Here is a 55,956-nt window from a genome sequence, read left to right on the forward strand (position 1 = left end):
TGAACGCGGGTTGTTTGACACCCGTGAATATCTCCGGGAGAGAGACGTAAGAGCACTCCTCGCGACGGGCTGCCGTCGTCAGGGCAAAGAGAATGAACGCCGCTGCGACCCGGTTCGGCTCCTCGGCCAGGGCGTCGACAAAGCGTTTCAACTCATCGCCGGCCAGCGTCCGCTTCCGGATGTTGTTCTCCGGGTGCATGCGAATACCCTTCACCGGGTTGCGTTCGCAGCGCTCCAGCATGATCGCCACGTTGATCACCCGCTTCAACAACGCCAGCAGCCGATTGGCCGTCGCCGGGCAGCACTGAGCCCGCTTGGCATCGTGGAAGCGCAGAATGTCGGCGGTCCGCAGATCGTTGAAGCGGCAGCTACCGAAGGCCGGAGAGAGGTGCAGGCGCCAGCGGGATTCGACATCCTTGGCGCTGCGCAGCGTGGCGAGCGCATTGGGCAGGTACTCGTCGCGGAAGAATTCATTCAGGGTCGGTTCCGTCGCCTTCTGCTGTCGCGCCTCCAGCGGATCGATCCCGTGGGCGATCTGGGCGCGCAGGTCGAGGGCGATGCGGCAGGCGTCGGCCGGATCGAGACCGGGGAAGACGCCAATCTTGATCGCCCTTTTGAGGCCGGGTTGACCCGGTGTGGCGATGGTGTAGCGCAGCAGCCAGCTCTTGATGCCACGCTTGGTCACGACCAGGCGCAGACCGGGGGGCGATTCCAGCGAGGTGTATTCAAGTTCGCCGCTGGGGTGAGTGGCCGGACACGGCGGCAAGCAGTCCAGAGCTTTCCGGGTGAAGCGGATTTTGCGTTGCATCGGGGTTTCTCCTAAAGTTGTCGATACGCCCGGCGCTGGCCGTCGGTGCGTGCAAGGAACTACAAATCCTCTGCTCGGGCCATCAAACCGGCCGGGCAAAGTGCATAGGTTGAACAACGGGAAGGAGCGCCGCCTGCACGGGAGAACCGGCAAGGTCTTCCTTGCCGGCGGCTGATCCATCTCTGGTTTTACGGGCCGGTTTCAGGGGGACTTGGGACCGGCATCGCGCTGTTCCAGATAGCGCACCGTGTCTTCCCAGGCGGCCTGTTCCGCGTGACGGCGCGATAGGCCGGCGCAGAACTGCCGAATGCCGGCACGCTCCTGATAGAACTCCTGTGCGTCATCGTCGAGTGCATAAACTTTCCTGGCCAGTTCCGGGTCGAGCGGTGGGGTGTATTTCGGCGCCTCCACGCGTCAATACTCCGAGGGCAACAACAGGGTGCTGACCGAGCGGTCCCACTCGGTAAGGATCCAGATTCGCGTATCCGGGCCAATGGGGTAGCTCGACTGCAGGCGATCGCCCGATTTCAGGGCGTCTTCGTTCAATCGGGCATCCTCGACCGGCAGGGAACCCCAATCACCCGACAGGTGGCGAGCGAGCAGCGACAGCGGCGTACAGCCGTACTCTTCCAGCGCGGCCAGCGCACCGGGCGTCGCCACGATCCGGCCGGGGGGAAACTTGGGCTGCGTAATCGACAGGGTGGCCGGGTGGTCAGCGTCAGCATTGATGACTTGGTACATGGTTGGTTCTCCAAATGGGAAAAGCCGAAGCACCGTGCAGGGCTTGGGCTTAATCGGTGGGTGGTGGTCAGGTCAGAGGTTTTGACGTCAGGGCCGTGGAACATACAAAACCGCCGGAATCAGGCGGCGATCACGTCCGGTGTCGGGGTGGCGTACTCGCGGCAAAAACGCAGCAGTTCATCGTCCATGCCGGGTTTGTCAGGAACGATCACGATCACGCCATAACCGGAATCGTTGAGGATGTGCACCATCTCAAAACAGTGGCCGGGATGCGCTTCAAGGGTTTCAAAGCAGGGGGCAAAACCGGCCTCGCCATAGCGAACGTCGTTGAACGGGCTCCGGGTCACCCAGATACGCCCTTGATCTTCGATGGCGGCTACGGTGTCACCCGGTTCGATCAGCAGGAACTCGCCCAATTCCTCGAAGGTAAAATCTTCCTGAGCCATTTCATTGAAGCGCCGGGCGAGCAGCGCACGGACATAGCCATCCTTGACTTGGTCAAGGTCGGTCGGGTCAGGCAGAACAAGCATGGTCGGCCTCCTCTGGATCTTCGGCGACGACGGCCACGGTGACCGGCTTGGATTTCTTCTCCTTCTTGCCGGCAGCACCCTTGACCGGCGTTCCTTCAACAATCGCCGGCGCAACCGGTTCCGGCTCAATCTTCTTGGCATCGGGCAGGATGAACGGTTCGCCACCGTCGGCCAGTACGGAGGCTTTCCAGTCAGCCCAATCACCACCCATGACATGCTGATGCGGCGCATCCGGGGCCGGCAACAGCAACCCTTCGTGGCGCAGAGCGGCGACCAGGAAGCCGGCGTTATTGGCCGAGCGTCCGACAAACGCGTCCCGGAAGGTCTTGGCCGGAATTGGTTGATCGACCTTGGTATCTTTCAGGCAGCGCTGGACCCGATTGAAGGGAACTGCCTCGCGGCTGAAATACCCGCCGCCCTCATTGGCGAGCAGGCAGAAATAAACTTCCTGGGTATCGACCCCTTTCAGAACGGCATAGGTAATGCCGCCTTGGGCGTTCAGACTGGTCTTGGGAGCGGTCAGGGTTTTGATTCGCAGGTACTCGATTGCAGAATTCATGGTGGTTTCCTTCATGACGCGTAAAAAGGGAAAGGGCCTTGATCGTGATGACCAAGGCCCTTTCTGAGGGGTACGGCGTTTTCAGTTTCTTGAGCCCATAACGCCGCCAAAGGCTCTTCGGGTTTTGTTCAGCGTTTAATTCGGATGCGCAGATCAATATCAAGTTGTCGCGGGAAGCGGATGGGCACGTAGTGCCGCAGACCAGTGCGCAGCATGGGAACTCCAGTCGGTAACGGGGTGATCCTGGGCTCGAAACCGGGCCAGGTTGATCGATCGGTGATCATTAAAAGAATATATGCACCAAGGGCGGTCGATTACGGTGGGGGGGGGGTGATGGGCCGGCGCATTGTGCTTTTGGCTTTAGCTCTGGGCAGGTGCGAGGGTCACCCGGCATCAGCCACGGGAAAGCGCCCGCGTTGGCCAGCGAACGCCGTAACAAAGGAGTAGGGAATCCTCCCCGTTACTAGCAGGATCAAACCATGCAGAAGAACACAACCCTTCACCCCACGGGCTGGCTGGCCAAGAAACTGGGCCTCTCGATCTCCACAATCGAGCGCCTGCGCGCCCAAGGGTCATCCGAGATTCCGCCCCACTTGATGATCGGCGCCAGCATCCGTTACGCAGACCTGGACGTTGAGGTCTGGATCGAAGAGCGGCTGAAGGCCAGCAAGATTGTCACACCGGCTACCGAAAAAGAGGTACGTGATGAGTGACAACATCCCGTTCAAGCTGGCCGACTACACCATCGGCGACGACGTTGAAGGTCAGGATTCCATCCCGGTCTTCATCACAAAACAGCCTTTCCGCATCCACCCGGACAAATCAAGGGTAACCCGTGTTCACCTGAGCCGGTTCGACGAAAAGAATTGGTGGCTCGTTAAAAGCGCCGTCAAGAAGGCAATGAAAGTCCCGCGCTACTGGGTTGCCGATCTGCATCATGGCGTACTCGAAGACGGCACCAACTTCATCATGCCGTTGACCCACCCCCATCACGGCTGCGAAGGCTACTACGACTCGCTCAAGAAGGCGATCGACAAGGCACGGAGCGCGTGGTGCAAGGTAACCACCGATAACGATGAACGAACTTATAACGTTGGGATCAACAGCAAACTGTGGGCAGAACCCAGTTGGCTCGACGGTGAATGGTCAGACTTCATCGAGGTTGCCTTTCAGGAAAGTACCATCGATACCCTTGAACAAGCCAAGGCACTCTTTGAGCCGTTCCTTCGGCGCCGGATCACCGAGGAGTCAATGGACTGACGGCCGGACCACGACACAGTCGCACACCTGTACTGCAGCACACGCAAACCATGATTAAGTTATAAGAATGCCTCAACCCCTGAAAGGGGTTGGGGCATTCTATTAGCTGTGTGCTACACCGGCAGCACTTGAGTACGGTCCTCGCCCTGGCTGGTTTATTTAATTGAGGAACTTCGTGAAGGGGGTTTGAGCATGAGCTTTCTCGGGCTGTCTGCGAAGCATGTTGCGTCACAATTAAAAAGCCATGTGCTATGTGCAAAACAAGGTTGGCCATCTCAGAATCCTGATCGACCGTCCCTGGCAATTTTTTTGGTTAAAAATTGAAATAGCAAAGGTTGCAATACAGCGTAACCGGCCATGCAGACCTGAAATGTCAAAGTGTGCTCCCGGACGGTGGCGGAATCGCCATAAAGCTGACGTTCAGGCCTTCTTGTTGTAAGGAAGTGCGCTATATTACTGGGTGCCGGTTTACGCGGTTATTTAATACTGTATAAAAACATCAACAAAACGACGCAAAGCCTGTGATAGAGAGCTTTTTCCAATCGTCAAAGGACGCCGAGTTAGGGAGCAGGCGCCATAGTTATGCAGCAAAACTGCTCCCTTTAATAAAGTTGGGCGTCTCAAGCTCCTAAGAAACAGATTTGTAAGTCACTGTTATTATAGAGCGCCTGACCCGCGCGGCGGGATTGGGAGGCTCATAAGTAGTCAACGCGGTTAAATTCCCAAAGTAGCGCAGGTCATTTTTACATCGTGCGTCATGAAGGGAGTCTCGAATGGCAATCGCAACAGTTACTCTGCATAAGTTGGTCCTAGACTCACAAGACTATGGGAGTGACGACGAACACATGGTCTCCCGCGTCTTTTTCGATATGGAAATTGAAGGCAAGAAATACGCAGACCTCTATGCGGATATCAAGCAGCCAATCGGGGGCTCATTCGAATCGTCTGCACTTGAGGTGTCCAGCCCCGCGAACTACAAAGGCACATTCAATTATGAGGCATTCCGCGCCATTGTTGAGCGCTATTACCGCAGCCTTGTCGGAGCTACTGGTTCAGGCATTCGCATTACCGGTTCTTCAAACATCCGCATGCGAAACAACACGTTCGTCCAGTCCGTCACCGACCAATTTGAAGTCAAAGTTTCAGGTGGGCCATGGTAAGCCGCCCAACCCTGCGGTCGACCCCGTTCGCTTCGCTCTCTGGACGCCGCGCGATGAAGCCGCGCAGCGCCGGTCACCTTGAGCGTTAGGCGGCTAAAAATAAGCACTCTACAAGGAAGCACAATATGCACAAGGCCAGAAGCGTCATCCTTCTTACTCTTGCCGCATGTATCGCCGGGTGCGACTCGCAAGATTGGCAACCCTATATGGATAAACCTGAAGTTGCACCACAGGTAACGTTTCCAACGTTGCTTGAGTGCCAGCAATATCTTCATTTCCGTTTCGGTAACATCAACAGCACTGGAACCATGTACTGCATCTCGGGATGCTCAAAATCCCAAACACAGCCGAAACCAAACGAGTTCAGGTTGGGTGAGCTCAACTGTCCAGTTGATGGCAAGCAGATCGTCGGACAGATTATTCCTCGCCAGTGAGTTTCCGCCTAACACTGCGCTCCAAGGGACGTTGAGCGATAAAGCCGCACAGCGCCCCTGAGCTGGATCGTTAGGCACTTCAGGAGAAAGAAATGTTCAATGTAGCATTCAGAAAAAGTTTCGTTTTGTGGCAATCGTCTATCATTTTGGCGACTGCATTGCTTTCAATTCCTGCATTTGCAATTGATTCAAAAATGCAGTTGTCCGGAGCGAGTTTCTCAGATTTCTGTACACGGGCTGACGAGAGTTGGATTAGTTTCTGCAACGGCTACATTCAAGCTGTAATTGATGGTATTCGTGAAGATGATAAAGTTTGCTTCCCGAATGGCACGTCACGCACCGATGTTGTGACCATTACGGAGAGAAAAATTACTGCTTCAAGCCAGCTACGAGCAATGAATGCTCATGATGCTGTTCGCTTGGTGTGGCGCCGTTCATATCCATGTCGGTGAGGCGTTGTGGCCTTATGCCAACATTGCGTTCAAGACGGACGGCTTCTCCGCCGCTTAACTTTGGCGTTACTCATTCCCATGTCCTTCGCATCTCTGATGGAAGCATCATGAAGAAACTATTAGCAGCATTGTTCCTTGGGATCATTTGCTCCTGTGCAATCGAAGGTAGTGCCGAATTCACCCTGTATCGCACAGGTATTGATATGCCCACACAAAAGCACGATGAGACCCTACGGATTGGTATCGCGACTTTTGATCTCCTTCCTCTCAAGAGTGTCGAAGACAACGCCAAATACAACCTCGCGAACTGTGAGTTTGCCCAAGAGCTGTTTAGCGCCAGCCAACCACATTATCGCGGTAGCATATACAGCACCATCAAAGTCAAGTATTGGTGCGAAAAAGGGCGCTTCAAAAAGTGAGTTCGAAAATGGCTAACCCACCATTCCACCGGACGCTGCGCGATAAAGCCACGCATCGCCGAAACATTTTGGTCGGAGGTTAATGATATGTGGTTGATTGCCTACGTCATCGGAGCCCTTGAAATGGGGCTGATCACCGGGCTGATAGTCAAGGTGATAACAAGCGGTGGGTGGTTGAGTACGGTCAACAATCTCGATGGTATTAGCCGCGTATTTGATCACGCAACGTGATGTTGTAGGGGTGATCCCCCTCGGGGAACTTGAACAAACGAACCCTTTGAGGGAGTCTCTGGTTACCAAGCCAAGAGACCACGCCAGTGTGCCACGCCCTTCTGCAAGACCTGAGGTTTTTTCAATTTCTTCTGCGCATTGACCAGGAACTGGCTGCCCAAGCACGAGCGGAAGGTTGTGCATGCGGCGGCGCTTTGCACCGTGCCGACTATCCGCGCAAGCCACGTGCCTGCCCGACAGAAATTCGTGGTGACTTTGATACGCGCTTCAGCTTCTGCTGCAATCGTTGTCGCTGTCGCACGACTTCAAAGTCCGTTCGTTTTCTGGGACGGCGCGTGTATCTCGCGCTGGCGGTGGTGCTGGTATCTGGCCGGCATGCCGGCCAGATACCAGCGGCGACGCGACTTTTCGTGTCGTTGGACATTCCTGTACGTACGCTGCAACGCTGGCGCCAGTGGTGGGGGCAGCAATTTCCGCTGACGCCGCTGTGGCAAGCGTGTTGTGCGCGCTTCATGCCGCCGGTGGCAAGCGATGCCTTTCCTGCCGGATTGCTCGAACGATTTTGTGGGAACGCGGAGGAAGCGCTGATGCAACTCCTTCTCTTCCTGAGTCCGATCACCGTCAGGAAAGTCACATTGCCTGAGGGGTGGTGATCACCCGCAGAGGATGCGGATAGCCAACTCCGACGAGGGCTCGTAGCCTTCACTCCCTGTTGTGGCGCCGCCGGTGCTGCCTCACTGGGAGACCTTCTTGAGTCATGTTGTCGATCCACTGAAACGTGATCGCTGGGCGCGCTTGCGCTTCTCGATCATCGGCCCCTTGCTGGCCGCGCCACCCGCTGCAGGTGAATTGCAAATCGCCTTGACGGCGCTTGCTGCCACATCATGGCGCCACCCGGTCTCTGCCCTGGATGTCCGTTTCGGGGTGTCCACGCTGGAGCGCTGGTACTACACCGCCCGCGCAGCTGCCGACCCCGTGGCTGCGCTCAGAAACCGTCTGCGCGGCGACGTCGGTCGATTCCCCAGCCTCCGGCCCACCGCCATCGTCACTCTGACGACGCAGTATCGCGAACACCCTGGCTGGACAATGCAACTGCATTTCGACAACCTCCGTGCCACCCTGGATGGCAGCGATACACCCGTTCCTTCGTATCCCACCATCCGGCGTTACCTCACGGCCTGCGGAATGTTCCGGCAAGCGCAGCCCAAGCGCGCTACCGCCGGCGCGTTATTGGCCCGGGACCGCCTCGACCGGCTGGAGGTCAGGAGTTTCGAGGTCGACCATGTGTCCGCACTCTGGCACCTCGATTTCCATCACGCCTCACGCAAGGTGCTGGGTCGCGCCGGCTCCTGGGTCAAGCCGATGTTGCTCGGCGTCATCGACGACCGCTCACGCCTGGTCTGCCACCTGCAGTGGTATCTTGATGAAACCGCCGAGAGCTTGGTGCATGGACTCTCGCAGGCGTTCATGAAACGCGGTCTGCCGCGTGCCCTGATGACGGACAACGGCGCGGCCATGCTGGCCGATGAGACCGTCACCGGCCTGGCCGCTTTGGGAATCGTTCATCAGACGACTCTTCCGTATTCGCCCTACCAGAATGCCAAGCAGGAATCCTTCTGGGGACGTGTCGAAGGGCGTCTGATGGCCATGCTTGAAGGCGAGGAATCCCTTACGCTCGATCTCCTCAATCAGGCAACACAGGCCTGGGTCGAGCAGGAGTATCACCGGACGCTCCATTCCGAGATCGGCGCCACCCCGCTGGCGCACTATCTGGCCGGCCCCAATGTGCGTCGCGAATGCCCCAGTACCGCCGTGCTGGCGGCCGCATTTCGCGTCGAGGTGGCACGACGGCAACGGCGTTCCGACGGAACGGTGAGTCTGGCGGGTAAGCGCTTCGAGATTCCCTCCCATTATCGCCACCTCGGCGTGGTGCATCTGCGCTATGCCCGCTGGGATCTGACCCAGGTCGATCTGGTCGATCCCCGTGCCGGTGTGATCCTTTGCCCGGTCAAACCGCTCGACAAGTCCGCCAATGCGGATGGCCAGCGTCGACGCTTGACTCCGGTGATGACCGATCTGTCTCCGCTACCCCCCTCAGGCATCGCCCCCTTGCTGCGCCAGTTGCTCGCCGACTACGCGGCCACCGGCTTGCCGCCTGCCTATTTACCGACTGACAAGGACTGCGCATGAATCAGAAACTCCTCGCCCTTTACGGGTTAAAGTGGAATCCCTTCTCCCCGGAATTGCCGACCGAGGCCATCTTCATACCGCCCCGAATTGAGAACTTCTGCTGGCGTATCGAGCACGCACTGATTCGCGAGGGGGGCTTTGCGATGATTCATGGCGATCCGGGCACCGGGAAGAGTGTGGTCTTGCGCCTTCTGGCCGAGCGCCTTTCGCGCTTGCCGGATGTGACGGTTGGCGCGATCAATCACCCGCAGAGCAACCTGGCCGATTTTTATCGTGAAATGGGTGACATCTTTACGGTGCCCTTGCGCCCACACAATCGTTGGGGTGGCTTCAAGGCATTGCGCGAGGTGTGGTTCGCTCATCTGGAAACAACGCGGCGGCGTGCCGTCCTGCTCATCGACGAAGCACAGGAGATGAGTCCGGCTGTCCTTGGTGAATTGCGCTTGCTGGCCAGCGCACGTTTCGATTCACAGTCGCTCCTGTGCGTGGTGATCGCGGGCGATGCCCGTCTGATCGAGAAACTGCGGCATGAGGAGTTGATCCCGCTCGGCTCACGCATACGCACCCGTTTGGCGACCGAGCATGCGAGCCGGGATGAATTGCTGACCTGCCTTAACCACTTGCTCGCGGGTGCCGGCAATGCCAGTCTGATGACGCCAACGTTGCAGCAGACGTTGTGCGATCACGCGGCCGGTAATTTCCGCATTCTGACCACCTTGGCCGCCGAACTCCTGGCGGTGGCGACCCAGCGTGATCTGCCGCAACTTGATGAGAAGCTTTATCTGGATGTCTTTGCCCAGCCCGAGATGCCAACGCCGCGCCGCGTGGCAGCAGGCCGCTGATCCGGAGTCAATGCCCATGCGCCCCGACTCCCGCCCCGTTACCTTCACGATCAACCTGCCGACGCTGCCCGATGAGGCTGTCATCGAGATTCAGGACTTCCTCTTCGAGATCCTTGAGTTGTTCGAAACCCATTACGGACGGCAGATCCAGCGATTCCTCGATGATTACTCTGCTAGCAACATCGTCTATTCCAATCCGCAGGCTAATCTGACGGAGGACGACCCTCCTTTCTGATCGCAGTGATAATGCGCCTCAGGCACAAAATGCCGGTGGCGCATTGCTTATCGCTTCCCGCTCCACGAACCATCGCAGTACGTGCAAAGCAGGCCATCAAATCAGGTGACCACACTCAGGTGGTGGTATGTAGGACTGATTGCAATCATTGCCTACCTGTTCGCGATCGGTGGTGGGCGGGTTTCAAAAGTTCTCGTGACGCTTACATTAACGATGGGGCTTGCCCTTCTCTTTATTGGGTTCGGTTTTATTGCAGCGATAGCAGGCTTCATCGCTTTTACTATCGTTATGGAAATACTCCCGCAACTTGCGGGTAAGAAAGAAGAGCCAGATGAACCATTTTGAGTGGCGTTGGTGGTGAGGCATCATGAATACCCCCTCTCTCGAAGATCTAGATGGCAGACTGCTGGACGGACTCGATTTCTGCGCGGCGACCTACGCACTATTCGAATCCGTTCGTAGCACGCCCGAAGGTGTCAAGAGTTTGTGCCTTCGCTCTGGTCCAACAGAGAAGCGCCTGCTAGAAGAGCTACTTCCGATCTGCCGATATATCCAAACCTATTATCGTGCGGGGAGATATATCTCTGTACGCTGGGTCAACGGAAGCCAGTCATACGACGCCGAACTCCACCAGCATGGCGAGTACATCACGCAGGGATGTTACAAGCCCATCTCATACCTTGAGGCCAGCGTCCCCTGTACCGCAGGGTTAACCCCCAAACGGTTGAATTTCGCCATGCTCGATGACGTGCAGGCCAAGCTTGGAAAGCATTGGCTGAACGACAAGCTCATACACCGCGACGGAGACAGCGAGACCATGACTGGATAGCTCGGGCTTGCATGTGGCGCCTTGGTGAATGATTTGATTTCGTAGTTTCTGAAGCGCAGTGCATTCTGCAAGGAGCTTGTCATTTGTTTCCTTCCGCTTGATTGCCTGAATGTCCATTCCTGCGAGTTCCGAGAATAGTTGCGCCAAAAGGCTCGAATATCGGTCGAACCCCGGCTGACCAAGTGCTTTCTCGACGATGATGCCAGCCAGACCTTCGCTGAGCACCAAGCCATGCACGACTGGCTTGAGCAACGTGGCCTTGAGCAGTATTTCAATGGCAGTGACAAAGAAGACGACTGCTGCCGAGTTGTGTCCGCCTTGGGCAAGCCGTTTTCCTTCTTGAATCGCGTCAACAGCGGGACGCATGACTTGGGGATTCGCAACATAGAAGGACCGAAGGCGATCCGCCGTAAACTCACCAATGGCTTGAACTGTGTGCTCGGGATAGAGTTCGCGACCTATTTGGTCGTACATCTCGTCACGGGCAGCATCGGTCGGGTCGTAGCACATAGGGGGCTAACGAATAATAGGCGTGCTCGCCCGGAAGCTACTTGTTCTTTGCACGAAGTGCATCCACCTGATTCTTGAAACCGGCATCCGAATAGTAGAGCCGCTTATACGCGGCCTGCAGCTCCGGCTGTATCCCAGCTTGGGCGACCTGACGGGCGGTCGAGACGAAGAGCGTGTAGTACATTAATGCTGCGAAGGCCACTGCAATGATGACGGGCGTCCACGAACCAAACGAAAAGGCAGTGGCACCACCAATCAGTGCGCAACCCGTCGCAAGCGAGACGAACGACATTGAGTGGTCAAGCTGCAATGCAACTGCCAGCGCACCCCGCTTGCGTGCTTCCTCATCATCTTCTCGTACCAACCGGTCCGCTATGTCCGATGGCACGAAGGGAGTTTGCGGATTCATAGGACCAATGCACGCCTAACGAGCACTAGGTTAGGTTTCTGACCCACGCTCATGCTTCCAACTCCTTCATTACGAGGACGGGGAAGTGTTGCTGAATTGCTCTCATAGCTTCGCGAATAAGCGGTAGCATAAAGTCCCCCTTCTGTCGGCTTTGCTTGATGGAAAGCCAACTCGTTTTGTTGATGTTTTTATGCACTATTAAATAACCGCGTAAAACGCCACCCTGTAATATAGCGCATTAGCTTACAACAAGAAGGCCTGAACGTCTGCTTTATGGCGATTTCGCCACCGTCCGCTCATGGCCGGTTGGGTGAGTTCGCCAATGGCAGCTACGGAGCGGTCCAGTTCGCCGAACCTGGATTTGGCTGACAGGCCGCTTTCGGGCAACCGCTACGGCCGCTTTGGGTTGTCAAGGGGCAGTGAATGACAGAAATCGAACGGCGGGTGACAGCCTGAAGCAGGCATAGGCTCCACTGATCATTTCCAACACGATTGTGGTCTCATGAAAATCGCTTAATTCAATCCTACATTGCACATAACCAATAAAATTGTGCGGCTACGTATGAGGATAGGTTTCATGATGCCCAACGAAGACAGGGTTCGTCCAACAAACGGTTCGATCGTGGCTTCGCACGGTAACCTTATTCGTTGGGCCTGATTGAGGCGCGGCATTGCCTTAAGTGCACCATTATTTGCACTTTTCTCCCAGTTTTTCCAACGCCCTATCCTTGCCCAGAAGGTAGTCGTCGACGTAAACCCTTCCCTCACGTCCCCCTGTGTAGAGTACATCCCTAAACCCGTAGCCGCTAATGTCGCCAAAGATGCCATCGCCACGATCGGGGTCGTAGCCCCCATACCACTCGAGAATGTAAAGACCGCTGGGCCCGTCGGCGATGAAATAGCCACAGCCTCGTACTCTTAAAACGATTGTAATTGGTGCCTCCGATGGACTTGCTGCTCTCGACCCTGGCTTGCTTGAGCCTTTCCCGCTTGAGGGCTTTGAACTTCGGCCTGATGTTTGTACGGGAATAATGCCTACGGTCTTTCCGTCGACCAGCATCTTTCCGCGCGAAGGGCAAATGGTCACGCTCGGATAGTAGGCATAAAGATACTCGTATGAACCAGATACCTCATATATCGAGCCATCGGATGTTCGAAATATTTCTCCATGATTACCCATAAGGGGACTGGGGGCCATCACCGATGTATTGAAGCATTCCTGCCCGTAAGCTGGCATGCACGAAAGAAGTATTGCTATGGCAAAAAGCGGTCGCATGTTTTTCCTTTTTAGCAGGCTCAGTAGAGCTAACCGGCCCTGCGCGGCTTTATCGCGCCGCGTCCAGCGATCGAAGGGAGCGAGGTTAAGCGCCGTGTTCAGCGTCCGCAGGCCTAAACCTTGGATATGCAATATCAAGGTTTGCGCACCTCTATTACGGTGTCTGGTGTTTTCTGCAGCTTCGGGCGTTGTAACTCACGATCACCAGCGGCCAAGCACATGAACTGAATTTCTGAGCGTGGATAGTTGCCTAGGATGTAGGGCGGTTGTGTTTCCTGTGTAGACACGATCTGAAGCTCTTTGCCGAGGCCGGTGCAGTGCCGTGAAGCTTCGCCAATAATCTCAGCTTTCATGTTCCCGAGACCGGGGAATCCAGTAGCCTGCTGCTTGGCGATCATGTAAGTGTCTTGCCCCATTTGCACGATGCCTGTATGGGAAGCACAGGCGGTCACAGCGAGCGAGACGATGGCGATGCCGACAGAGTTCTTCATTTTTTTTCTCCATGTGAAATGGTGCTGATTCGCGCATTTGACGCTGAACGAATTCGTTAGCCTTTGATTCTCCACTTTCGTTGAGTAGTGAAGCGAGGCCGCGAGCGATAACTTCGTGGAACAGGGCAACACGACCAGCTATTTGGGCGCGGTTTTCGGTTTTCATTTCTTCAGAGAGACCTCGTTGCTTCACAAGTTCAGCGAATCGTGCTACGTCTTCTGGAAGAAATACCGGATTGTGAACAAGCTCCTCGTGACACTCGTAGCAGAACACGACTGACTCTCCTTCATGACCCCACGGGCACGAAGGAAACATGCCTTCTGTTTTTGTGCCTTTGCGGTTGGTAGAGCGACCGAAAAAACGTTCAGCAACGTAGTGATGACTTGTTGCATGGCTACGGCCTTCAACGGTCGGGCGCGCGTAGGTACCCTTCGTTCGGTGTAGCTCACATCCACAGATTGCGCAGTGCTCTATCATTTGGAATGGCAAACGTTTGAATTCAGCGGCTGCCGAAGGCGGTCCGCTGGAATGAAGGGTTAGAGCCCAACTCGCACAGGGAGAACAGAACCTGCAATTTCAACAAAGGCGTACTCCTTCGCTCGAAGCAGTTTGTTGAGTGCAAATCTGACATTGGAAGGATCGGGGACGGGGCCATGAGTGATTCTGGCGAGAGGTAGCTTGTTGTTATTCACGCCTGCCATCGGGCTTGGATCGAGGCAAACATATGGAGTAAGGCCGTAAGGGCCATCTCGGAACTGCACATGGTCTTCCTCGCCCGGCGAAACGATGTGGCATAGCCGCCACTCTTCCTCAACTGCGAATGCCGAATGCTTAAAACAAAAGAGGTAGTCAGCAACCTCGCTTCGAACGAAATGGCAGCATCTTGCGATCAGGTTGTTAGCGTCCGCGACCGAGATATCCTGCGTTGCCTCGTCGAGAATCTGCACTGTGAGTTCTAAGACCTCAGATATCAGCCGTTTCTGAATGTCTTCGTTGTAGATAACTTTTCGAAGAAGGAAGTTCTGGGTCGAATGAACTTCCCCCCACCGCCGACCTATCTCTTTGGCTTTCAATCCAAGCGCGTAACCGCCCCCTGTTCCAGCATAAACCCGCCATTGATTCAGCAGGTCATCTCGCTCACAGAAGCAGGCTATATAGCAGTCGAACATTCCATCGAAGGCATTCGCCGTATGCAGGGTTCTGCCCAAAAACTCTGAGACCACTTCGTTCGATGAACTTGCAAGGAGGTCTTGAACTATCGAATTAAATAGAGCCATTCCGTAGGCAACCTCTGACGCATCATTCAGGAATCTGTAGTTCGTCGCCCAGAGGCGAGACGATTCGAGGATGCCGCGCATGCCGGCCGAATTCGTGTAGTGAAACAGAAATTCTGGTGGAGTGGCCTGAACGTGCTTCCGCGATCCCGCAAGCGTTGAGGAGGTTTTTTCGAGGGCAGTATCTAGTGCGGCGAAGTCGAGAGTCATGGCATTTTTGGCTCTAACTTTGTTATCGGGAGCAATTTTGCTGCATAACAATGGCGTCTGCTCCCTAACTCGGCGTCGCTTCAAGAATTGAAAGTCTATATATCACTGGCTTTGCGTCGTTTTTGTGATGTTTTTATACAGTATTAAATAAACGCGCAAACCAGCACCTTGTAATGTAACACTATTGCTTAAGACAAAAGTAGGAATGCTTAATGGCGATTTCGCCACCGTACGGTAATGGCCGGGTGGAGCCTGCCAACGCCATTGAAAACCAGCACTTTGAACGGCTGGTTGACCCGGAAAGGGGCCATCCAACCCCTAGCATTTTCAGGGTCGCGAATGACCGCAATCGCTGCGAAGCCGAGGTTCAGTCGTAAAAATGAGTGCCCCTGATTCTATGACCGCTTTCGGGTGTGGTCTCCAGGTCAACGTCGGCTATGGAGAAAAATCCTGAGCGTCCGCTGATGGCCGGGAGGAACCTGCCAACCGCATCGAATATTTGCACTTTGAACGGCGGGTCAACCCTGAAAGCAGCTTTTGAATCCCTTGCATTTTCAGGACCGTGAATGACGGCTTTCGCTGCATTGCTGTTATTGGGACGAAAAGCCTGACTGGCTCATCTGGGTCGTCAACGGGCAGTGACTTGCAGAAATCGAGCGGCGGCTGACAGCCCGAAGCAAGCATAGCCGCCACGATTCATTTCCAACCAACTGAGATAAGTGGCAGCTAATGCCCGCCTGAAGGTAAGAGGGTACTATGAACACAGGCTGTCGTGGAGAAAAGCAGGGGCAGTAAGGATGCCCAGATGAACCAGATATGGACCAGACGGTGTTTCAGACCACAAAAAAGCTAACCGCTTGGTTGGCTTAAGTGTCTGTATTACAACCACTTTCCTGGTAGGTCGGGCGAGATTCGAACTCGCGACCAACGGATTAAAAGTCCGCTGCTCTACCAACTGAGCTACCGACCCGGAAAAACGAGAACGGCGGATTATAGAGATCGTATAGAAGCCTGTCAACGCTTGCGCTTTCGCACTTGTCCAGCCCACTTTGCGTAGCGGGAGCAGGGCCTCCCAATGTTGTTCACACATTTGGCGATTGCTTTGAAGTAGCGCATGCCAAAGTACTGTAAATTAAGGTCTGCCCAAACCTATTCACATCCTCTGCGTCAATCAGAAATTTTCGGTGTGCACCGGTCTTCCGCCGCATTCGGGCATGTCAGGGAGACAATCCTGGTGGGAGTCACCCTGATTCTGGCGATGCCTTCGCCAGCATTGAGGAACGCATTAGCCTGAGCAAGAAAAAAGGCCGACTACGTGTCGGCCCTCTGTGGTGGCTTGAAGCCTTACTTGAGGCTGAGAATCCATTTTGCCAGCTTGGAGGCTTCATCAGGCTTGACCGTGGCGTTCGGCGGCATGAATGCCAAGTTGGCCTTGCCTTGTTTCTGCCAGCCCAGACCCGCCGGTGCCGGAGTGCCCTTGAGAATGGTTTCAGTAATCTTGGCTTCGGCATCCTTCTGGCCGGCGTACTTCTTGGTGACATCCTTGTAGGCCGGACCGATGACCATCTTGTCGACGGTATGGCAGGCGAGGCAGCCCTTGGCCTTGGCCAAAGCTTCGTCAGCCTGAACTGCACCGGCGGACAGGACGCCAGCAGCGACCAGCAGGGATAGGGTGATTGTCTTCATTCTTTCTCTCCGTTGATGAAAGTTAATTGCCAATAAACAATAATATTCCACTTTGCCACCTAATCTCAAGGGCGGCTTGAGATTGCAGAATGGGATGTTAGTTTAACGCGCTTGCAAGGAAAAACGTTGACCTGGAATCGTCAAAGTCAATGCTGCCCCGAACTGGCCAGCAGCACGCCGGCACCGACGAAGACGCCGCCAAAGAAACGATTCTGCGCTTTCAACGACCTGGCATCATGCAGCCAGCCACGCAGGCGCGAAGCCAGCAGGGCGTAGCACGACATCACCACCATATCGACGCCGCACATGGTCAGGCCAATGACCAGGAATTGCGACCACTGCGGGAGTGCGGGATCGATGAACTGGGGCGTCAGCGCAGCGATGAAAACAATCGCCTTGGGGTTGGTCAGATTGACCAGCAGACCTTCGATGAACAGGCGGTTCGGGGCAATGCGCAGGCTCGTCTCATCAATCTCTTGCGGCGCGGCCCGCCACTTCTGGATGCCGAGCCAGATCAGGTAGGCGGCGCCAACCAGTTTGACGATGTTGAAAGCCAGGGCGGAAGTCTGCAACAGCGCACCCAAGCCGACGGCAACCGCCAGCAACTGGATGAGCAATGCGGCCTGCAAGCCGAGAATGACGCGCAAGGCCGACCAATACCCATAGCGCAGCCCGGTGCTCATCGACGCAGCGGCGCCCGGACCGGGCGAAATGGCGATCAGGATGGCGGCAAGCAGGAAGCCGAGCCATACGGAAAGTGTCATCAGGGATCAGCGCCGCTTCAACTGGCTGATGTCGCGTACGGCACCAGTTGACGCCGAGGTGGCCATCAGCCCGTAGGCCTGCAATGCCTTGGAAACGACGCGGGTACGCGCCTTTGCCGGCTGCCAGCCAGACTCGCCTTTAGCCTCCATCGTCGCCCGGCGTTGCTTCAATTCGGCATCGGCAACCGCCAGATGAATGCACCGGTTGGGAATGTCGATTTCAATGCGGTCGCCCTCTTCGACCAGCCCGATGGTGCCACCATCGGCGGCTTCCGGCGAGACGTGGCCGATCGACAGCCCGGAGGTGCCGCCCGAAAAGCGTCCGTCGGTGAGCAGCGCGCAGGCTTTGCCCAGCCCCTTGGATTTGAGGTAGGAGGTCGGGTAGAGCATTTCCTGCATGCCGGGGCCGCCTCTCGGGCCTTCGTAACGGATCACCACCACGTCGCCGGCAACGATCTCGTCGGCAAGAATGGCTTGCACCGAGGCATCCTGGCTTTCAAAAACCCGCGCCTTGCCGCTAAATTTCCAGATGCTTTCATCAACCCCGGCGGTTTTTACGATACAGCCGTCGAGCGCGATGTTGCCGAACAGGACGGCCAGGCCACCCTCTTGCGAGTAGGCGTTGGATTTGTCACGAATGCAGCCGTGGGTGCGGTCGAGATCAAGCTCCGGGAAGCGGCGATTTTGCGAAAATGCCGTCTGCGTCGGCACGCCGCCCGGCGCAGCACGGAAGAATTCAAACACTTTGAGGTCGTGGGCGTGATTCATCACGTCCCAGGTGGCGATGGCCTCGCCCAGTGTTTTGGTGTGCACCGTCGGCACGTTGAGGTGCAGCAGTCCGCTGCGCGCCAGCTCGCCGAGAATGCCGAAGATGCCGCCGGCACGATGCACGTCTTCAATGTGGTACTTGTCGGTCATCGGCGCGACTTTGCACAGGCAAGGCACTTTGCGCGAGATGCGGTCGATGTCGTTCATGGTGAAGTTGACGCCGGCTTCCTGCGCCGCCGCCAGCAGATGCAGCACGGTATTGGTCGAGCCGCCCATGGTCACATCGAGCGTCATGGCGTTTTCAAATGCTTCGAAGGAGCCGATCGAGCGCGGCAGCACCGAGGCGTCATTCTGCTCGTAGTAGCGGCGGCAGAGTTCGACGATCTGGTGTCCGGCCTTGAGAAAAAGCCCCTTGCGGTCGGCGTGGGTGGCGACCAGCGTACCGTTACCCGGCAGCGAGAAACCGAGCGCCTCGGTCAGGCAATTCATTGAATTGGCGGTGAACATGCCGGAGCAGGAGCCGCAGGTCGGGCAGGCCGAGCGTTCGATCTCCGCCAGATCGGCATCCGATACGCTGCTATCGACGGCCTTGACCATGGCGTCGACCAGGTCGAGGTGAATCGTCTTGCCCTGAATCTGCACCTTGCCGGCTTCCATCGGGCCGCCGGAAACGAAGATGGCCGGAATGTTGACGCGCATGGCCGCCATCAGCATGCCGGGGGTGATCTTGTCGCAGTTCGAGATGCAGACCATGGCATCGGCGCAATGTCCATTGACCATGTATTCGACCGAATCGGCGATCAGGTCGCGCGAAGGCAGCGAGTAGAGCATGCCGTCGTGGCCCATGGCGATGCCATCGTCGATGGCGATGGTGTTGAATTCCTTGGCGATGCCGCCGGCCGCTTCGATCTCGCGCGCCACCAGTTGCCCCATGTCCTTGAGGTGCACATGCCCGGGCACAAACTGGGTGAATGAATTGACCACGGCGATGATCGGCTTGCCGAAATCGCCGTCCTTCATCCCGGTAGCCCGCCACAAGGCGCGCGCGCCAGCCATGTTGCGACCGTGGGTCGAGGTGCGGGAACGATAATCAGGCATGGTGAATCTCCAGAACAATAACAATCGAAATCGGTCAACAAGCCAGCAATTCTACCGAAGATGTGCTGCATTGAGTTCGCCTCAAAGGTACATTGCATCGCTCTGCGCTAGAATCCATTGCTTTCTCTTTGACACGTCCATTGGCCGTATCGTTCTCGCAATGCAAATTAAGGAATGTTCATGTACAAATGCGAGTGCAGGCTGGAAGCCCCACCGAATGGCGTTCTACAAAGGCATGCTATGGAAAGGCAATGAACACGCCACTCTTCAGTGTTTTTGTTTGTAGATCGCCTGTTCATGAGCTCTGCGGGCTCTCCGGTTGGTATGGCTATCGACCGGAGATCGTTATTTATTCATTCACCCACGTCATTCCGGGTCAAGCCGGAATGACGGATATATGTTGAGTTCGCCATGTTGATTCATCCGCAGTTCGACCCCGTTGCCCTCTCGCTCGGCCCGCTGGCTATCCGCTGGTACGGGCTGATGTATCTCCTGGCTTTTTTCCAGTTCTGGTGGCTTGGCAAGCGGCGTATCGAGACGCATCCGCAATTTTCGCAAACCGGCTGGACGGTGCCGCAACTTGATGACCTGCTGTTCTATGGCGTGCTCGGCGTAATTCTTGGCGGTCGCCTGGGACAGGTGTTGTTCTACGAGCCCGGTTACTATTTTTCCCATCCATTCGAAATCCTCGCCGTCTGGAAGGGCGGCATGGCTTTTCACGGCGGCTTGCTCGGCGTGCTGATTGCCATGGCGCTTTACGCCCGCAAAACGAAACGCACCTGGCTCGAAATCACCGACTTCATCGCGCCGCTGGTTCCGCTCGGTCTGGCTACCGGCCGCATCGGCAACTTCATCAATGGCGAATTGTGGGGGCGCATCTGTGACCCGGCCTTGCCCTGGGCGATGATTTTCCCGCAGGTGGATAATCTGCCGCGCCATCCGTCGCAGCTTTATCAGGCCGGTCTGGAAGGCGTGCTGCTGTTCATTGTCCTGTGGGTTTTTGCGAGTGGCGTGCGGCCGCGTGGCGCTGTTTCCGGGGCGTTTCTCGTCGGCTACGGCTGCTTTCGCTTTATTGCCGAGTTTTTTCGCACGCCGGATGATGGTATCTTTGGCCTCTCGGAAGTCATCAGCATGGGGCAATGGCTGTCCCTGCCAATGATTCTGCTGGGGATTGCTTTGCTCGTATGGTCTTACCGGCGAAGCGTCTGAACGAATTTCTGCTACCGATCGGGGAAAAAAATGTCCGATGGCATTGTTGCAAGAGGAATCAAAAAGGTTCGCAAGCTACTGGGCGAGCATTCCGCTACGGGTGGACTCAGCGAAAGACAGTCGGCCCAGATACGCGAACAACTCAAGGATTGCGCTGCCGGTCTCGGCGGCGAAGTGTCAGCACGGCAACGCGCGGCGCGCCTTGCCGACACCTATCTGGAACTTGACGATGTTGGCCGCAGCGCTTTTCTGCGCATCATCGCCACTGAATTCGGCCCCGATCCGAAAGCGGTAGAGAAGGCGCACACCCGTTACCAGGAAGCGCTTGGCACCGATGCGCAATGGGCGGCCGAGTCTGAACTGCGCACCGCCTTGCGCTCGGCCCGTCTACACATCCTGACCCAGTTCAACGCGCTGGCGCATGGCATGAAGTTTGTCGTCGACCTGCGTGCCGACCTGCTGCGCTATCTGGACAAGGATGCCGCACTGCGCGCTTTTGACCGCGAAATCGAAACCCGGCTCGGTGCCTGGTTCGATGTCGGCTTCCTGGAACTGCAACGCATTTCCTGGAGTTCGCCGGCGGTGTTGCTGGAAAAACTGATCGAATACGAGGCGGTGCATGAAATCCGCTCGTGGAGCGACCTGAAGAACCGCCTCGATTCCGATCGCCGCTGCTACGCCTTTTTTCATCCGCGCATGCCGATGGAACCGCTGATCTTCGTCGAGGTGGCACTGGTCGAAGAACTGGCTGACAGCGTGCAGGCCCTGCTCGACGAGCACGCACCGGTTTTCGATGCGCAGCGCGCCAAGACCGCCATTTTCTATTCGATCTCGAACACCCAGGTCGGTTTGCGCGGAGTTTCCTTCGGCAACTTCCTGCTCAAACGCGTGGTCGATGATTTGAAGCGCGACTTTCCACGTCTGGCGACCTTCGCCACGCTGTCGCCGATTCCGACCTTGCGGCGCTGGGCGGAGAAAAACCCCGAGGCCTGGCAACAGGCTTTCAGCGAGGACATGGTGCAGCGTGTGGCGCGCCATGTCGGTTCAAAAGGCGTGGCCATTAATTCGGCGGAGGATATCCGCACCTTGCTGGCTGATGATGCCTGGGTCGCCAACACGCGTCTGGCCCGGGCCTTGCAGCCTGGATTGGCCCGGCTGGCTGCGCGTTACTTGCTACTCGCCAAGGCCGGCAGCCGCCCCTATGATCCGGTGGCCCGCTTTCACCTCGGCAACGGCGCCCGCATCGAGCGCATCAACACCCTGGCCGATAATTCGGCAAATGGCCTGCAACAATCCTTCGGGCTGATGGTCAATTACCTTTATGACCCGGACGCCATTGAAACCAACCTGGAGGCTTTTTCCCGCGAAGGCGTGGTCGCTACCTCAGGCGCCGTAAGACGGTCGGCGCAAATATCATGAATTCAAGAGCTTTTCGGGTCTTTTGTATTTGATTTTCTTCCCGTGTCTCATCATCTTTTAAAGGAAAACACTGTGAACTTATCGCACATTGAACATATCGGAATCGCCGTAAAAAGTCTGGACGAAGCGATCCCGTTCTGGGAAAAACAGCTTGGCCTGAAATGCTACGCCGTCGAGGAAGTCAAGGAACAAAAGGTCAAGACTGCTTTTTTCAAAATCGGACAAACCAAGATTGAATTGCTGGAATCGACCGACCCGGAAGGCCCGATCGGAAAATTCATCGAGAAGAAAGGCGAAGGCATTCAGCATCTGGCCATCGCCGTTGAAGGGCTGCAAGCCAACCTGACTGAACTGGAAGGAAAAGGCGTGCAACTGATCGACAAATCGCCGCGCAAGGGCGCAGAGGGCTTGAATATCGCCTTCCTGCATCCGAAATCGACCCATGGCGTCTTGCTTGAGCTGTGCGAAGATCCCAAGAAGTAATTCCCTTCTGGAAATCAAGTCAGACCATAATGGCTGAACCAAACGGGTATGACTTTGTAAGGCACCCCAAATTATGAAAGTCCTGCCCGTTTCCCTCACCCCCGCCCCCTCTCCCAGAGGGCGAGGGGAGGTTCGAGAGTCGCTAGCGCGACTTTAACGGTAACCGCTGACAGGTGGCCGCCTGATTCTGAACATACAGAAGGCCGCCCGATTCTCGCGGTTTCAACCCTTAAGGTGGATCGTCGATGACCTGGTTTTCTTTGCCGATAACACAAGCGGATAACAAGGCCGCGTTCTACGATTCCACAAGCGCAACGCGTTGGCTGGCCGGGCAACCGCAAGCCAACGCGCCAGCCATGCTGGCCGAATTGGTCACTCAGATTCAAGCCTTCAACGGCTGTGGCACGTCGCCACGCGAGCGCTTCAAAACCCTGGAGGTGTTGCGCAAGACCCTGTTTGCCGTCAGCGGCGAGTGCCAGCGACGCTACGAAAACAAGGCACTGCCACTGTTGCCTGCGGAACAGTTGGCACTGGACATGTCGCGCCAACTCTGGCGCGCCTGTCGGGTGGCCTACCTGCATTGCCTGCGTGCCTGCCTCGATGGCGATCCATCAATCGCCGAGCACAGCGCCAAGGTGGCGCATCGCGTGCTGTCCTGCCTGCGCATGGAACAAATGAACTGCTATCTTGCCGGAGCCGAACTTGATGCGGATTTCTGGCGCAACCTGCATGCCCTGCTGGCCTCAGCCGAACGACTTGGCGTAGTGCGCGAGCCGGTTGCAGACCGCCTGCTTGGAGAAACCAGCGAATCAACGGTTAGCGGTCAATACTGCATGATTCTGCTGCTGCATCTGGCCTGTCCTTTTTCCCTGGCGCGCGCCCAGTTTGCCGCGACTATCCGCTGGTTCGCGCGCTGGCGTGAGCAGGTGGCGGTGCTCGGTGAGCCGGATATTGGCTCAAAGGCCTGCTGCATCGCACTCGATCTGGCGCAGGAGAGGCCGCTGCATGACAACCTTCGGGTCGCCGGCGTCGGCCGCTGGCTTTCGATCGGTGGCGTGTTGCGCAAGATACGCAAGCGGCTCGAACTTCTGGTCGCTGGAGAATCCCCGGAAAGCCTCAAGCTCGGCAGCGGGCTTTCAAGTGAAGCTGCTGTGGCATTGCTGAACGAACTTTACGATCATCTGAAATGCCCGCGACAATCCGCTCCGGATGACCCTGTGGATGTCTCGCAGATTGCTGTTGCTGCTGGACTCGAAAGCATTTATCGACTATTGGGCGGCAAGGGCCTGAAGGATTCTTTCATGCCGGCTACGTCGTTTGACAGTCAGCTCAACCAGCAGCAGATTGCCTTGTTCGGCCATGTCGTGCGCGAGACAGAACCTGGCGTTGAGAGCAACACCGAGACCTGGCGGGCCGCACAACAGGAAGCCGGCAAATTGCGCCTGATACGTCCTGCCGGGAGCGGCGCGTCGCGCCTGGTGCTCAAAGGACTGCTGGCCATTCAGTTGCCACAGCATGAAAATTACGCATTGGCTACCATCAGCAGCCTTTATTCACGTTGCGACGGCAGTCTGAACATCAGCGCCAGCCTGCTTTCCGGGGAGCCGACGCCACTGCTTGCCGAAATGCGCGAGAAACCTTCCGGAAAGATTTCACGACATCCGGCCTTCCTGCTGCCGGCGACTGAAGGTGGCAATCCGGCATCAGTATTATTGCCGGTGGGCGTGCCGGCGCGCTCCTTGTCGATCCGTTTTTATGAGGCGCAGAAGCACACCCTGCTCGCCCTTGGCCTGGCGGATTGCAATGAGCGCGGCGGTGACAACGAGCGCTGGTCGGTTGCTGCCGCCGTCGCGGTAGCGTTAGTGCTCGAGTAACGATCCATAGTGCATCTGCGCCGCATGAACACTGTCCTGCTTGTGCTGACCAATCTTCCGGATCTGGCGACCGCCGAAACGCTGGCTACCGCCCTTGTCGAAGGCCGGCTTGCCGCCTGCGTCAATATCCTTCAGCCCTGCCGCTCGGTTTATCAATGGAAGGGGGCGATCGAAACGGCCGACGAAGTGCCGCTGCTCATCAAGACCACCGAGGCGCGCTATCCGGCCCTTGAATCGGCAATCCGCGCTCGGCACCCCTACGCAACGCCGGAAATCATCGCCGTCCCGGTGGTGCGCGGCCTGCCCGACTATCTTGCCTGGGTTGCCGCCGAAACCCGGGCAGACAACTGAGACCTTCATGGCCTGTCGACTTACCCACTTCTTCTTTTTCCTGTTGCTGATTTGTTCGCTTGCCCATGCCGAGGATTTGCTGCATCCGTCGGTGGCCTTCAAGCCCACCGCTCGCGCACTTGATGGCCAGACGATTGAAGTGCGCTTCGAGATCGCCAAAGGCTATTACCTGTACCGCGACAAGTTCCGTTTCGCTGCCGAGCCGTCTAGCGTTCAACTCGGCCCCCCCGTGCTGCCGAAAGGCAAGGAGAAGATTGACGAGATCTTCGGCAAGGTCGAGGTCTATTACAAGGAAGCGCTGATCCGCCTGCCGGTCGAACGTAACAGCTCCGGCCCGCTGGCGTTGACCCTGACGCTTACCTCGCAAGGCTGTGCCGATGCCGGGGTGTGCTATCCGCCACAAAAACAGGTAGTCAAGCTTGAACTGCCAGACCCCGCAGCCGCACCGGTTGCCATTCACGGTGGCGACGAATCCGGACGTATCGCGCAACTGCTGAAAAGCGCCGATCTCTGGCTGCTGGCCTTTAGCTTTTTCGGCTTTGGCCTGCTGCTCTCGCTGACGCCTTGCGTCTTCCCGATGATTCCGATTCTCTCCGGAATCATCGTCGGCTCCGGTCGTGACGGTCACGGCGTTTCGCACGCGCGCGGCTTCGTACTGTCGCTGGCCTACGTGCTCGGCATGGCGATCACCTACGCGGCGTTTGGTGCCGCCGCCGGCCTCTCGGGAACGTTGCTGGCAACGTCACTGCAAAATCCGTGGGTACTCGGCGGCTTTGCCCTGATCTTCGTGGTGCTGTCGTTTTCGATGTTCGGATTCTACGAATTGCAGTTGCCGACCTTCCTGCAAAGCAAGGTGTCTGAAGAAGCGGCGCATCTAAAGGGCGGCTCATTGTCCGGCGTTGCCGTCATGGGCGCCTTGTCGGCCGTCATCGTTGGCCCCTGTATTGCCGCGCCGCTGGCCGGAGCCTTGCTCTATATCGGACAGACCGGCGATGCGCTGCTCGGCGGCATGGCGCTTTTCTGCATGGCTCTGGGGATGGGCGTACCACTGCTCGCCGTCGGTCTTTCGGCAGGAACGCTGCTGCCCAAATCCGGGCCGTGGATGGTGGCCGTCAAGGAAGCATTCGGCGTCATCCTGCTGGCTACCGCCGTGTGGATGGTCTCGCCGGTCATTCCGGTCGTCGCGCAGTTGGTAGCGTGGTCGCTGCTGCTCATCGTACCGGCCATCTACATGCACGCGCTCGACCCGCTACCGGCGCACGCCAAGGGCTGGAACCGTTTCTGGAAGGGTATCGGCATGGTCATGCTGATCGTCGGCGCCGCCATGCTGATTGGCGCCCTCTCCGGCGCCAAGGACCCCTTGCAGCCGCTTTCCGGGCTACGTGGCGGCAGTCAGGGCAACGAAAAGCAGGGCTTGCCGTTTGAACGCATCCGTTCCGTAGCCGAACTCGATGCGCGTATCAATGCCTCGGGCCAGCCAGTCATGCTCGACTTCTACGCTGACTGGTGCGTCTCGTGCAAGGAAATGGATCGGTATACCTTCGCCGATGTCCGCGTGCAACAGGCGCTGGTCGGCTGGACCCTGCTGCAGGCCGACGTGACCGCCAACTCGGATGAGGACAAAGCGCTTCTTGCGCGCTTCAAACTGTTCGGACCGCCCGGCATCATCTTCTTCGACAAGCCTGGAAAAGAAATCGGGGGCGTTCGCGTCGTCGGTTTTCAGAGTGCCGAGGAGTTTCTGGCTACACTCGCCCGGCTACCCGCCGCTCGTTAATCCCAGAAAACTCTGCTTAACCACGGCGGCACGGCGAACACAGCGTAAAAACAATGGCTTGCAATGTTTTCATGATTCACCCTTTGGGTGAGCCAATATATCCTGAAAAACTGAGCACCCCAAGAGTATTTGCTTCGCAGCAGCTTTTCGCCGTGTCCGCCGTGTCGCCGTGGTTTGAACTGCGGTTATCAGGCTAATGCGCGGCAACTGAAGCGGCAACACCTGTCGTCAGGAGACCGAGCATCGTTTGTGCATGCTCGGCCGCTTCCCGGTCGAGGCTGGTCAGGTAGCCACCATCGGCCTGCGTTATCAAGCCCTTGGCGTACAAGCGTTGAACCGCTGCAATCACCTGCGCATCGGCCGTCTTGTGTACCTTGATGCCATGCTGGCCACTTTCCAGGTCAAAACGGATGAGGGTGTTGAGTTCATGAACCAGATCGGACGTGTAGGGCATGGCCACTCCTTATTGCGAAAAGCGCCATTCTACGCGCTTCTTCAAGCGAATTTATGAACTGCACGAGAGCATCGAGCATCCGGCCTTGTGGCGCGCCCACTCCGGACGTCGGGCAGCAAAGGCCGCGCGTCCCGGCTGTTCAACGTAAGGATTGCGCAGCACGTCGAGCAACTCGTGAATCATTTCCGGGTCGCCCAGTTCAGCCCGATCGATGGCCTGCTGGGCCAGATAATTGCGTAGAACATAGCGCGGATTGACGGCATTCATGCGCGCTATTCGCGACTCGGCAGGCTCATCATCGGAGCGCACGCGGTTAGCCCAGCGCGCCAGCCAGGCCGCGAAATCGGCCACATGCGCAGAAAAAATGTCTTCCCGATAAAAAGCGTCACGCAGGATGGCAGGCTCAGGTGCCTGTACGTCGATCAACGCCAGTTGGCGAAAAAACCAGGTCATGTCGACCTCAGCCTGATGCAGCAAAGAGAAAGCATCCTCGATCAGTTCGGCATCCTCATCGCGCCAGGACACAAGGCCAAACTTGGCGGCAAAGGCCAGTTGAAATTCTTGCGTGTATATCTCGTCGTAGCGTGCCAGACCTGACGCGAATTCGCTTGGCCTGGTTGCGATGACGGACAGTGCATCGGCCAGCCGTTCAAGGTTCCAGCGCGCGATCTCGGGCTGGCGGCCAAAGCAATAGCGTCGGCCGGCCGCATCCGTCGTATTGGGCGTCCACGAAGGATCGAAGTCATCGACCCAGCCGTAGGGGCCGTAGTCGATGGTCAGTCCGAGAATCGACATGTTGTCGGTGTTCATCACGCCATGCACAAAGCCCACACGCATCCAGTGCACCATGAGGCGTGCCGTACGTTCGCAGATTTCGACAAACCAGCGCACCAGCCGATCCTCGTTAGAACCCGTCAGTTCGGGGAAGTCGCGTGTGATCGTGAAATCCATCAGTTGGCGTAGCAAAACTTCATCGCCGCGCGAGGCCGGCAACTCGAAATGCCCGAAACGGATGAATGATGGTGCGACGCGGCACACCACCGCTCCCTGCTCCTCGACCGGGTTGCCGTCGTAGAACATGTCACGCACCACCATCTCGCCGGTCGTTACCAGCGCCAGCGCACGCGTCGTCGGCACCCCCAGATGATGCATGGCCTCGCTGCACAGGAATTCACGGATCGACGAGCGCAACACCGCGCGGCCATCGGCCCGACGAGAATACGGTGTCGCCCCGGCGCCCTTGAGTTGCAGTTCAAAGCGTTGTCCGGCGCTGTTGATGGTTTCACCAAGAAAGATGGCACGGCCGTCGCCCAGCTGCCGCGCCCAGTTACCGAACTGGTGACCTCCATAGCAGGTGGCGTAGGCCGTCATCCCCGGCAGCAGGGCGTTGCCGGCCAGCGCGCCGACCCACTGCGGCGAAGCCAGTTCGCTCTCGTCAAGGCCAAGCTGTTGCGCCATTTCGCGGGAGTGGGCGAGCAATCTGGGTGCAGCCACCGGCGTCGGCATGACCGGCGACCAGAGTGCGCCAAGCACTTGCCGTGAATGATTGCGCGTGTCGTCATCGCCGGGCAGTTCGCGCACCAGGCGGTTGTCGAAATGTAGCATGGGGATTTGGCCGGCAGAAGGAAGTCACTTTTGGGCACGTCGTGCCGTGACAAGTTCCCTTCGGAAGAGTAAATGCCAAGGCTTTACCGCAGAGGCACAGAGGCGCAGAGAAAACGCAGAGGTAGCTCGATGATTGAAACTGGCTTTCTCCGCGTAACCTTTGTGCCTCTGTGCCTCCGCGGTGGATGTTGGATTTTTTACCAGCTTCACGAAACAAATTTCAAAAGCCGAAACGCTCTCCTGCACCGAGCAAGGTGGCAACGCCCAACACGGCGAAGATGGCCGCCGCGATGAAATGAACGGTGCGTACCGGCAAGCGGTTGGCGATGCGGTCACCCAGCAACACTGCGGGCACATTGGCAATCATCATGCCGAATGTGGTTCCGGCCACTACCAGCACCACGGACTGGTACTGTGCGGCCAGCGCGATTGTTGCGACCTGGGTCTTGTCACCCATCTCGGCGAGGAAGAAGGCGATCAGCGTGGTACTGAAAACACCGAAACGAGCCAGCTTCGCATCTGCTTCGTCAAACTTGTCGGGAACCAGCGTCCACAGCGCCATGGCGATGAAGGAAACGCCAAGTACCCAGCGCAGCGTCTCCGGCCCGAGCAGTGTCGTAATCCAGGAGCCCAGCAAGCCGGCACAAGCGTGGTTGGCCAGCGTGGCGATCAAAATGCCGAGAACGATGGGAATCGGTTTGCGAAATTTTGCCGCCAGGATGAAGGCCAGCAACTGGGTTTTGTCACCGATTTCTGCCAGTGCAACGATGCCCGTTGATACGAGGAATGCTTCCATAAACCTAAAAACCTCAGTTGGATGTGATGCCAATGTCGCAAGCCCTCATCCCCGGCCCTTCTCCCGCGGGGAGAAGGGTGCAAACTCCCTCTCCCCGCGGGAGAGGGTTGGGGTGAGGGCTAAACACCCGTCAAACCTGGAGTTGCGGTCAATTAGTCGCTGTCAACTGCGGTTTTTAGGATAAATAAGCTCTTTGCGAGGAACCACCGCCAAAACACATGAATCATCGGCACAAAAAAACAGCGTGGAAAGAAACTTTCCACGCTGTCGAATAAAATCCCCGCGAATGCCGTTAGGCCGGCATCCTGAACCGGAGTTCAGTTGGGTCACTTTCCTTCCGCATCAGGCATGCCCGGCTTATGGGGCAAGCACAACAGCGGCTTCTATGGTTCGTGACTGACGCCAAGCGTATTGGTTCAAGGAATATATGGCCTTCACAAACACCGCAGGGAACAACTGTCAGAGACTTAAATCAACTTTTCCTGCGGTGCGAGCACCGCTTCAAGTTGTGCCTCCATGGAGGAAATTCTACGCTTTACGGCGCCGAAGTCTACCCCTGTATCAGGCCCGGTGACTTGATGCGTTTCGCTCGTCTGGTGCTTGTGCGAGAGGTGTTCGTGAGCGATGTTCAGGGCCGCCATGACGGCAATTCGTTCGGAGATGTTGCTCTTGGTTTTTTCGGCAATATCGTGCATCTTTTCATCAACATAAGCCACTGCAGCAAGCAATGCATCGTGCTCTTCCGGCGGGCAGGCAACGCGATATTCCTTGCCGAGCAGCGTAATGTCGAGATAGTTGGCTTCGTTGGGCATGGTCACATTCAAACGGTGGCTTTGGCTTCTGGCAATTGATGGGCGAGATGTTCAAGCCGGGTCCGTGCAGAATCCATACGTTCAGAAAGACTCTTTCGGTCGTCCTCTGCGGCGGCAAGTTGCTGCCGTAGTTGCACATTCTCCGCACGAAGGGTGCGACAAAGCGACACCACTTGGACAATCTTGCTCTCTAGAGTATTGAGTTCGTTAACCATGCCTCGGACTATAGTTTCTAAAACCAAGTCGAGTCAAGGGCTAAGCGCTGGTTTTAAATGTGATTTGTTGCGCAGCGCTGATCGTTTTGTACGGAGCAAAGTGGCTTGCGCTATAATTCTTCGTTCCGTTGCTGGCATTAGAGCGGAAAACGTGCAAGGTGCCGCTACACAGGGTTTTTCCAACTCTCTGGGCGGTTAAACGGGAAACAGGTGCGTGTCTGCAAGACGCCATGCCTGTGCTGCCCCCGCAACGGTAAGCGAGTGAGGGTGTGTCAAGCAAGCCACTGGGCGAAATGCCTGGGAAGGCGACACATCAAGACTCGTGAGCCCGGATACCGGCCTTCGCGCAAATAGACGGAAGTGCCGCGGGGAGGCGGACACGGAATGCTCGATGCAGTCAGTTTTCACTCGCGCTCATCCCGACAGTCTTATCTCCCTCGTGCAGTTCCGATTTTTTGCTTGCCGGCTTGCGGGGACGCTTGCCGGTATCGGGAGAAATCTGGCATGTATCCACGTTGTTCCTTATCCATTGCTGCGCTAGCCCTTTTTGCTGCTTTTCCTGCCGCCGCTGCCGACAAGGAATTCGACCCCATCGTCGTCACCGCGACACGTATTCCCACACGGGAAAACGAACTGATGAGTGACGTCAGCGTCATTAACCGGGAAGAGATCGAGAAAGCAGGACAATCGACCATCGAGCAATTGCTGGCCCGCCAGCCCGGCATTCAATACACGGCCAATGGCGGCCCGGGCACCACCAGCGGCGTTTTCATTCGCGGCGCCAGCCCCAAGCAATCGATCATACTGATTGACGGCCAGCGGGTCGGCTCGGCAACCTCGGGCGACGCGGCGCTGTCGCGCATCCCGCTGTCACAGATCGAGCGCATAGAAATCCTGCGCGGCCCGGCTTCCTCGCTTTACGGCGCTGACGCCATCGGTGGTGTGATCCAGATATTCACCCGTCGCGGCGAGGGCCCCACGCTTTTCAACGCCAGCACCGGCTATGGCACTTACGGCACGTCCGACACCAGCGCCGGCATCTCGGGCGGAACGGATACCGTTTCGTACAGCTTGCAGGGCGCCTACTACAACACGGATGGATTCAACGCCATCAACAACACGAAAAACGCCTATTACAACAGTGACCGCGACGGTTTCCACAACGGCAGCTTCAGCGGAAACTTCTCGATTCGTCCGGCGCAAGGCCAGGAGATCGGGGTTAACCTGTTTTCGAGCAGCGGCTCCAGCAAATACGACTCCACGCCCAAAGCCATGGACTTCAAGAACGATCAGGATGTCAGCTCTTACTCCGCCTACTCGCGCAACAGCCTGAGCCAGATCTGGACGAGCACACTGCGGCTGGGCCGGAGCACGGATGACGCGACAAACTATGCCAACAAGATCAGGTCGAGCGTCTTTCGCACCGATCAGGACCAAGCGAGCTGGCAGAATGACATCAAGCTTCCGATCGGCACCGCCTTGCTCGCAGCCGAATATCTGAAGCAGACGGTATCGGGCAGCACCAACTACACGGTCAGCGAGCGCAGCGTAAAATCCCTGCTCGCCGGATGGACCGGCAGCATCGAGAACAATCGCTTTCAACTCAACCTGCGCCGTGACGATAACTCGCAGTTCGGCGGAGAAACGACTGGATCTGCGACCTATGGTTACCAATTCACTCCGGAGTTGCGTGCACATATCTCCTATGGCACAGCCTTCCGTGCCCCAACGTTCAACGAACTTTACTATCCGGGGTTTGGCAATACTGATCTGAAGCCCGAGACATCAAAGAACGCCGAAGTTGGGCTCAACTGGGAACGGGGCAATCATCGCGCGTCGCTGGTCGCTTACAACAACCAGGTCTCGGACCTGATCAAGAACGGCCCGCCGCCAGCCTACGCGCCCTCGAATATCAGCAAGGCACTGCTGCGCGGAACGACGTTCACCTACGACGGGCGTTTCTCCGAGTGGGCGGCGGGGGTGACTGTGGATTTCCTCGACCCACGCAACGAAGAGACCGGTGCCAACAACGGAAACAGGCTTATTCGCCGCGCCGAGCAGCAGATGAGCAGCTACGTCAGCCGAACCCTGGGCCATTGGGAGTTGCGCGGCGAATGGCAACTGGTCGGCAATCGCTACGACGACGTCAGAAACACCAAAGTCCTCGGCGCGTATGGCCTGGTCAACCTGTATGCAGACTATCGCCTGCAAAAGGATTGGGCGCTATTCGCCCGGGGAAACAACATCTTCAACAAGTATTACGAAACAATCGGTGACTTCGCGACGGCCGGGGCGAACTTCTTCGTCGGCGTTCGTTACGCGCCGAAGTAGGAATATCCATGCCCACTCGCCGCCGCGCCCTGCTCATCCTCGTCGCCCTTGCCGGGCTGGCGCTGGTGAGCATTGCGCTGGCGTTGATGGTGGGCAGCATTGCGGTCAGTCCGGCGGAAGTTTTTTCTGCGCTGTTCAACAATAGTGGCGGCATGGCCGGCGACGTGGTGCGCAGCCTGCGCCTGCCGCGTGCCTTGGCAGGCTTTGCCTGCGGCGGTTTGCTGGCGTTGGCCGGGGCCCTGCTCCAGATCCTCTTGCGCAACCCGCTGGCCGATCCCTATGTGCTCGGAATTTCCGGCGGTGCCGGCGTTGGCGCGATGCTGGCCATCCTGTTCGGCCTCACTGCTGCCGGCATCAATGGTTTCGCCTTTCTCGGCGCGCTCGGCGCCATGTTTGTCGTCTTCGGGCTGGCGCACGGCGACGGCAGCTGGACGCAGACGCGCCTCCTGCTCACCGGCGTCATCGTCGCCGCTGGTTGTGGGGCGGTAGTCGCGCTGATGCTCTCGATCGCTCCCGAACACAAGCTGCGCGGCATGCTTTTCTGGCTGATGGGCGACCTCTCGCAGACCAACGACCCGCAACTCGCGCTCGGCATCCTCAGCGCGGCGCTGCTGGTTTCCCTGCCCTTTGCGCGCGAACTCAATCTGCTGGCGCGCGGGGCGGATACGGCGCAAACGCTTGGCGTTGCCGTGACTCGCCTGCGTCGCGGGGTCTATATCGTCGCTTCGCTGGCTACTGCTGCGGCGGTTACGCACGCCGGTTCGATCGGCTTCATCGGCCTGATCATTCCGCATCTGGTGCGCCTGGCCACCGGTAACGACCAGCGTTTGCTGCTGCCCGCTTCGGTGCTCGCCGGTGGCAGTTTGCTGGTGATTGCCGACACGCTGGCCCGGACCATCGTCGCGCCGCTGCAACTCCCGGTTGGGGTTCTTACCGCCTTGATCGGCGTCCCGGTCTTCCTCTTCCTGCTCACGCGCGATACGCAGGCGCGGCGCCGATGACCACCCACACCGCGCCCCTGCTCGAAACACGCCGGCTCACCGTCAGCATCGGCGGCAATTCGGTTTGCCGCGATCTCGACCTGACCCTGCAAGCGGGCGAACGCCTGGCCATCCTCGGGCGTAACGGCGCCGGCAAGTCGACGCTGCTGTCGGTGCTGGCCGGATTGCGCGCCGCACAGGCCGGCAAAGTGCTGCTCAATGGCGCCAGCTACGCGACCCTGGGCCCACGAAAAAGCGCGCTCATTCGCGGCTGGCTGCCGCAGGCACGGGCCGACGCCTTTGCCTCGACCGTACTGGAAGCTGCCCTGGTTGGCCGTCATCCGCACCTCGACCGCTGGGACTGGGAATCGGCCAAGGATGCACAAATTGTCCGCGCCGCGCTGAAAGCGGTCGATCTGGCCGAATTCGAGCAGCGCGAAGTGCAGACGCTTTCCGGCGGCGAACGCCAGCGACTGGCGATTGCCACGCTGCTCACGCAAGAGCCGCGACTGCTTTTGCTCGACGAGCCGATCACCCATCTTGACCTGAAACACCAGATCGCCATGCTCGAACTGTTTGCCGCTGCTGCCGGCGATGGTGGCGCCGGCGTCGCCATGGTTCTGCACGAGCCGGCACTGGCCTGGCGTTTTTGCGACCGGGCGCTGCTCATTCACGGCGACGGCCGCACTGAAACCGGAGCGACCAAGGAAATGCTGACCGCCGAACGACTCTCGGCACTTTATCAATACCCGCTGCAAGCCATCGAATGCGATGGCCGGATCAGCTTCATCCCGCGCTGAAGGAAAAACCATGAGCCCAGGAAACTCAGTTGGATGTGATGCCAATGTCGCAAGCCCTCATCCCCGGCCCTTCTCCCGCGGGGAGAAGGGAGTAAACCCCCTCTCCCCGCGGGAGAGGGTTGGGGTGAGGGCTAAACACTCGTCAAACCTGGAGTTGCGGTCAATTAGTCACAGTCAACCGAGGGTTTCAGGATGAGCCAAGAGCAAGGCAAGGACGACCGCCACCATGCGCTCATGGCCCGCAAGAAGTCGGTCGTCGACGAAAAGATCGCTGCCGCACAGGAAGAGCGCGGCGTCCTGGTGATCAACACCGGCAACGGCAAGGGGAAATCATCGGCGGCGTTCGGCGTCGTCGCCCGCGCGCTCGGCCACGGCATGAAAGTGGCGGTGATCCAGTTCGTCAAGGGACGTTCCGATACCGGCGAAGAGGGCTTCTACCGGCGTGTCGCCGAAATGTTTCCGGGCAGCATCAGTTGGCATGTCTCGGGCGAAGGTTTTACCTGGGAAACGCAAGACAGCGCGCGTGACGCTGCCGCCGCCCGTGCCGCGTGGGTTATCGCCTGCGGCTACCTGGCCAACCCCGAAATCGGCCTCGTCGTATTCGACGAATTCACCTATGCCTTGAAATACGGCTGGCTCGATGTCGCGCCGGTTCTTGCAGCGCTGGCCGCCCGCCCGCGCCTGCAGCACGTCATCATCACCGGGCGCGGCGCGCCCGAGGCGCTGATCGACGCGGCCGACACGGTGACCGACATGACGCTGGTCAAGCACGCCTTCAAGGCCGGCGTCAAAGCCATGCCCGGACTGGAGTGGTAGTGATGGCAAATGAGGCGCAATGCCCAGCCCTTTTTGTTGCCGCTCCGGCCTCCGGCCAGGGCAAGACCACCGTCGTCGCCGCGCTCGCCCGCTTGCATGCGCGGCAGGGGCGCAAGGTGCGCGTCTTCAAATGCGGGCCGGATTTTCTCGATCCGCAAATCCACGCCATCGCCAGCGGATCGCCGTGCTACAACGTCGACCTGTGGATGTGCGGCGAGGCCGATGCGGCGTGGCGGCTGGCTGAAGCGGCAGCGGACGCCGACCTGATCCTGGTCGAAGGCGTGATGGGACTTTACGACGGCGAACCGACCGCCGCCGAACTTGCCGCCCGCCTTGGACTGCCGATTCTGGCGGTGATCGACGGCTCGTCGATGGCTACCAGTTTCGGCGCCATCGCCTACGGACTCAGGCACTTCCGGCCGGGCACCCAGGTCAATGCCGCCTTCGCCAACCGCGTCGGCAGCGCCTATCACGCCGAGTTGCTGGAACAGAGCCTGCCGCCCGACATCGCCTGGTACGGCCACCTGCCGCGTGACGCCGATGCTGAACTGCCGGAGCGCCATCTCGGCCTGCTGCCGGCCGCTGAAATCGAAAACCTGGCGCAACGCATCGACCGCATGGCCGACCTGCTGGCAACGACCGCCGCCGCTGCCTTGCCGCCGCCGGTGACTTTCGCTGAAACACCGGCCCCTGCCATCCCGCCGCTACTCGCCGGCAAAACCATCGCCATCGCCCGCGATGCCGCCTTCTGCTTTCTCTACCCGGCCAATCTTGACTGCCTGAATGCACTCGGTGCTCGGCTCGAATTCTTCTCGCCGCTCGTCGATCAGACGCTGCCCGAGTGCGACGCCGTCTGGTTGCCCGGCGGTTACCCCGAATTGCATGCCGCAGCGCTCGCCGACAATCGCGCCCTGTGGGCCGCGCTCGCTGCCCACGTCGACGCCGGCAAGCCGCTGCTCGCCGAATGCGGCGGCATGATGGCGCTGTTCGCTACGCTAATCGACATCGACGGCCAGCGCCACGCCGTCGGCGGCCTGCTGCCGGGCCAGGTGACGATGCAGAAACGCCTTGCCGCGCTCGGTTTGCAGGAAGTCGACCTCCCCGAAGGGACCTTGCGCGGTCACACCTTCCACTATTCGCACGCCGAAACCCCGCTTCCCGTTCTGGTCTTGACAACCCGATCGGATGGCCGACAAGGCGAGGCCGTCTATCGCCGTCAGCGGCTAACGGCAAGCTACATGCACCTCTACTTTCCATCCAATCCGGAAGCCGCCGCCCGGCTGTTTCTCGTTTAACCGAGGCCGCACATGCCTGCTCAAGACCACCGCTACAGCGACGCCGAAATCGAAGCCCTCTGGCGCGCGCTGCGCGAACGCCGCGACATGCGCCACTTCCTGCCGGTGGCAGAGGCCAAGCCCCTGCCCGAGGGACTGATCGAGCGACTGGTGCTGGCCGCGCACCTCGCGCCCTCGGTCGGCTACATGCAGCCCTGGCGCTTCATCCGAGTCACTGACCCGGCGTTGCGTAGCGCCATGCAGGCGCAGGTGGAAAGCGAACGGCAGCGCACCGCAGCGGCACTGCCAACGCGCAACGACGAATTCCTCAAGGTGAAGATCGAAGGCATGCACGACTGCGCCGAGTTGCTGGTGGTGACGCTCATGCACGGCCGGGAACAGCACATCGTCGGCCGCCGCACCCTGCCCGAGATGGACATCGCTTCGGTCGGCTGCGCCATCCAGAACATGTGGCTGGTGGCTCGCGCCGAAGGCGTCGGGCTCGGCTGGGTATCCTTCTTCGAACCGCAGGCGCTTGGGGATCTGCTCGGTTTGCCGGAAGGCGCGTATCCTCTCGGCATCCTGTGCATCGGTCACGTGCCAGCCTTCTACCCGCGCCCGATGTTCGAAGACGCCGGCTGGGGCAAGCGCCTCGACATGGCGCAAGTGCTGTTCGAGAACCGCTGGCCGGAAGGCGCGCTGCCGACGCCAGCGGCCTATTGAACATGGCTGAAAGCCGCGTGGATAGGCCGTTTACAGCCTATATGCCTGAAGGTTGGCGTATTTTCTTGATGTAGAAGATTGCACTCTGTAGAACGCCAATTGACGCGGCTTACAGCCTTGGTATGTCGGGTTAGCGGTTTCATCGCCTAACCCGACAGGTGCCTGAAGAGCGGTTCAGTCGTGACCATCTTCACCCTGCCCATGCCCGGCCAGAATATCGTGAATCCTCGCCGGTTCAAACGCCACGTCACAGCACCAGCGGCCGAAGCCGCCCTTGGCATTGACGCCTTTCACCCAGGCATCGAGGGCCGCGCGTTTGGCCTGGTTCTGCTCGGAATCCTCGCCCTTGATCTCCAGCACCAGCGTCTTGCCATTGACCAGCCGAATCAGGAAATCCGGCACGAAGCGACGCCGGCTGCCGCGCCAGAGGTAGTGAATCTGGAAACCGAGGTGGTCATTCCTGGCGTAGGCCGTGACCTCATCGCGACTCTCCAGCACCTTCGTTGTGTAGTCCTCCCAGGTGCTGTCGGCAACGGCATGGCTGATCTGCGATTTACGCGTGGCAACGCATGGCTTGGTCGAATACCAGGTGCGCATCAGACGCGTCGAGCCAATCGGAAATTCCTGATCGAAAACCGGCTCCAGGCGCTCGCTGCTGTGTTCCTGAACCTGGGCCAGAACATGCTGCACGATGCTGTCGAGCGAAAGCGCGATGAGGATGCGCTTGCGCAATGGTTCCTGATGGAACAGTGACGGAATCTCCAGCCGCTTCGACTCGACGAAGGTTTCAACCAGGCGGATCAACTGGAACAGCAGATACTCCCGGCTGCCGCTGAAATTGTGCTGGAGTTCGGCAAAGGCCTTGCGCGCCGCCACGAACAGCAAGCGCTGCAAGCGGAATTCCTCGGGCAGCTTCTCCAGATCGATGCTCACCGCCTTGGCCAGATCGGCCGCGCCGCCGAGCGCCGGGGCGAGGTCGGCGCTGACGTGTATCTGCGCCGGGTCAAGCCGGAGCACCGGCATCGTCGACCAATCGACCACCAGTTCCGGCCGCACGACGACATCGATGCGCAGCACATTTGGCCAACTGATTTCCAGCTCGCTGCGCTCCAGGAGGGTCTCAATTTGTATACTCGGCTTCGGCGGCGGTGGTGCATCGCCGCCATCGCCGACATCCTGGAAGATCGACAGCGGCACGCCGAACACATTGACGAATTCGGGTCGGAACAGCTCGCGCTCCTTGCCGTCCGGGCAGCGCACCGTCTCCGTGTCATAGGCCACGCGGCGCAGACCGCGGCCGATCACCTGCTCGCACAACAACTGGCTGGTGAAGGCGCGCAGGCCCATGATGTGCGTCACATTCCGGGCATCCCAGCCTTCCGACAGCATGGCCACCGAAATCACGTTTTGCAGATCCTGCCCGGCGCTGTTCCGCTTGCCGACGTTATCGACCATCGCCCGCAGCAACTCCTCCTTCTTCAGCCCGCGCAGTTCCGCCTTGCGCGACTCGGGAATGCTGGCGGCTTCCAGAATGTCCTGTAAAACCGCCTCGTAAGCCTTGTCGCTGGCGGCCGATTCACCCAGCTCGGCCTTCTCCAGCACGCGCGAATCGACGCGCAGCGTTTTCGTCCGCGCCTGCAATTCCGGCCAGTAGGCGTCGCCCTGCGCGAAATAATGTTCGACACGCGCCGCCGTCTCGGTGCGGTTGCACACTGTCAACATCACCGGCGGCGAAACATGCCCTTTCGCTAACCAGCCGGCACGTACCTCTCGCCAGTCTGCGCCGAGCAGCGTATAGGCTTCCTGGACAATCTGCGGTAACGCCTCGTGGGCTTGCGCGCCGCGACGGTTCAGGTCTTCCGCCACCTCCGGCTCGCGGTACAGGTGATACAGCTTGCTGCGGTAAGTCTGCGCGTTGGCCAGCGCGTTATCGCGGATCACCACGCGCGGCGTTTTCACCAGCCCGGCCTCGATCGCATCGTTCAGCCCGAAGTCCGAAATCACCCACGCGAACAGCGCCGACTCCGTGCTCGTCTTGCCGGTCGGCGCAAAGGGCGTCGCCGAAAGGTCGAAACAGCGTCCGATGCGGCGCATCTTGTGGATGCGGTCCAGCCCCTCGATCCAGCGCGTCGCCTCCTCAAGATCGATGCCCAGCGCCTCAGCATCCTTCTTGCTGACCTTGCTTTCAGCCGGTTTGCGGTAAGCGTGGTGCGCCTCGTCGTTGATGATCAGCAAATCCCGGAAGCCGGACAACTTGCCCAGCACCCGGCGCACATACGCCTCGTCACTCTCGGCGCCCTTTCTCACCACCGAACGCTCCTGCGCCTTGAGCGGCATCAGGCTATGCCAGTTCTCGATCAGGATCGCCGCCTGATTCAGCTTCTGGCGTTGCGCCTCGTTCGGGCAGATCGAAAACTCGTCGTAGCAGTTATCCGGATGGCCCGGCAACAGCACCTGCAAGCGCTCCTTCACCGTCAGCCCCGGCGCCACGATCAACACCGCGCGCCCGAAATCGCGGCTGCGCTTCGGATAGGTCAGCGCGTTCAACACCTGCCAGACGATGATCATGGCCATCACCGCCGTCTTGCCGCTGCCCGTCGCCATCTTGTTGCACAGACGCTCCCAGGCTCCGCCGTCGCCCGGCACGGCGACACCCTGCTTGAACTCGGGCGCGGCTTCAACGTGCCAGATCAGCGTCTCAATGGCTTCCAGTTGACAGAAATAGAACGGGTGATCGCGCACCGTCGAATCCAGCCAATGCACCAGCAGCCCACGCGTTACCGAAGTGATTCCCGGAAAATCCGCCGCCCGCCATTCATCAACACGCTGGCGAATGCGATTGACCAGCTCCAGCTCGACACCGCGCACCGTATTGTTGCGCGTATCGAAAATCTCGTAGCCCGCCGGACGACGACCGGCTGCCAGATTTAGCTTGCGTTCATCCGAGCGCAACCAGTGATGCGTCGGCGGCTCGAACGGCGAGTTGATGATCAGCGAGTGAGGGGAGTTCGATGCGCTCATGGGCTTTTACCTTGATTCCTGCCTTGATCATTGCCCGGGCGAGTGCGATACGCCTGCTCCCGATGCGTCGGCGTATCCGGGAAGCGCAAGGTCAACAGGTTTTCGCGCACCAGCGGCGCTATGTTGCGCTCTTGCAATTTTTCGGCCGAGCGTCCAAGCAACATGGATAACTGCTGCAGTGTCAGGAATTCCTTGGCGCACAGCGCCAGAATCACGTTGCGCACCACTTCCGGTTTGGCACGTTTCTGCTTGCGCACCGACTCGGCCAAGGCCATCAGCCTTGGCTCGGCAAACGAACGCCATTCGGCCGAAGTTGCGGCATTGAAATAGATGACATCCCCCGCTTGCCCGGCGCTATGGGGGTAAGTTCCGGCGCTAGTGGGGGGAGCTCCGGCGCTAGTGGGGGGAGCTCCGGCGCTAGTGGGGGGAGCTCCGGCGCTAGTGGGGGGAGCTCCGGCGTTAATGGGGGGAGCTCCGACGCTAATGGGGGGAGCTCCGACGCTAATGGGGGGAGCTCCCTCCGCTGCCGCGCCAGAAATCGCGTAGTGCCTGCCCCGCCCGACACCTTCGGCCCTGAGCAAACCCTTGCGCACCAGGCCACGCAGCATCTGCGTAATATCGACGCGATGCAGCGCCAGCATGTCTTGCAGGCGCTGGTTGCTGATCTCTCCCTCAACGTGCGCGGTGGCCAGGGCCCGCACCTCGTCAGCGGCCAGCGTCGCGAAAGGCTCGCCGAAACGCTGCTGGAGTTTTTCCAGCGTACCGTCGGGAAAAGTGCTGGTCATCGGCAGCTCAAGCGCCACCCGGTCCGGGCGCTGCGTCTCGTGCAGGCCGGGCGACTGCCAACTTTCCGCCTGCCAGTTTGCGCGAATGCGGTCGATGCCCGAACCGGCCTTATCGCCTGCCCCGAGCATCTGGAACATCTGCTGCAAGGACTTGTTCCGACATTCGCTGACGCCGCCCTGCAACAACTGCTCGCGTGAAACCAGCAGCGAACCGGGGTTCGAAAACGCCAGCCGGTCGCTATAACGGTCAATCACGATACCGCCCTGGCCGGCATAATCGGCATGGATCAGGGCATTGACCAACGCCTCCTGCAGCGCCTCGCCGAGCGCCGTACCGGCAACGCGATAACCTTCGCCATCAATCTGGAAAGGCCGCTTGATGCCGGGGCCGGACGACAGCTTGAACATCACCTTCTGGTAAAACTGGAAGACGTTACCCTCCCAGGTTCCATCCAGTGTCAGCCGGTCCGTCCAGCGCAGCGCCGGATCGTCGGAAAAACGCTCGCGGTAATCGAGATGGAAGCCGGGTACGGCAGCCGGATCGCGAATCGCCTGCTCGCGGCCGAACATCAGCAAGCCGGCGACGGTCAGCCCCTCGCGCCCGCTGGCTCGATCACGCCGCCAGCCGCCGAGCTTTTGCAACAGCCCGGTATCGTCCTCGGCCAGCCACGCATGTCCCGGCCGGATCGACGCAAAGCGGTTGCGAAACTGGCGCAGCGACTCCGGGTCCAGATCGTCCAGCGTAAAGCCATCGAGCAGGCGGCTGTCTGCCGGATCCTCCGACTGATCGGCAAACATCCGCCGCACCTCGGAATCGGAGCACCGGTAATCGCCCTCGTAATTGCGCCGGAAGGTGCCGCGAAACGGATCGGAACCAAGAAACACCGGTCGTTGCCGACGATCCGCGCGCGGCACGAAAATACGAACCACACGCACCACGCGCCCTGCCGCATCCGGCACCGGCAAAATTTCAACATCGGACGACTTGAGCAGGTTCACGCACACCTTGCCGCGATTGTTCACCGTGTTCCAGAAGTCCGACACCATCTTTTCGGGATGCGCCAGGCCGTGCACCACCAGATCATCATCATCCTGCGCCACGCCGAGCCACAGCGTACCGCCCTCGGTATTGGCAAACGCGCTGTAGGTCTCCCACAAATCACCCGGCAGCCCGCCCCTGGCCGACTTGTATTCCAGATCCACGCCCTCGAAAAACGTCAGCTCGTCGAAAGGTTCAGGTTGCTCACTCATCGCCACCAATCCCGCAAATTGTCGCCAAACCAGTCGTCACACAACCGGCCCTCACCGCGCTGCCGCGCACCCTCTCCCGCAGGAGAGGGTTAATCATGCCTCCACCGCCTGCGGGATGCTCCGTTTTGCTCCCTCTCCCGCGGGAGAGGGTCGGGGTGAGGGCTTCGCCGTGTGCTTCAACATGACCCACTGCCATCACGCCAGCACCATCACCTTCAACGACTCGATCCCCCGGTCATCGACGATCTTCACCGCGATCTTGCGATTATCGCCGGCGGCAAAAGGCAGACTCACCGTGCCGTGAAATTGCTCAAGCAGTTCTTCGTTCAGCTCGGCGCGGATATTCTTCTTCAGCTTCTCCCAGCCCTCGCCCTTGCCGGCCATCGGGAAAAACACCTGACGCGGGAACAGCGAGCGCTCGTCGTAATCGGTATCCAGCGCCCACAGCGCGATGCGGCTCTTGCCGCCGGAAACCAGCTCGCCATGCACCGTATCGAAGTAATCGAAGCCGTTAACTTCCACCTCGAAGCGCCCGTCTTTTAACGCCCGCACCTCGACATCCGGTTGCCCCATCAGCCAGAAACTCTGGTTGCTGGCGCGCGCCTTCTTCAAATCCTCAGTCAGCAAATCGATGTTCATCTGCGCCTTGAGCGCCGTGATGCCCTTCAGGCAATCGATATCCTTGGCCGCTTCCGGGTCGAAGGCAAAGGCGCAAAAAATGATCATCTTCGGCAGCGGGAACAGGCTGCCGGCCTCGTTCAGCGCATTGGCCACCTGCCGCTGCTCCAGCGCCGCGTGCTCCGGGCCGAAGCTCACCACCACCCGCTCGCCCGAATCGAGATGCCCGGACAGCGGCAGGTTCGGGCAATCCGGCAGCGTCTCCAACTCGGCGAACTTGAGCATCTGCCCGCCCTTGCCGCGAATCCCCGCCTTCAGCAACTCGTCGCGCCACTCATGCTGGCGACCGGAATGGCCGCTGCGCGCCATGCTCGCATCCGCCGTATTAGCGCTGCCGACTGCGTGCTGGCCGTCTTCCAGCGACTTGACGCTCGGGAAAGGCACCGCCTCGACGGTGAATGGTCCGGTGATGCGCAGCTTGTTCCTGGCCACCGCCGGCTGGTCATAAAGAATTTCCTGATCGGCATGCGCCGCAATCGACGCGTCCATCTGCCGCTGCAGCGCCTGCCGCGCCGCGTGGAAAGCGTCGAACGCCCCGCGCGCCGCCGCCGGCCAGTCATCCGGAAAATCAAACGCCACCGCCCATTCCTTGAGCCCCTCGCCCACTTGTGGGAGAGGGGTTGGGGAGAGGGCCAGCGCCGCATTCAACGCCGCCAGCGCCGCCTCGACCGCCGGCCACAGCCGCGCATGAATCTCGTCGATCTCCGGATTGTTGGCGATTGATTTGAGCGTCACGTGCGGCACCGTCTTGTAGATGAAACCGCCCTTCAAGCCCTCGTGCGGATAGCGCAGCTCGAAGTAATCGTAGCTGGCCGTCAGCAAGCGCTGCTTGGCCAGCGTCACGGCGACACGCGAGGTATCGCAGGTGATCCAGCGCCGCCCCCATTTCTCGGCGACAAAGGCAGTCGTGCCGCTCCCACACGTTGGGTCCAGGACGAGATCGCCGGGGTTGGTAGTCATCAAAACGCAGCGTTCGATGACACGTTCTGCGGTTTGCACCACGTACATTAACTCCTTGCCAATCTGCATGGATTCCCAACGGTCATCGACAGGAATTACTGGAAAATCGTCAAGATACCGTTTATAGCGGATTGTCATGCTTGCGTCTTCAACTCGGCCCACTTTGGCAAGCCGAGTCAATCCAGCCACGTTTGTTTTCCAATGAGAAGTTGCTTTTGGTCTGAACTCGCGGTGGCGAAAGGTAAACAACTGTTCGGTTGACGACTGACCATCTGATATTAGGCTTGTATACCGGTAGGCCTTGCCTACCGGTATACAAACTTGACCAAATAGCTCGTCACGAGTGAGCCGCCGCGACGCCCCTCCCGGCAGTTCTATAAAGTCATAGCGAGTAAAGGATTTGTCGCCTTGGCTGCGCGGTAAGTAAAGTTGCTGATATTTCACCGCCGTTTTTGCTTTGGCATACCAAACCAGAAAATCAACTGTTGCTCCAAGCAATGCACCCTCTTGGCTTCCGGTCTTTTGTACCTGGATCGTGGAGCAATAATTCTCCGCCCCAAACACCTCATCCATGATCTCCCGAACGTGGTGCAAATTCTCGTCCGAAATCTGCACGAACACGCTGCCGCTTTCGCTCAGCAATTCCTTCGCCAGCAGCAGCCGGTCGCGCAGGTAGGTCAGGTAGGAGTGAATCCCCAGTTCCCAGGTGTCGCGGAAGGCCTTGATCATTTCCGGCTCCTGCGTCAGGTCGGCGTCGGCGCGGTCTTTGACGTCGCGCTTGCCGACAAAGGGCTGGAAGTTGGAGCCGTATTTGATGCCGTAGGGTGGGTCGATGTAGATCATCTGCACGCGGCCGGCCATGCTTTCCTTTTGCAGCAGGCTGTTCATCACCAGCAGGCTGTCGCCGGCGACCAGGCGGTTGGCCCAGCCGCGCTCGTGGCGGTAGAAGTCGATGGCGTCGCGCAGTGGCAGGTTTTCGAACGGGGCGTCGAACAGGCCGGGCTGGATGTAGCTGGGAACGGGCTGGCCGGCGCCTTTGCCGGCGGGTTTTCCCTCTCCCCCGGCCCCTCTCCCGCGAGCGGGCGAGGGGTGCATGGCTTTGCGCACGGCGGAGAGGATGCTCGCCGGGTCGATGCGCTCATGCACATGCAGCGAGACGGTATCAACGTCGAAGCTGGTGCGTTCGGCCTTGCCGGCCCAGTTGAGGTAGGGCGCCTGCCGGCGCTTCAGCTCTTCCAGCGCGGCGCGCAGGGTGGCCGGGTCATCGGATTCCAGCGCGTCGTCGATCAGCGTTTCAATCGCCGCGCGGCCGCTGTCGAAGGCCAGCGCCGGGTCGATGTGCGGGTCGTAGGCCCAGCGGTTTTTATGGTCGTCGGGGTCGGTGATCGGCGTCACCATGCCGACTTCCGGGTTGTTCTTGCGCTTGTCGGCGTGGCGGTAGGAGATAATCTGCGTGCCTTCGCCACTGTTGCCGCTGGCGCCGGGCTGCGACGGGTTGGCCGCCGCTTTGCGCTGGCGCCGCTCCAGCGCGGCAGCTGGCGCCTGCTGCACGGCGAGATCGAATGCATCGGATGAGTCGGGTTCAAGCATCGCGGCGTCAGGTTTGTTGGTCATGGGCTGGGCATCAAGGGTAATCGCCGAGAGGTTTTCGGCAAGCGATCATGCTAGTCGAAAAGCATGTCGTCCGGGCTGATTAACTGCAGGCCGCATGGATAGGCGGTCTACAGCCTTCATGCCTGAAGAGTGGCGTATTTATTCGCTGTTCAGCCTGCCACTCTGTAGAACGCCGTTTGAAGCGGCTTGCAGCCTATCGTTGCTGGCCACCATTCACCATTCAGCAGCGTGCACCCGCTGCGCAGACGGCTACCGCGCTGCTCGCCGGGACGACGGCGCGGCCTTCCCTGGCCCAGGCATTCAAGCCGCCGCTGACGTTATAGACGGTTTTGTAGCCGGCCTGCTGGGAGAGGAACTGCGTTGCCGCACGGGTACGGTTGCCGCTGCGGCAGATGAGGATGACCGGTTGCTCCGGCTTGGCCACCAGTTTTGCTTTCTCCAGCCAGGCCGGCGCATCGGAACGACCTTTTTCGTCAAAGAAGGTGAGCAGTCTGCTGCCGGCGATGATGCCGGTTTCCTTCCATTCGCCTGCGGTGCGAATGTCGATGATGGCAACGCCGCTGGCGACCAGGCGTGCCAGTTCAGCATTGTCGATATTCACCACCTCGGCGTGTGCGCCCAGGGCGGCAAGGCTGAGCAGGGTGGTAACAACGGCTTGCTTGATCATGGGGACTCCTTTCAGGTCAAGTTGTTAACGGGCATAGCCGACATACTGCAAAAATAGATCACGACATAGTCTGGCGCAACGCCGTGCGGCGCTCAGCGAACTCGGCCACAACCTGTTCATGCGGAATACTCGGGCGCGGATCATCGATGCCGGCCTGTACCTGCGAACGAAACCATTTATCGTAGGCGGCGGCTTCGACCATGCGTCGATCCATGGCGGTATCAATCGTATGTGCACTCATAAAAACCTCGCGATTCTTCATGTTCGTTATTTCACCGGCCTCCGGCTGCGCGTGGTTTCGAGGTGCTGGCACAGGCGCTCGGCGCCATCGAGCAGGCGTGGCGTGTGGCGCTGGATCAACTCGGGCTGGACAAAGAAGAGGTTGTCGCGGGCGACGGCGGTGATCGACGTCCACGGTTTCCAGTCGTCGAGCCATTCCGGGCGCGATTCGCCCATGCCGCTGGCGATGATGGCCTCGGGATTGGCGGCAATCACCGCCTCGACGGTGACCGTCGGGGCCATGGTTTCCAGCTTGGCGAAGACGTTTTCGCCGCCGCACAAACGCACCACGTCGGAGATGATCTGCTTGCCGCCAATGGTCATCAGCGGTTGCTTCCAGATCTGGTAAAAGGTGCGTACCGGCGGACGGCCCGAGTAGCGCTTCTGCAAGCCGGCCAGGCGCTCGCGAAACTGGCTGGCGGCTTTATTGGCGACGGTGCTTGTTCCAGCCAGCACGCCGAGGCGTTCGAGTTCGCTGGCCACGTCTTCAATGCGGTTGGGCTGCGAGACGTAGAGCGGGAAACCGAGCGCACGCAATTTGTCGACATGCGCGGCGGCGTTGCCGCTCTGCCAGGCGACGATCAGATCGGGCTTGAGCGCCACCACGGCTTCAAGGTCGAGGCGCGAATAGCCGCCGATGCGTTGTATTTTCTTCGCAGCTTCCGGGTAATCGCTGTACTCGACGGTGCCGACGACACGCTCGCCGGCGCCGGCGGCGAACAGCGTCTCGGTGACATGCGGCGCCAGGCTGATGATGCGCCTGGCCGGTTGTGTCAGGCTCACCGCGGTGCGGCTGTCGTCAATCACCGAAACGTCGGCGCGGGCGAGATTGAAGGCGGCAAGCAGCGAGCAAAGCAGCAGAGGTTTCAGCATGATGGTGTCCATTCGGTGGTCCTAAGCTGGGCAGGCCGGAACCAGAAAAGCCCAGCAGCGCGCCCCGGTTTTCCCCCTCGCCCACTTGTGGGAGAGGGTCGGGGAGAGGGTGGTTTTCGCCACGGCAAGCGCTCAATCACCCTCTCCCCCAACCCCTCTCCCACAAGTGGGCGAGGGGAGTATACGGAGAATTCTGCTCACGTTTTGTAACGAGTTCAGCCATAGGAGACTAATTCTCTGTGTTGAATGAGGGTTTAATGTTGACGGCCTGCGTGAGGCGCTGCCATTCGGCTTCATTGGCGGGCAGGCCGATACGCAGCAGGCCGTGGGTGTCGAAACAGCGGGTCAGGATGGCATGGCAAGCGAAGTGCTCAAAGAGTTCTACAACTTTCGCTGTCGCTACCGTGGAGAAAAGCGCGGTGCTGCTGACTTCGCCGAGCGGTGCGAGCAGCGTTGCCAGACGTTGGGCAGCGCCAGCCAGAGCAAACCGCGCCTGAATTTGCCAGGCGCTGTCGGCCAGGGCATGGCGAGCCACCGCACGCGCCGGACCAGACAGCGACCACGGGCCGAGCGCTTCGCGCAGACGATCGAGCTTTTCCGCCGCGCCGAAAATGAAGCCGACACGCGCGCCGGCCAGACCGAAAAACTTGCCGAGCGAGCGCAGCACAATGAGATTGGGCGCCTGCTCGCTGCCGGCCAGCGGCGCCAGACAGTTGTCCGGATCGGCGTCGCCAAAAGCCTCGTCCACAATCAGCCAGCCGCCCCGGCGCTGCAGCTGCGCAGCGGCATCGAGCACGGCGCTGCGCGGCAGCGTGCTGGCCGTCGGGTTGTTGGGATTGCACAGCAGGATGTTCGGTGTCGCCGCTGACAAAGCACGCGACAAGGGTTGCAGGCGGCGCACCTTGTGCCCGGCCCGTGCCCAGGCCTGCGGATGCTCTTCGTAAATCGGCGTCAGGCAAGCCACGGCGACCGGCGGGAAAAGCGCCGGCAGGATCTGGATGGCGGCCTGCGAGCCGGGCAGGGCGAGCAGGCGCGGGTTGCCGTAATACGCCGCCGCAGCCGCTTCGAGGCCGTCTTCCTCTTCGGGCAGGCGCTGCCAGCAGGCCGGATCGAGTATTGGCACCGGGTAGCCATTGGGGTTGATTCCGGTCGACAGGTCGATCCAGTCGGTCAAGGGGATTTCGTACTGCCGCGCCGCAGCGCGCAGCCGGCCGCCGTGTTCAAGCATGAGCCAGCCTGCGGCAGAGGAACGGTTCGGGAGAAAAGAGGCAAATGAGAGATAAGGCAGCGGACATGAGAAAATCTGGGCAGCAAAGCCGCCAATTTTACGATGATTACCATGAACAAGCCGAATAAAGCACCCACCCTGATGATTCAGGGCTGCACCTCCGATGCCGGAAAAACCACGCTGGTCGCCGCCTTGTGCCGCATCCTGCATCGCCGCGGCATCCGCGTTGCGCCATTCAAGCCGCAGAACATGGCGCTCAATTCGGCGGTTACCGTCGATGGCGGCGAAATCGGCCGCGCCCAGGCGCTGCAGGCGCTGGCTGCCGGACTGGAGGCGCACAGCGATTTCAACCCTGTACTGCTGAAACCGTCGACCGACAAGCGCGCGCAGGTGATCATCCACGGCAAGGCGCTGACCGATCTCGACGCCCGCGATTATCACGAGTACAAGCCGCGGGCGATGAAGGCCGTGCTCGAATCCTACGAGCGCCTGTGTGCGCAATACGAATGCGTGCTGGTCGAAGGCGCCGGCAGCCCGGCCGAAATCAACCTGCGCGAGCGCGACATCGCCAACATGGGTTTCGCCGAAGTCGTCGATTGCCCGGTGATCCTGATTGCCGACATCGACCGCGGGGGCGTTTTTGCGCACCTGGTCGGCACCCTCGATCTGCTTTCGGAAACCGAGCAGGCGCGGGTCGTCGGTTTCGTCATCAACCGTTTTCGCGGCGACATCGGTCTGCTCGAATCAGGCCTGCGCTGGCTGGAAGAGCGCACCGGCAAGCCGGTACTCGGCGTGCTGCCTTACTTGCACGGCCTCTACCTCGATGCCGAAGACGCGCTGCCACGCGAGACGGAGAAAAAGGATGCGCCGAAATTGCGCGTCATCGCGCCGGTCTATCCGCGCATCTCGAATCACAACGACCTCGACCCGCTGCGCTTCCATCCTGAAGTGGACTTCCGTTTCATCGGCCCGAACGATGTGCCGCCGCCCTGCGACCTCATCGTGCTGCCCGGATCGAAAGCGGTGCAGGCCGATCTGGCGTGGTTGCGCGCCCAGGGCTGGGAAGAAGCGATCCGCCGCCATCTGCGTTATGGCGGCAAGGTGATCGGCATCTGCGGCGGTTTGCAAATGCTCGGCCGGGCACTGCACGACCCGCTCGGGCTGGAAGGTGCGCCGGGCAGCGTCAGCGGCCTCGGCTGGCTCGCTTACGAGACGACGCTGGCGGCAGAAAAAACGCTGGAGAACGTCAGCGGAAAACTGGCGTTGCCGGGCGCCGCCGCAGTCGCTGGCTACAAGATTCACATGGGCGTAACGCAGGGCGCCGCGCTGGCCAACCCGGCCGCACAACTCGACGGCAAGCCGGATGGCGCGCTGTCGGATGACGGGCAGATTCTGGCCACCTACTGCCATGGCCTGTTCGATCTGCCGGAAGCCCTGGCGGCGCTACTGACCTGGGCCGGGCACCAGCCGACGCTCACTTTCGACCCACGCCAACGGCGCGAGCAGGATCTCAACCGCCTGGCTGACGCCGTGGAAGAAAGCATGGATCTGCGCCAGCTTGCCAAGTGGATTCCGACTGCACTTTAATTGCACCCAGTGTAAAGTAGATATTACGAAAGCTTTACATTTGCGGTAATATCTTCCAGAACCCATGCTTGATAAGCGAAGCGGTCAGCAAACGGATCGAGCCTGAAATTACGCTGTGTAAAATTCATAAATAATAATGACAATTCGAGACAATATTTTCGCCTGATCAAACAACTGACTCTGTCTGGGGACGGGCACAGAGTTGCGATCAAGTTACAGATTTGTTCAACAACAGGGAGTGGCAAAATGGCAGAGCAGAAATTGGGAAATCCCGCGATCGTCGGTCTGGCAGGTTTCGGCCTGACGACGATGATGCTGCAGTTCCATAATGTGGGGTGGATGGGAATCGGTCCGGTCATCTGGCTGGGCTTGATCTTCGGTGGCCTGGCGCAGATGGTGGCCGGGTTCCAGGAAATGAAAACCGGCAACAACTTCGGCTATTGCGCCTTCACCGCCTACGGCTGCTTCTGGATCTCGCTGGCCTTGATGCTGATCGGCAACCACTTCAATATCTACGTTTCAAGCAAGACCGACATCGGCTGGTTTCTGGTCGCGTGGACCCTGTTTACCACCATTCTCTGGATCGGCTCGATGCGCATCAGTGGCGCTTTGGCACTGACCTTTACCCTGCTGCTGATCGGCTTCATCCTTCTCGATCTGGCGCATTTCGGCTATCCCGAGCTGACCGTGGTGGCCGGCTACGAGCTGATGGTAACTGCCGCCATGGCGTGGTACATCATGGCGCACCTGATTTTTGCCGACGTCTTCGGTCGCGACGTGCTCCCGGTCGGCAAGCCCTGGATTTGACCGAATCGGGAACTTCATGCCAGTTTTCTTCCATGCCGACGCATGGAATATTTTTGAATAATTTCGAGGAGTTGAAATGCTACTGATCAGGAATAGCGTACTTTCGTTGCTGCTTTCAATGTTTGCCGGTCTGGCCTGCGCCGCGCCGCCCGTTGCCGTCGAGGAGTCGGCAACGCCCGACGAAGCCATCACCAAGGTGCGCTCTGCGGCCAAGTTTCTGCAGGACAAAGGCGGCTCCGGCTTTGCTTCGCTTAACAGCAAGGATGGTCCCTGGGTATGGAAAGACAGCTATGTCTTCGCCTTCGACTGTCGCCTTGACCGGATGGTCGCCCATCCGATGCGCCCGGATCTGGTTGGCCTGCCGATAATGCAAATCACCGACAACAACGGCAAGTACATCTTCAAGGAACTGTGCAAGACCGGTTCGCCGCCGCGTGGCGGCTGGGTCGAGTATGTGTGGACGCGTCCCGGGGCCGGGCGCGTGTCGCGCAAGCTGACCTATACGCTGACCGCCGACATGTCTTTCTCGACCGGAATCCAGGTCGCTGCCGGAGTGTACGACGACAAAGTCACGCTTGCCGAAGTGACCAAGATTGCCGAGAAGATGTCCGATCCGACGAAATACCCCGCCCACTAGGCAGTCGCCTGCCGTTCGATACCGGGGTGTGCGAAATTTGCGCATCCCGGGCTTGAGTCCTGCCTGACGGGCATGGCTTTGTCAGGCACCCCAAGTTATGAAAGCCCTGCCCGTCTCCCTCCCTGGCAGGGCGCATTCCGGCTTGGCAGCCGGAATCGATCAATGGGCGCCGAGCATGCTCCGCGAAATTCCCATCTCGCCCCGACCCCTCTGATGAAACTCTTAGCCACTCGACCAGGCTGCCAAAAGACGGCAGTCAAGTCGCTGGTTATCCCGGAGGGCGAGGGGAGGTTCGAGAGTCGCCGGCGCGACTTTCACGGCAAGTATCGGAGGCTCTCATTGGCCGTACCGGAAAAGGCCAGCCAGTGGCCAAGCGCAATGGCCGAAACCGTAGCGCGTCCGCAGGGCAATGACGGCCAGGCGGCCAGCGGAGTCACCGATCGCCGTGCGGTCGTTTGGCCTGACGCTCCGGCAAGCAAAAATGCCTAATCCTTGTTAATCCTAGAAAAGGCAGTTGACCACAGCGAACACGGCGAACAGCGCGCAGCCTCCCTGAAGAGGGACAGCGGGAAATCAATGACTTGCAATATTTTCATGATTCACCCTTTGGGTGAGCCATGAAATCCTAAAAAACTGAGGCTTTTCGCTGTGCCCGCCGTGTTCGCCGTGGTTAAACTGAGGTTTTAAGGTTAATTAGGCTCTTGGATGTTTGAATTACCCTGAAATAGGTAGTAAACTAACGTATTCAGGGTATTCAACAAAAAATCACCTTTGCGGTGAACAATCGTGCATTTCAGGTTCAACAACTTTGCTGTTTTTGCCAGGCCTTGCCCAATTGATTCTGGAGCGATGAATATGTTCATCTCCCGTTTGTTCCCCGGCTGGCCATTCGCAACCCGGCGCGTGAAGTCGTCATGAACACCGTCGCGCACAGCACGATGAGCGCAGCCAGCGACGGCTTGAGTCGCAGCGAAGTCCTCGGCCAGAACCCGCGCCCCCCTGGTTCCGCGTATCAGGAAAAAGGATTTTACGCGGTCTTGTGGCGCGATCTGGTCAAGAAAGGCCACTGGTACGGCGAAGTCTGGCACCGGCGCAAGAACGGCGAAATCTACGCCGAGATGCAGGCCATCAGCGCGGTGCGCGATGCGAGCGGCAGGATACAGCACTACGTGGCGCTGTTCTCCGACATCACCTTGCTCAAGGCGCACGAGCGACAACTCGACCATCTTGCCAATTGCGATGCACTGAGCGCCCGGTCCAACCGCGTGCTGCTCGCCGACCGCATGCACCAGACCATGGCCCAGGCCCGGCGGCGCGGACAACGGCTGGCCATGGCCCATCGCAACCTCGGTTACATGAAGTCGATCAACGAGCGCCACGTTTATACAGCCGCCGACCAGTCGCTGATGACCGTGGCCAACCGCATGCAGCAGGCGCTGCGTGAAGGCGATCCGCTCGCCCGCTTCGGCGACAACGAGTTCGTTGCCGTGCTGCTCGACCTGACCGATGCCGCCAGTGGCGTGCCGCTGCTCACCCGCCTGCTCGCCGCCGCCGTCCGGCCGGTACACGCCGGCGACCTGGTGCTGCAGGTCTCGGCCAGTCTCGGCGTCACCTTTTATCCACAGGCGGAAGACGTGGAAGCCGACCAGTTCCTGCTTCAGGTCGACCAGCCCATGTTCAAGGACAGTCCGGCCGGCAAGCCGGAGCGCGAGGTCCGCGTTCGCCAGGAAAGCCTTGAGTGCATCCACCGCGCCTTCGTTGCCGGCGAATTCGTGCTGCATTACCAGCCCAGGGTCAACATGCGCAGCGGCAAGGTGATCGGCGCCGAGGCACGGATCCACTGGCAGCACCCGAAAAAAGGCCTCCTGCCGCCCGCCGCTTTCCTGCCGGTGATCGAGGATGATCCGCTGGCCATCGAACTGGGCGAGTGGGTGATCGACACCGCGCTGGCCCAAGTGGACGCCTGGCGGGAAGCCGGGGTGAGCATCCCGGTCAGCGTCAATGTTGGCGCCCGCCAGTTGCAGCAGGTCGACTTCGCCCGGCGTCTGCGTGAAATCCTGGCCTTGCATCCGGGCGTCAGGCCGGGCGACCTGGGGCTGGGGCTGCAAGAACCCGGCGTCCCGGCAGACCTGCCCGGCGTATCCCGAGTCATCAAGTCCTGCCGGGAGATCGGGGTGAGCTGCGCGCTGAATGACTTCGGCACCGGCGATTCCTCGCTGACCTGCCTGAAACGGCTGCCGGTCACGCAGCTCAAGACCAAACCGTGCCTGGTGCGCGACATGCTCGACGGCCCGCACGGCCTGGCCGTCATCGAGAACGTGCTCGGCATGTCCAGAGCCTTCCGCCGCCAGTTCATCGCCGAAGGTGTGAACACCGTCGAGCACGGCGCGGCGCTGCTGCACCTCGGCTGTGAACTGGCCCAGGGCAACATCATTGCCCTTCCGATGCCGGCCGCCGACCTCCCGGCTTGGGCGTCGGACTGGCGCCCCGACCCGGCCTGGGTCAACCTGCCTGCTGTCGTCCGCGAAGATTTGCCGCTGCCGCCGGAAAGCTGGCGGACATGAACACAGCGGCAGGCGCATCGCTGTAAAAGATAATGCCTGAGGCGCAACCTTTCCTGCTTTGCCACCCAACTTCCATCAGGAGATGCAAATGAATAACCGGAGTCAGTCTGATAACAACAGCGGTTCGCAGCAAAGATGCGGAGCGGACAATCCTGATCGGTTGCCAGGCGATGACCATTATCAGCAAATGATCGCCGAAGCGGCTTATTTCAATGCCAAGTGGCGCGACTTTGCGCCCGGAAACGAGATGTCCGACTGGCTCCAGGCCGAAGCCGAGGTGAAGCGTTTGTTGCTCGGTGAAAAATGAATGCAGTTGCGGCCAACGGGCATGGCTTTGTCAGGCACCCCATGTAATGAAAGCCCTGCCCGTCTCCCTTCCTGGCAGGGCGCATTCCGGCTTGGCAGCCGGAATCGCTCAATGGGCGCGGAGCATGCTCCGCGAAATCCCCATCCCGCCCCGACCCCTCTGATGAAACTGCCAGCCGCTCGACCAGGCTGACAATAGACGGCAGTCAAGTCGCTGGTCATCCCAAAGGGCCAGGGGAGGTTCGAGAGTCGCCGGCGCGACATCCACGCAAAATAAATCGGCAGGTCTGCATCTTTCCGCAGACTGAATTCCTGCAGTTATTGATTGCCATCACTTAAGTAATAGCGCACAGTGCTTGACGCAATCATCAGGACGGCCTGCGGCTGGCCGATATTGCGCGTAGTGCTTTTCTCCTTTCGAGCCTATGAATACGAAAGCTTCCTCGCCGATACCCGAAGCGGCCGCTTCTGGTGGGCACCGAACCCGGGTCTATCTCGGGTTGCTGACCGCCGCTCTGGCCTGCCTGCTGGTCATGCTCGCCTACCTCCTGTGGGCGGGTCGTCATCAGGCGGTGCAGGCGGCCGAAGTTTCCACCCGCAACCTGGTGCTGGCCATGGAATCGCGGGTGCATGGTGACTTTGAGCGCGCTTCGGCGGTGCTTGACTTCATCGTCGCCGAGGTGCTCCCGGAGCAGATGCAGCAGTCCGCCGTGGCGACCAACAACGCGACCCAGTCGGCACGCATGGCCGGGCTGCTGGAGAAATTTCCGCAGGTGGCAGTAACCAACCTGTTCGACGCGCAAGGCGATCTGCTTTATTCATCGAGCCCGGCGACGCCCCGTTTCAACATCACCGACCGGGCCTATTTCAATCCCTTGCGCGACGACCCCAAGGCCGGGATCATTTTTACCGAAGCGCTGATTTCACGTTCGACCGGGCACTGGGCGCTGGGTCTGGTCAGGGCCGTGCGTGACGGCAGCGGTCGCTTCATCGGGGTCGCTACCTTGTTGATCAACCTCGATGAATACGCCGGACTTTTTGGCGGCATCGATGTCGGCCCCGGCGGAGTGACGCTGATCCGGCGCAGTGACGATAGCAAGCTGCTGTTGCGTTATCCGCTCCCGCCGGGGGGCGAGAAGAACTTCAATCAGCCGCTGCCCATGAACAATCCGATCCGCCAGCGCATCGACGCCGGCGAAGCGGTGGCAACACTGACCTACACGGCCAGCACCGACGGGATTGAGCGCATCGCCTCCTTCCGCAAGCTGGTCGGCTATCCGTTCTACGTCCAGGTGGCCATGGCCGAGAACCATTACCTCGCCGCCTGGCGCCTGCAGGCGGCCAATGCCGGCGGGCTGGCGGCGCTGCTGGTGCTGATTTTCGGCTTCGCCATCAACCACTTCGCCAGGCTTGGCACTCAGGCCGACAGCAATGCCCGGCAGCTGGCCCATCGCGAAGCGCTGTTCAGCGCGCTGTTCCAGCAGTCCAGTTTTCTGGCCGGAATTCTCGACAGCAACGACCGTCTGCAGGAAGTCAATGACCGGGCCCTGGCGGCAACCCTGACGCACGAACCGCGCCCCCCTGATGGCGCAAGGGTTTGGAGGCG

At 59.3% G+C, this 55,956-nt stretch carries 55 protein-coding genes, 1 tRNA gene, 1 other RNA gene and 1 riboswitch; of the genes, 31 read left to right on the forward strand and 26 right to left on the reverse strand.

The window, feature by feature from the left end; genetic code table 11:
• From ACOYNV_RS06385 to ACOYNV_RS06405, 5 genes are all read right to left on the reverse strand, one after another.
• The coding region (locus ACOYNV_RS06385; RefSeq protein WP_422898919.1) for a tyrosine-type recombinase/integrase at window positions 1–808 on the reverse strand (808 nt) is incomplete at its 3' end.
• Between the two features lie 201 nt (window positions 809–1,009).
• Complete coding sequence (locus tag ACOYNV_RS06390) at window positions 1,010–1,219, reverse strand: hypothetical protein (RefSeq protein WP_422898920.1); 210 nt, start codon at window positions 1,217–1,219, stop codon at window positions 1,010–1,012.
• Window positions 1,220–1,222: 3 nt separating this feature from the next.
• On the reverse strand, window positions 1,223–1,549 hold the full coding sequence (locus ACOYNV_RS06395) for a hypothetical protein (RefSeq protein WP_422898921.1): 327 nt from the start codon (window positions 1,547–1,549) through the stop codon (window positions 1,223–1,225).
• A 119-nt stretch (window positions 1,550–1,668) separates the two neighbouring features.
• Entirely contained in the window at window positions 1,669–2,079 is a 411-nt protein-coding gene (locus ACOYNV_RS06400; RefSeq protein WP_422898922.1) for a hypothetical protein, read from the reverse strand.
• Window positions 2,063–2,638: a hypothetical protein gene (locus ACOYNV_RS06405; RefSeq protein ID WP_422898923.1), complete on the reverse strand. Its 576-nt coding sequence runs from the start codon at window positions 2,636–2,638 to the stop codon at window positions 2,063–2,065. The genes ACOYNV_RS06400 and ACOYNV_RS06405 overlap by 17 nt, the downstream gene beginning before the upstream one ends.
• Before the next feature lie 479 nt (window positions 2,639–3,117).
• On the opposite strand from ACOYNV_RS06405, the gene ACOYNV_RS06410 reads away from it, so the two are divergent.
• The 12 genes from ACOYNV_RS06410 to ACOYNV_RS06465 all read left to right on the forward strand — a co-directional run bounded on the left by ACOYNV_RS06410 (window position 3,118) and on the right by ACOYNV_RS06465 (window position 10,206).
• Window positions 3,118–3,351: a helix-turn-helix transcriptional regulator gene (locus tag ACOYNV_RS06410; RefSeq protein WP_422898924.1), complete on the forward strand. Its 234-nt coding sequence runs from the start codon at window positions 3,118–3,120 to the stop codon at window positions 3,349–3,351.
• Window positions 3,344–3,898, forward strand: a complete 555-nt coding sequence (locus ACOYNV_RS06415) for a hypothetical protein (RefSeq protein ID WP_422898925.1) — start codon at window positions 3,344–3,346, stop codon at window positions 3,896–3,898. Before ACOYNV_RS06410 ends, ACOYNV_RS06415 begins: the two co-directional genes overlap by 8 nt.
• A gap of 773 nt (window positions 3,899–4,671) precedes the next feature.
• Entirely contained in the window at window positions 4,672–5,058 is a 387-nt protein-coding gene (locus tag ACOYNV_RS06420; RefSeq protein WP_422898926.1) for a hypothetical protein, read from the forward strand.
• A gap of 125 nt (window positions 5,059–5,183) precedes the next feature.
• The gene (locus tag ACOYNV_RS06425) at window positions 5,184–5,492 is read left to right on the forward strand and encodes a hypothetical protein (protein WP_422898927.1); all 309 of its coding nucleotides are present in this window, start codon (window positions 5,184–5,186) and stop codon (window positions 5,490–5,492) included.
• Window positions 5,493–5,584: 92 nt separating this feature from the next.
• Entirely contained in the window at window positions 5,585–5,944 is a 360-nt protein-coding gene (locus ACOYNV_RS06430; RefSeq protein ID WP_422898928.1) for a Rap1a/Tai family immunity protein, read from the forward strand.
• Window positions 5,945–6,051: 107 nt separating this feature from the next.
• Complete coding sequence (locus tag ACOYNV_RS06435; RefSeq protein WP_422898929.1) at window positions 6,052–6,363, forward strand: hypothetical protein; 312 nt, start codon at window positions 6,052–6,054, stop codon at window positions 6,361–6,363.
• Window positions 6,364–6,450: 87 nt separating this feature from the next.
• Window positions 6,451–6,594 (forward strand): hypothetical protein, encoded by a 144-nt coding sequence (locus ACOYNV_RS06440; RefSeq protein ID WP_422898930.1) that lies wholly within the window; start codon window positions 6,451–6,453, stop codon window positions 6,592–6,594.
• Between the two features lie 86 nt (window positions 6,595–6,680).
• Entirely contained in the window at window positions 6,681–7,247 is a 567-nt protein-coding gene (locus ACOYNV_RS06445) for a hypothetical protein (RefSeq protein ID WP_422898931.1), read from the forward strand.
• 97 nt (window positions 7,248–7,344) lie between these two features.
• On the forward strand, window positions 7,345–8,784 hold the full coding sequence (locus tag ACOYNV_RS06450; protein ID WP_422898932.1) for a DDE-type integrase/transposase/recombinase: 1,440 nt from the start codon (window positions 7,345–7,347) through the stop codon (window positions 8,782–8,784).
• Window positions 8,781–9,626, forward strand: a complete 846-nt coding sequence (locus ACOYNV_RS06455; protein WP_422898933.1) for an ExeA family protein — start codon at window positions 8,781–8,783, stop codon at window positions 9,624–9,626. The genes ACOYNV_RS06450 and ACOYNV_RS06455 overlap by 4 nt, the downstream gene beginning before the upstream one ends.
• Before the next feature lie 16 nt (window positions 9,627–9,642).
• Window positions 9,643–9,861, forward strand: a complete 219-nt coding sequence (locus ACOYNV_RS06460; RefSeq protein WP_422898934.1) for a hypothetical protein — start codon at window positions 9,643–9,645, stop codon at window positions 9,859–9,861.
• Window positions 9,862–9,966: 105 nt separating this feature from the next.
• The gene (locus tag ACOYNV_RS06465) at window positions 9,967–10,206 is read left to right on the forward strand and encodes a hypothetical protein (RefSeq protein ID WP_422898935.1); all 240 of its coding nucleotides are present in this window, start codon (window positions 9,967–9,969) and stop codon (window positions 10,204–10,206) included.
• Window positions 10,207–10,570: 364 nt separating this feature from the next.
• Here the strand turns inward: ACOYNV_RS06465 and ACOYNV_RS06470 are convergent, their stop codons facing one another.
• The 9 genes from ACOYNV_RS06470 to ilvD all read right to left on the reverse strand — a co-directional run bounded on the left by ACOYNV_RS06470 (window position 10,571) and on the right by ilvD (window position 19,177).
• A complete protein-coding gene (locus ACOYNV_RS06470; RefSeq protein WP_422898936.1) occupies window positions 10,571–11,056 on the reverse strand; it encodes a hypothetical protein in 486 nt (161 codons plus the stop codon).
• Window positions 11,057–11,237: 181 nt separating this feature from the next.
• Window positions 11,238–11,609 carry a hypothetical protein gene (locus ACOYNV_RS06475; RefSeq protein WP_422898937.1) on the reverse strand — a complete coding sequence of 124 codons (372 nt, stop codon included), beginning with the start codon at window positions 11,607–11,609 and terminating at the stop codon, window positions 11,238–11,240.
• Between the two features lie 688 nt (window positions 11,610–12,297).
• Entirely contained in the window at window positions 12,298–12,885 is a 588-nt protein-coding gene (locus ACOYNV_RS06480) for a hypothetical protein (protein ID WP_422898938.1), read from the reverse strand.
• Between the two features lie 134 nt (window positions 12,886–13,019).
• Complete coding sequence (locus ACOYNV_RS06485) at window positions 13,020–13,376, reverse strand: hypothetical protein (RefSeq protein ID WP_422898939.1); 357 nt, start codon at window positions 13,374–13,376, stop codon at window positions 13,020–13,022.
• A 537-nt stretch (window positions 13,377–13,913) separates the two neighbouring features.
• Window positions 13,914–14,861, reverse strand: coding sequence for a DUF2971 domain-containing protein (locus tag ACOYNV_RS06490; RefSeq protein WP_422898940.1), 948 nt, complete (start codon window positions 14,859–14,861; stop codon window positions 13,914–13,916).
• 894 nt (window positions 14,862–15,755) lie between these two features.
• A tRNA-Lys gene (locus ACOYNV_RS06495) sits at window positions 15,756–15,831 on the reverse strand.
• Between the two features lie 374 nt (window positions 15,832–16,205).
• On the reverse strand, window positions 16,206–16,547 hold the full coding sequence (locus ACOYNV_RS06500; protein WP_422898941.1) for a c-type cytochrome: 342 nt from the start codon (window positions 16,545–16,547) through the stop codon (window positions 16,206–16,208).
• 146 nt (window positions 16,548–16,693) lie between these two features.
• A complete protein-coding gene (rhtB, locus tag ACOYNV_RS06505) occupies window positions 16,694–17,311 on the reverse strand; it encodes a homoserine/homoserine lactone efflux protein (protein WP_422898942.1) in 618 nt (205 codons plus the stop codon).
• A 6-nt stretch (window positions 17,312–17,317) separates the two neighbouring features.
• Window positions 17,318–19,177, reverse strand: a complete 1,860-nt coding sequence (ilvD, locus tag ACOYNV_RS06510; RefSeq protein ID WP_422898943.1) for a dihydroxy-acid dehydratase — start codon at window positions 19,175–19,177, stop codon at window positions 17,318–17,320.
• A 411-nt stretch (window positions 19,178–19,588) separates the two neighbouring features.
• On the opposite strand from ilvD, the gene lgt reads away from it, so the two are divergent.
• The 6 genes from lgt (at window position 19,589) to dsbD (ending at window position 26,287) form a co-directional block, all read left to right on the forward strand.
• Window positions 19,589–20,386 carry a prolipoprotein diacylglyceryl transferase gene (lgt, locus tag ACOYNV_RS06515; protein ID WP_422898944.1) on the forward strand — a complete coding sequence of 266 codons (798 nt, stop codon included), beginning with the start codon at window positions 19,589–19,591 and terminating at the stop codon, window positions 20,384–20,386.
• Window positions 20,387–20,416: 30 nt separating this feature from the next.
• Entirely contained in the window at window positions 20,417–21,805 is a 1,389-nt protein-coding gene (locus ACOYNV_RS06520) for a malonyl-CoA decarboxylase (RefSeq protein ID WP_422898945.1), read from the forward strand.
• 72 nt (window positions 21,806–21,877) lie between these two features.
• Window positions 21,878–22,288 carry a methylmalonyl-CoA epimerase gene (mce, locus tag ACOYNV_RS06525; RefSeq protein WP_422898946.1) on the forward strand — a complete coding sequence of 137 codons (411 nt, stop codon included), beginning with the start codon at window positions 21,878–21,880 and terminating at the stop codon, window positions 22,286–22,288.
• A 245-nt stretch (window positions 22,289–22,533) separates the two neighbouring features.
• Window positions 22,534–24,162: a hypothetical protein gene (locus ACOYNV_RS06530; protein ID WP_422898947.1), complete on the forward strand. Its 1,629-nt coding sequence runs from the start codon at window positions 22,534–22,536 to the stop codon at window positions 24,160–24,162.
• 24 nt (window positions 24,163–24,186) lie between these two features.
• Window positions 24,187–24,513, forward strand: coding sequence for a divalent-cation tolerance protein CutA (cutA, locus tag ACOYNV_RS06535; RefSeq protein ID WP_422898948.1), 327 nt, complete (start codon window positions 24,187–24,189; stop codon window positions 24,511–24,513).
• 7 nt (window positions 24,514–24,520) lie between these two features.
• Complete coding sequence (gene dsbD / locus ACOYNV_RS06540) at window positions 24,521–26,287, forward strand: protein-disulfide reductase DsbD (protein ID WP_422898949.1); 1,767 nt, start codon at window positions 24,521–24,523, stop codon at window positions 26,285–26,287.
• Window positions 26,288–26,480: 193 nt separating this feature from the next.
• Here the strand turns inward: dsbD and ACOYNV_RS06545 are convergent, their stop codons facing one another.
• The 5 genes from ACOYNV_RS06545 to ACOYNV_RS06565 form a co-directional block, all read right to left on the reverse strand.
• Window positions 26,481–26,741 (reverse strand): TIGR02647 family protein, encoded by a 261-nt coding sequence (locus ACOYNV_RS06545; RefSeq protein WP_422898950.1) that lies wholly within the window; start codon window positions 26,739–26,741, stop codon window positions 26,481–26,483.
• A 51-nt stretch (window positions 26,742–26,792) separates the two neighbouring features.
• Window positions 26,793–28,346: a protein adenylyltransferase SelO gene (locus ACOYNV_RS06550; RefSeq protein ID WP_422898951.1), complete on the reverse strand. Its 1,554-nt coding sequence runs from the start codon at window positions 28,344–28,346 to the stop codon at window positions 26,793–26,795.
• Between the two features lie 220 nt (window positions 28,347–28,566).
• Complete coding sequence (locus ACOYNV_RS06555; RefSeq protein WP_422898952.1) at window positions 28,567–29,142, reverse strand: TMEM165/GDT1 family protein; 576 nt, start codon at window positions 29,140–29,142, stop codon at window positions 28,567–28,569.
• Window positions 29,143–29,415: 273 nt separating this feature from the next.
• Window positions 29,416–29,597, reverse strand: a non-coding RNA gene (gene ssrS, locus ACOYNV_RS06560) — 6S RNA.
• A 12-nt stretch (window positions 29,598–29,609) separates the two neighbouring features.
• The gene (locus ACOYNV_RS06565) at window positions 29,610–29,954 is read right to left on the reverse strand and encodes a cell division protein ZapA (RefSeq protein WP_422898953.1); all 345 of its coding nucleotides are present in this window, start codon (window positions 29,952–29,954) and stop codon (window positions 29,610–29,612) included.
• A 358-nt stretch (window positions 29,955–30,312) separates the two neighbouring features.
• Window positions 30,313–30,524: riboswitch (cobalamin riboswitch) on the forward strand.
• Window positions 30,525–30,673: 149 nt separating this feature from the next.
• Between ACOYNV_RS06565 and ACOYNV_RS06570 the strand changes: the two genes are divergently transcribed.
• From ACOYNV_RS06570 to bluB, 6 genes are all read left to right on the forward strand, one after another.
• On the forward strand, window positions 30,674–32,500 hold the full coding sequence (locus ACOYNV_RS06570; protein ID WP_422898954.1) for a TonB-dependent receptor domain-containing protein: 1,827 nt from the start codon (window positions 30,674–30,676) through the stop codon (window positions 32,498–32,500).
• Between the two features lie 8 nt (window positions 32,501–32,508).
• Entirely contained in the window at window positions 32,509–33,501 is a 993-nt protein-coding gene (locus ACOYNV_RS06575; RefSeq protein ID WP_422898955.1) for a FecCD family ABC transporter permease, read from the forward strand.
• The gene (locus ACOYNV_RS06580) at window positions 33,498–34,280 is read left to right on the forward strand and encodes an ABC transporter ATP-binding protein (protein ID WP_422898956.1); all 783 of its coding nucleotides are present in this window, start codon (window positions 33,498–33,500) and stop codon (window positions 34,278–34,280) included. Before ACOYNV_RS06575 ends, ACOYNV_RS06580 begins: the two co-directional genes overlap by 4 nt.
• Before the next feature lie 192 nt (window positions 34,281–34,472).
• On the forward strand, window positions 34,473–35,096 hold the full coding sequence (gene cobO, locus ACOYNV_RS06585; protein WP_422898957.1) for a cob(I)yrinic acid a,c-diamide adenosyltransferase: 624 nt from the start codon (window positions 34,473–34,475) through the stop codon (window positions 35,094–35,096).
• A 2-nt stretch (window positions 35,097–35,098) separates the two neighbouring features.
• A complete protein-coding gene (locus ACOYNV_RS06590; RefSeq protein ID WP_422898973.1) occupies window positions 35,099–36,391 on the forward strand; it encodes a cobyrinate a,c-diamide synthase in 1,293 nt (430 codons plus the stop codon).
• Between the two features lie 12 nt (window positions 36,392–36,403).
• A complete protein-coding gene (bluB, locus tag ACOYNV_RS06595; protein WP_422898958.1) occupies window positions 36,404–37,093 on the forward strand; it encodes a 5,6-dimethylbenzimidazole synthase in 690 nt (229 codons plus the stop codon).
• Between the two features lie 174 nt (window positions 37,094–37,267).
• On the opposite strand, the gene ACOYNV_RS06600 is transcribed toward bluB, so the two are convergent.
• The 7 genes from ACOYNV_RS06600 to cobD all read right to left on the reverse strand — a co-directional run bounded on the left by ACOYNV_RS06600 (window position 37,268) and on the right by cobD (window position 48,449).
• A complete protein-coding gene (locus ACOYNV_RS06600) occupies window positions 37,268–40,114 on the reverse strand; it encodes a BPTD_3080 family restriction endonuclease (protein ID WP_422898959.1) in 2,847 nt (948 codons plus the stop codon).
• Complete coding sequence (locus tag ACOYNV_RS06605) at window positions 40,111–42,150, reverse strand: ATP-binding protein (protein WP_422898960.1); 2,040 nt, start codon at window positions 42,148–42,150, stop codon at window positions 40,111–40,113. The genes ACOYNV_RS06600 and ACOYNV_RS06605 overlap by 4 nt, the downstream gene beginning before the upstream one ends.
• A gap of 195 nt (window positions 42,151–42,345) precedes the next feature.
• Window positions 42,346–45,402 (reverse strand): site-specific DNA-methyltransferase, encoded by a 3,057-nt coding sequence (locus ACOYNV_RS06610; protein WP_422898961.1) that lies wholly within the window; start codon window positions 45,400–45,402, stop codon window positions 42,346–42,348.
• 220 nt (window positions 45,403–45,622) lie between these two features.
• Window positions 45,623–46,069, reverse strand: a complete 447-nt coding sequence (locus ACOYNV_RS06615) for a rhodanese-like domain-containing protein (RefSeq protein WP_422898962.1) — start codon at window positions 46,067–46,069, stop codon at window positions 45,623–45,625.
• 58 nt (window positions 46,070–46,127) lie between these two features.
• Window positions 46,128–46,310 carry a hypothetical protein gene (locus ACOYNV_RS06620; protein ID WP_422898963.1) on the reverse strand — a complete coding sequence of 61 codons (183 nt, stop codon included), beginning with the start codon at window positions 46,308–46,310 and terminating at the stop codon, window positions 46,128–46,130.
• Window positions 46,311–46,336: 26 nt separating this feature from the next.
• A complete protein-coding gene (locus ACOYNV_RS06625) occupies window positions 46,337–47,221 on the reverse strand; it encodes a cobalamin-binding protein (protein WP_422898964.1) in 885 nt (294 codons plus the stop codon).
• 229 nt (window positions 47,222–47,450) lie between these two features.
• Window positions 47,451–48,449, reverse strand: a complete 999-nt coding sequence (gene cobD, locus ACOYNV_RS06630) for a threonine-phosphate decarboxylase CobD (protein WP_422898965.1) — start codon at window positions 48,447–48,449, stop codon at window positions 47,451–47,453.
• Between the two features lie 111 nt (window positions 48,450–48,560).
• On the opposite strand from cobD, the gene ACOYNV_RS06635 reads away from it, so the two are divergent.
• The 7 genes from ACOYNV_RS06635 to ACOYNV_RS06665 all read left to right on the forward strand — a co-directional run.
• Window positions 48,561–50,036, forward strand: coding sequence for a cobyric acid synthase (locus ACOYNV_RS06635; protein ID WP_422898966.1), 1,476 nt, complete (start codon window positions 48,561–48,563; stop codon window positions 50,034–50,036).
• Window positions 50,037–50,282: 246 nt separating this feature from the next.
• Entirely contained in the window at window positions 50,283–50,843 is a 561-nt protein-coding gene (locus tag ACOYNV_RS06640) for an acetate uptake transporter (protein WP_422898967.1), read from the forward strand.
• 76 nt (window positions 50,844–50,919) lie between these two features.
• The gene (locus ACOYNV_RS06645; protein ID WP_422898968.1) at window positions 50,920–51,480 is read left to right on the forward strand and encodes a cache domain-containing protein; all 561 of its coding nucleotides are present in this window, start codon (window positions 50,920–50,922) and stop codon (window positions 51,478–51,480) included.
• Between the two features lie 213 nt (window positions 51,481–51,693).
• Window positions 51,694–51,969, forward strand: a complete 276-nt coding sequence (locus ACOYNV_RS06650; RefSeq protein WP_422898969.1) for a hypothetical protein — start codon at window positions 51,694–51,696, stop codon at window positions 51,967–51,969.
• Between the two features lie 425 nt (window positions 51,970–52,394).
• Window positions 52,395–54,044, forward strand: coding sequence for a putative bifunctional diguanylate cyclase/phosphodiesterase (locus ACOYNV_RS06655; protein ID WP_422898970.1), 1,650 nt, complete (start codon window positions 52,395–52,397; stop codon window positions 54,042–54,044).
• A gap of 88 nt (window positions 54,045–54,132) precedes the next feature.
• Window positions 54,133–54,351: a DUF2934 domain-containing protein gene (locus ACOYNV_RS06660; protein ID WP_422898971.1), complete on the forward strand. Its 219-nt coding sequence runs from the start codon at window positions 54,133–54,135 to the stop codon at window positions 54,349–54,351.
• A gap of 424 nt (window positions 54,352–54,775) precedes the next feature.
• On the forward strand, window positions 54,776–55,956 hold a 1,181-nt coding region (locus ACOYNV_RS06665; RefSeq protein ID WP_422898972.1), incomplete at its 3' end, for a hypothetical protein.

It is taken from the genome of Propionivibrio sp., from assembly GCF_049316945.1.
Classification (GTDB): Bacteria; Pseudomonadota; Gammaproteobacteria; order Burkholderiales; family Rhodocyclaceae; genus Propionivibrio.

What these genes read in the sequence shown, in the direction of transcription:
- ACOYNV_RS06520 (WP_422898945.1), top strand. Translation starts at nt 20,417, where the DNA reads ATGTCCGATGGCATTGTTGCAAGAGGAATCAAAAAGGTTCGCAAGCTA.
- ACOYNV_RS06500 (WP_422898941.1), bottom strand. Translation starts at nt 16,547, where the DNA reads ATGAAGACAATCACCCTATCCCTGCTGGTCGCTGCTGGCGTCCTGTCC.
- ACOYNV_RS06455 (WP_422898933.1), top strand. Translation starts at nt 8,781, where the DNA reads ATGAATCAGAAACTCCTCGCCCTTTACGGGTTAAAGTGGAATCCCTTC.
- ACOYNV_RS06530 (WP_422898947.1), top strand. Translation starts at nt 22,534, where the DNA reads ATGACCTGGTTTTCTTTGCCGATAACACAAGCGGATAACAAGGCCGCG.
- ACOYNV_RS06480 (WP_422898938.1), bottom strand. Translation starts at nt 12,885, where the DNA reads ATGCGACCGCTTTTTGCCATAGCAATACTTCTTTCGTGCATGCCAGCT.
- ACOYNV_RS06405 (WP_422898923.1), bottom strand. Translation starts at nt 2,638, where the DNA reads ATGAATTCTGCAATCGAGTACCTGCGAATCAAAACCCTGACCGCTCCC.
- ACOYNV_RS06485 (WP_422898939.1), bottom strand. Translation starts at nt 13,376, where the DNA reads ATGAAGAACTCTGTCGGCATCGCCATCGTCTCGCTCGCTGTGACCGCC.
- ACOYNV_RS06605 (WP_422898960.1), bottom strand. Translation starts at nt 42,150, where the DNA reads ATGAGTGAGCAACCTGAACCTTTCGACGAGCTGACGTTTTTCGAGGGC.
- ACOYNV_RS06460 (WP_422898934.1), top strand. Translation starts at nt 9,643, where the DNA reads ATGCGCCCCGACTCCCGCCCCGTTACCTTCACGATCAACCTGCCGACG.
- ACOYNV_RS06425 (WP_422898927.1), top strand. Translation starts at nt 5,184, where the DNA reads ATGCACAAGGCCAGAAGCGTCATCCTTCTTACTCTTGCCGCATGTATC.
- ACOYNV_RS06600 (WP_422898959.1), bottom strand. Translation starts at nt 40,114, where the DNA reads ATGAGCGCATCGAACTCCCCTCACTCGCTGATCATCAACTCGCCGTTC.
- ACOYNV_RS06440 (WP_422898930.1), top strand. Translation starts at nt 6,451, where the DNA reads ATGTGGTTGATTGCCTACGTCATCGGAGCCCTTGAAATGGGGCTGATC.
- ACOYNV_RS06660 (WP_422898971.1), top strand. Translation starts at nt 54,133, where the DNA reads ATGAATAACCGGAGTCAGTCTGATAACAACAGCGGTTCGCAGCAAAGA.
- ACOYNV_RS06545 (WP_422898950.1), bottom strand. Translation starts at nt 26,741, where the DNA reads ATGCCCTACACGTCCGATCTGGTTCATGAACTCAACACCCTCATCCGT.
- ACOYNV_RS06650 (WP_422898969.1), top strand. Translation starts at nt 51,694, where the DNA reads ATGAAACTCTTAGCCACTCGACCAGGCTGCCAAAAGACGGCAGTCAAG.
- ACOYNV_RS06565 (WP_422898953.1), bottom strand. Translation starts at nt 29,954, where the DNA reads ATGCCCAACGAAGCCAACTATCTCGACATTACGCTGCTCGGCAAGGAA.
- ACOYNV_RS06555 (WP_422898952.1), bottom strand. Translation starts at nt 29,142, where the DNA reads ATGGAAGCATTCCTCGTATCAACGGGCATCGTTGCACTGGCAGAAATC.
- ACOYNV_RS06550 (WP_422898951.1), bottom strand. Translation starts at nt 28,346, where the DNA reads ATGCTACATTTCGACAACCGCCTGGTGCGCGAACTGCCCGGCGATGAC.
- ACOYNV_RS06655 (WP_422898970.1), top strand. Translation starts at nt 52,395, where the DNA reads ATGAACACCGTCGCGCACAGCACGATGAGCGCAGCCAGCGACGGCTTG.
- bluB (WP_422898958.1), top strand. Translation starts at nt 36,404, where the DNA reads ATGCCTGCTCAAGACCACCGCTACAGCGACGCCGAAATCGAAGCCCTC.
- dsbD (WP_422898949.1), top strand. Translation starts at nt 24,521, where the DNA reads ATGGCCTGTCGACTTACCCACTTCTTCTTTTTCCTGTTGCTGATTTGT.
- ACOYNV_RS06395 (WP_422898921.1), bottom strand. Translation starts at nt 1,549, where the DNA reads ATGTACCAAGTCATCAATGCTGACGCTGACCACCCGGCCACCCTGTCG.
- ACOYNV_RS06635 (WP_422898966.1), top strand. Translation starts at nt 48,561, where the DNA reads ATGAACAAGCCGAATAAAGCACCCACCCTGATGATTCAGGGCTGCACC.
- ilvD (WP_422898943.1), bottom strand. Translation starts at nt 19,177, where the DNA reads ATGCCTGATTATCGTTCCCGCACCTCGACCCACGGTCGCAACATGGCT.
- lgt (WP_422898944.1), top strand. Translation starts at nt 19,589, where the DNA reads ATGTTGATTCATCCGCAGTTCGACCCCGTTGCCCTCTCGCTCGGCCCG.
- ACOYNV_RS06640 (WP_422898967.1), top strand. Translation starts at nt 50,283, where the DNA reads ATGGCAGAGCAGAAATTGGGAAATCCCGCGATCGTCGGTCTGGCAGGT.
- ACOYNV_RS06430 (WP_422898928.1), top strand. Translation starts at nt 5,585, where the DNA reads ATGTTCAATGTAGCATTCAGAAAAAGTTTCGTTTTGTGGCAATCGTCT.
- cutA (WP_422898948.1), top strand. Translation starts at nt 24,187, where the DNA reads ATGAACACTGTCCTGCTTGTGCTGACCAATCTTCCGGATCTGGCGACC.
- ACOYNV_RS06415 (WP_422898925.1), top strand. Translation starts at nt 3,344, where the DNA reads ATGAGTGACAACATCCCGTTCAAGCTGGCCGACTACACCATCGGCGAC.
- ACOYNV_RS06410 (WP_422898924.1), top strand. Translation starts at nt 3,118, where the DNA reads ATGCAGAAGAACACAACCCTTCACCCCACGGGCTGGCTGGCCAAGAAA.
- cobD (WP_422898965.1), bottom strand. Translation starts at nt 48,449, where the DNA reads ATGCTTGAACACGGCGGCCGGCTGCGCGCTGCGGCGCGGCAGTACGAA.
- ACOYNV_RS06625 (WP_422898964.1), bottom strand. Translation starts at nt 47,221, where the DNA reads ATGCTGAAACCTCTGCTGCTTTGCTCGCTGCTTGCCGCCTTCAATCTC.
- ACOYNV_RS06475 (WP_422898937.1), bottom strand. Translation starts at nt 11,609, where the DNA reads ATGAATCCGCAAACTCCCTTCGTGCCATCGGACATAGCGGACCGGTTG.
- ACOYNV_RS06580 (WP_422898956.1), top strand. Translation starts at nt 33,498, where the DNA reads ATGACCACCCACACCGCGCCCCTGCTCGAAACACGCCGGCTCACCGTC.
- ACOYNV_RS06645 (WP_422898968.1), top strand. Translation starts at nt 50,920, where the DNA reads ATGCTACTGATCAGGAATAGCGTACTTTCGTTGCTGCTTTCAATGTTT.
- ACOYNV_RS06620 (WP_422898963.1), bottom strand. Translation starts at nt 46,310, where the DNA reads ATGAGTGCACATACGATTGATACCGCCATGGATCGACGCATGGTCGAA.
- ACOYNV_RS06420 (WP_422898926.1), top strand. Translation starts at nt 4,672, where the DNA reads ATGGCAATCGCAACAGTTACTCTGCATAAGTTGGTCCTAGACTCACAA.
- ACOYNV_RS06470 (WP_422898936.1), bottom strand. Translation starts at nt 11,056, where the DNA reads ATGCGTCCCGCTGTTGACGCGATTCAAGAAGGAAAACGGCTTGCCCAA.
- ACOYNV_RS06570 (WP_422898954.1), top strand. Translation starts at nt 30,674, where the DNA reads ATGTATCCACGTTGTTCCTTATCCATTGCTGCGCTAGCCCTTTTTGCT.
- ACOYNV_RS06490 (WP_422898940.1), bottom strand. Translation starts at nt 14,861, where the DNA reads ATGACTCTCGACTTCGCCGCACTAGATACTGCCCTCGAAAAAACCTCC.
- ACOYNV_RS06435 (WP_422898929.1), top strand. Translation starts at nt 6,052, where the DNA reads ATGAAGAAACTATTAGCAGCATTGTTCCTTGGGATCATTTGCTCCTGT.
- ACOYNV_RS06400 (WP_422898922.1), bottom strand. Translation starts at nt 2,079, where the DNA reads ATGCTTGTTCTGCCTGACCCGACCGACCTTGACCAAGTCAAGGATGGC.
- ACOYNV_RS06575 (WP_422898955.1), top strand. Translation starts at nt 32,509, where the DNA reads ATGCCCACTCGCCGCCGCGCCCTGCTCATCCTCGTCGCCCTTGCCGGG.
- cobO (WP_422898957.1), top strand. Translation starts at nt 34,473, where the DNA reads ATGAGCCAAGAGCAAGGCAAGGACGACCGCCACCATGCGCTCATGGCC.
- rhtB (WP_422898942.1), bottom strand. Translation starts at nt 17,311, where the DNA reads ATGACACTTTCCGTATGGCTCGGCTTCCTGCTTGCCGCCATCCTGATC.
- ACOYNV_RS06610 (WP_422898961.1), bottom strand. Translation starts at nt 45,402, where the DNA reads ATGACCAACAAACCTGACGCCGCGATGCTTGAACCCGACTCATCCGAT.
- ACOYNV_RS06615 (WP_422898962.1), bottom strand. Translation starts at nt 46,069, where the DNA reads ATGATCAAGCAAGCCGTTGTTACCACCCTGCTCAGCCTTGCCGCCCTG.
- ACOYNV_RS06590 (WP_422898973.1), top strand. Translation starts at nt 35,099, where the DNA reads ATGGCAAATGAGGCGCAATGCCCAGCCCTTTTTGTTGCCGCTCCGGCC.